Source organism: Frigidibacter sp. RF13 (genome assembly GCF_026626305.1).
Lineage (GTDB): Bacteria > Pseudomonadota > Alphaproteobacteria > Rhodobacterales > Rhodobacteraceae > TMP-24.
On the sequence record NZ_JAPNUE010000001.1, the window covers coordinates 452,017 to 507,526 of the forward strand.

Below are 55,510 nucleotides of genomic sequence, written 5' to 3' on the forward strand. Positions count from 1 at the left end.
GCCGGTAAGGGGCAACCCAGGCCTCGTCGGTCAGCTTCTGCTCGCCCTTGATCAGCGCCAGACGCCCTTCCTCGCCCTTCCAATAGTTCGGGCCAATGTTGTTGTAACCCATGGTCGCGGCTTCCCACTGGTCGTTGGTGCCCATCGCCATCGGGATGTAGGTGCCGTCTTCCTTGATCTTGTCGAGGGCCGCGAAGAATTCGGCCTCGGTGGTGGGAACCGCGATACCGAGCGCGTCGAACGCATCCTTATTGTAGATGAAGCCGTGGATGACCGAAGCCATCGGCACGCAGAAGGTGGCCGCGCCATCGTCGGTCTGCCAGGCGGACTTGGCGACGCTGGAGAAGTTGGCCATCGAGGCGAGGCCCGACAGATCGGCGAGTTGGCCCTTTTCGTAGAGCGCGAGCGACGCGTCGAACGGACGGCAAGTGATCAGATCGCCCGCAGTGCCCGCATCGAGCTTTGAATTCAGCGCCGCGTTATATTCGGCCGGTGCCGTCGGCGCGAAGACCACCTTGATGCCGGGGTTTGCAGCTTCGAAGGCCGGGATGATCTTGTCCTGCCAGATGGTCAGGTCATCGTTGCGCCAGCTTTCGATGGTCAGCGTCACATCCTCTGCCGAGGCCGCGCCGCCCAGAAGCGACGAGGTCAGAAGCAGGGCCGCCAGTCTTGTCTTTGTCATAAGGAACTCCCTTGGTTGGCAATCTCTCCGGCGTTGGCCGCCGGCAGTCTCAGCCGCGCGAGCGCCGCGCGGAGATTTCCGTGATGGGTGGCGAGCATCGCCCGTGCCTCGCCGGGCGTCTGCCCGAGCGCGACAAGCACCGCCGCCTTGGTGTCGCCGCCCGTCGCTTCAAGGCTCTTGATGGCCGCCGCCGGTCTGACCTCGGCGATGGTCGCCACGATGCCCGCCGCGCGGGCGCGCAGCTTGGTATTGTCGGCCTTCAGGCCCACCATCATCCCGTCATGCACCTGGCCGAGTTGGATCGCGGCGAGCGTCGACAGAAGGTTGAGCGCAACTTTCTGCGCCGTGCCTGCACCCATCCGGGTCGAACCGGCGATCAGTTCGGGCGGCGTCAGCAGCGCGATGGATGCGTCGGCCAGCTCGAAGATTGGCGCATTGCGGTTGTTGGCTATTGCCACGATCCGGGCGCCGCCGCGCCGCGCCGCGCGCGCCAGTTCAAGCGGGTAGGGGGTGGAGCCCGAGGCAGTGACGGCGATCACCAGATCGCCTGCGCCGAGCGTGACCCCGGCGGCAGCGCCCGCAGCGCCGTCATCTTCGGTATCGCCCGGCATATGCGCATCCGTGGGAATGCCGCCTGCCATGCAAAGCAGAATACGTTCGGCCGGAATACCGTAGGTGCCGGGCAGCTCCATCCCGTCGGCATTGGCCATCAAGGCCGAGGACCCGGCGCCTGCATATACGAGGCGTCCTCCGCCAGCAATGGCGTCGGCCATCAGCCGCGCGCCCTGGGCGATATCGGGAAGGGCCCGCTCGACCGCAGCGACCGCTGCCGCCTGTCCGGACAGAAGCAGCGCCAGAATCTCGGCTACCGGCCGCGCATCCAGTCCCGCAGCATCGGCATGCAGATTTTCAGTCTGTTTGTCGGCCATCGAATCCCCCTTGATCAAGGAAGATACCTTTATAATACCTTTCAATCAAGCCCCATCGCAGACGCTAGCATAATTGCCTTATTTTCCAAAGAAGTCGCACGGAACTCGACACTTTCCTCTTCCAAAGCGCCAATAGGTATTATAAAGGTATCATTATGCGTTACGGGCGACAGATTCATATCGGTGTCGATGGCGGTGGCTCCGGCTGCCGGGCAGCTCTTGTCGATCCGGTGACCGGCGTCCGTCGCAGCGCTGAGGGTGGGCCCGCGAACGTGACAAGCGATTTTGACGGCGGCATCGCCACGATCGCGGGTCTGCTCTCGCAACTGATCGGCGAGGCGCGCCCTGAAGCGGGCGCTGAAACCCATTCGATCTGGCTTGGCCTCGCGGGCATTACGGGCGCTGTGATGGCCGGACGCACCGAAGAAGCGCTGCGCCTGCGCTTTCCGGGCGCCCGCATCTGCGCCTCGGGCGACCATGAGGCGATGCTCACCGGGGCGCTCGGCCTTGGCGACGGTACATTGATCGGCGTCGGCACCGGGTCGTTTGTGGTTCGCCGCGCCGCGGGGCAGGTCCGGCACCTTGGCGGGCGCGGGTTGATCCTCGGCGATCAGGCATCGGGCGGCTGGCTAGGGCTGAGGTTGATGCAAGAGGTGATGCTGGTCCTTGACGGCCTTCGCCCCGCAAGCCCGCTCGCCGACCATATCCTTTCGCACCACGGGCATGACCCCGGGCAGATCATCGCCTTTGCGCGGGCTGCGGTACCGGCCGATCTGGCGCGGCTCGCGCCGGAGGTTGTCGCGGCCGCCGAGGCTGGCGACGAGCTCGGTCGCGCGTTGCTTTGCGACGGGGTGGAGTATCTGATCCGCGCGCTTGAGGTGATCGGCTGGCGGCCGGGCGAGCGGCTTTGCCTTGCGGGCGGACTTGGCGACATCTATGCGCGGCATCTGCCGGCGGGCGTACTGGAATGGATCGTCCCGGCTGCGGGAACCGCACTCGATGGCGCGCTCCTGCTTGCTGCACGGGCGGGGGAGGATATGCCATGACGGTCATCGAGTTCCTGCAGCCCGAAGACTGGCTGTCAGACGAGGGCGGGCCGCTTTACGTGCAGCTTCGAAAGCGCCTGGAATCCGGTATCGCCTCTGGCTTCCTTGCCCATGACATGCCTCTGCCGCCGGAACGCGAGATGGCCGTCATCACCGGCCTGTCACGGGTGACGGTGCGCAAGGCGATCGCCGAACTGGTCGAGCGTGGGCAGGTGATCCAACGGCAGGGCTCGGGCTCATTCGTGGCGCCGGCTCCGGCGCGCGTCGAACAATCGCTGTCGCACCTGACCTCGTTTTCTGAGGACATGAACCGCCGTGGCTACCGCCCGACGGTGCGCTGGCTGGAACGCGGGCTGTTTCTGCCTGCACCGGACGAGCTGTTGACCCTCGGCCTCGGCGCATCCGATCAGGTGGTGCGGCTTTCGCGCCTGAGGCTCGCCGACGACAGGCCGATGGCGATCGAGCGCGCCTCGCTGCCGCCAGATATCCTGCCTGACCCTTTGTCGGTCGAGAATTCGCTGTACGACCTTCTCGGGCAGCGCGGTCGCCGGCCCGTGCGGGCAATGCAGAAAATATCGGCGATCAACCTCGGACCCGAGGATGCCGACCTTCTGCAGGTGCGCCCGCAGGCCGCGGGCCTCAGGATCGAACGGATCGGCTTTCTTCCGGAAGGCCGGGCCATCGAACTGACCCGCTCCATTTATCGCGGCGATGCCTACGATTTCGTGGCCGAACTGCGCCTGCCAGAGAAACGTTAGGGGACTGATGTGACCGATCTCAAGACGAGCCGCATGTTTTCGGAAATCCGGGAAATTCCAGATGCCGTGGACCGGTTGCTGACCGACGGCATGGACGCCATTACCCATGCAGCCGTCGCGGCTCGGACGCTCGATCCCGCGGTGGTTGCCACTGTGGCGCGCGGATCTTCTGATCAGGCGGCGACCTTTTTCAAATATGCCGCCGAACTGACGCTTGGGCTGCCGGTCGCCTCGATCGGCCCTTCGGTCGCCTCGATCTACGGGGCGAAGCTAAGGCTTGATGGCGCGCTCTGCATTTCGGTTTCCCAATCGGGCGCGAGCCCCGACATCGTCGAACTGGCGCGGTCCGCGACGGCGGGAGGGGCGCTGACCGTTGCCGTCACCAATGACCCGGCGTCGAAACTTGCCCGGGTCAGTGCCGAGACGATCGATATAAAGGCGGGGCCGGAGTTGAGCGTGGCGGCGACCAAGACGTTTGTGACCTCGGTCGTGGCCCTGCTGGCTCTGGTCGCCGAATGGAAGGCCGATGCCGCCCTGCGCGCAGCGGTTCGCACGCTGCCCGAGGCTTTGGGCCGCGCCGTCAGCCACGACTGGCCCGAACTGCGCGCAGCGCTGCAGGGCGCGCGTTCGCTTTATACGCTCGGGCGCGGGCCATCCTATGCGATCTCGGGCGAGGCGGCGCTGAAATTCAAGGAAGTCAGCCAGATCCATGCCGAGAATTACTCATCGGCCGAGGTGCTGCACGGCCCGGTTTCGATCGTATCCGATGGCTTCCCGATACTCGCTTTTGCGGCACGCGATGCGGCCGAGGATGCGCTGCTCGATATCGCCGAGAAGATCGCCGCCAAGGGCGCGCGGGTTTTTGTCACCTCTGACCGTGTGCGACAGGCCGCCCGACTGCCTTTCGCCGCAACAGGCCATCCGCTGACCGATCCGATCGCGCTGATCGTCTCGTTCTACGCGATGGTCGAACGGTTCGCGCGCGAGGCGGGTATAGACCCCGACGCGCCGCGCCATCTGCGCAAGGTCACTGAGACGATCTGAGGAAAGGCTGCAATGACCATCGAGGCAAAGCCAGACGGCTGGGACGAGGCGGCGATGGCCGGGCAGGGGGCCTGGATCCTGCCCGAGACAATTTTCGATGGTATCTGGCTGAGAAGCGGTACGTCGCTTTTCGTCCAGAAAGGCCGCGCTTCGTTGAAACGCTTTGACGGAACCGGGCCGGTCTGGAAGTGCGGCGGCATCCTGTCGCCGGGTTTTGTCGATCTGCAGGTCAATGGCGGCGGCGGTATCCTGTTCAACAACCGGCCCGACGCCGAAAGCGCGCTTGCAATCGCGGCCGCACACCGCACCACGGGCACCGTGGCGATCCTGCCGACCTTGATCACCGATGCGGCCGAGGTGCTTGAGGCGGCGGCAGACGCGGTGATCGCGAGCCACGGGCGGGGTGGGATTGTCGGCATCCATATTGAAGGGCCGCATATTTCGCCCGCCCGCAAGGGTACGCATGCCGAGGGCCATATCCGGCCGCTGGAAGAGCGAACCTTCGCGGTCGTCGCGCGCCTGAGACAGCGCGGCATTCCGGTGATGATCACGCTCGCGCCCGAGGCGGTGCAGCCGGGGCAGGTGGCGCGGCTCGTCGCCATGGGCGTCGTGGTGGCCATCGGCCATACCGATGCATCGGCTGCGGCGGTGAATGCGCTTCTGGCCGAGGGCGCGCAGTGCTTCACCCATCTTTTCAACGCGATGTCGCAGATGCAGGGTCGCGAACCGGGCTGCGTCGGCGCCGCGATCAATTCCTCTGCCTATGCCTCGCTCATCTGCGACGGCATTCATGTGGCACCCGAGATGATCGCGCTGGCGCTGCGTGCGCGCCCGGTTCCTGACCGGATGTATTTGGTCAGCGACGCGATGCCGACTGTCGCCGGACCGGAAAGCTACAAGCTCTACGGTCAGGACATCCGGCTGGATCATGGACGGCTTGTGAATGCAGACGGCGCGCTTGCCGGCGCACATGTCACGATGCTGCAGTCTGTGGCATTTCTTGCCCAGAAGATCGGCCTGTCGCTGGAAACTGCTTTGCGCATGGCCATCAGCCATCCGGCGAGACTCATGGGCTTGAAGGCGCTTTCGGCAATCGAGGGGCGGGCGGTGTCTGACCTCATTCTCATCCGCCAGGATCTGTCCGAGATGCAATTTGTGCTGCCATAGGGCAACTGATCCGTATATCCGATAATCGGTATTATGTAACTATTTGATATATGCGAGTCCGGACTTTCACACGCGCCCGTCTTCGGTCATAAGGCCCGGAAAGCCCTGGAAATGCCAGCGAGGACGCTCCATGACCTTTTCCCGCGCCATAAAGATCGCACCGTCGATCCTCTCGGCCGATTTCGCCAACTTCGGCCAGGAAATCCGCGCCATCGAGGATCAGGGCTGCGACTGGGTCCATGTCGATGTGATGGACGGCCATTTCGTGCCGAACCTCACGTTCGGGCCGCAGCTTTGCAAGGCGATCCGGCCGCATATCAAAACGGTGATGGACGTCCATCTGATGATCGCGCCGGTTGATCTCTATATCGACGCCTTCTGCGAGGCTGGCGCCGATGTGCTTACCGCGCACGTAGAGGCCGGCCCTCACATCCACCGCACCTTGCAAGCCATTCGTTCCAATGGGAAAAAAGCCGGTCTTGCACTCAATCCCGGGACACCGGCCGAGGCGGCACGCGAATTGCTGGATCTTGTTGACCTCATCTGCGTGATGACGGTCAACCCGGGCTTCGGCGGGCAAAAATTCATTCATTCCCAGATAGATAAGGTGCGCGCCTTGCGCGCGATGATCGGCGACAGACCCATCCATATCGAGATCGATGGCGGCATCACGCCCGAGACCGCGCCACTGGTCGCGGCGGCGGGCGCGGATGTTCTGGTAGCGGGATCGGGCGTCTTTTCCGGCGGGTCGGTTGCGAAACCGCAGGTCTATGGCCAGAATATCAGGGCGATCCGCGCCGCCGCCGAGGCGGCCCCGCGCTGAGGAGGAACTCATGGCCGTATCCCCGCCCGTCTGCGATTTTGGTTGGAAAGCCCCGGATTTCTCGCTTCCGGGCACCGACGGGCGCACGTGGTCGCTTGGCGAGATCGCCGGGGCAAACGGCACGTTGATCATGTTCATCTGCAACCATTGCCCCTATGTGCAGGCGGTGATGGACCGGATCGTGCGCGACGCGGCGGCGTTGCAAGCCGAAGGGATCGGCGTGGCCGCCATCTCGTCCAACGATGCGGCCGCCTATCCGGCCGACAGTTTCGCCAATATGGCGACTGAGGCGCAGCGCCACGGATTTTCCTTTCCCTATCTCTACGATGAAAGCCAGGCGGTCGCGCGCGCCTATGGTGCCGCCTGCACCCCGGATTTCTTCGGCTTCAACAACCGGCTTGAGCTTCAGTATCGTGGCAGGCTCGATGCGTCGGGCAGGCAACCGGCAGGACCAGAGGTGAAACGCGAGCTGTACGAAGCAATGAAACTGGTCGCCCGGACGGGCAAGGGGCCAGACGATCAGATCGCCTCTCTCGGCTGTTCAATCAAATGGCGGGATGTGTGAGCCCCCCGCCCGCCCTGATCTTCGACCTCGACGGAACCTTGATCGACAGCCTTCCGGATCTGGCTGCGGCGGTGAATCGGCTGCTCGCCGCCGAGGGGCTGGCGCCGATGGCACGCGCCGAGGTCCAGTCCTATGTCGGCGATGGCGCCCCTGCGCTGGTCCACCGGGTGATGGCGGCGCGCGGGCTGGCGGCGGAGCGCCACGCGGACCTGACGACACGGCTCGTCGCCGATTACAGCGCGCTCCCGGCTGAACTGACGACCGTCTATCCTCACGTATTCGAAACGCTGACCAACTTGAGGCAGCACGGTCATCCGCTCGGCCTCTGTACGAACAAACCCGGCGCCGCCACGGGCGCGGTGCTTTCCGCGCTCGGTCTCGCCCTTCTCTTCGATGTGGTCATATCGGGCGACAGCCTTCCGGAGCGGAAGCCCCACCCTGCCCCGCTTCTGGCAGCAATCGACAGGCTCGGCGCACCAGCGATTTTCGTCGGCGACAGCGAGGTCGATGCCCGCACCGCGGAAGCCGCCGGTCTGCCCTTCTTTCTCTTCACCAAAGGCTACCTGCGGGTTCCGCTGTCCGAGATCAGCGTCACTGCCACGTTCGACGACTTTGCCGACTTTCGGGAGCTTATTGCGACATTACCTGCAACGCCGTAACATCTTTCCGAAGATCGCCAGAACTTCCGGAACGATTTACGCATTCAAATATTGATATATGTTTGACATGCGCCTATATGCGAAGCGTGGCAAGCAGGAGAGACCCATGACATCGCTCACCAAACCCGAAGTGACCGGCTTTTTCGACGAGGCCACCAATACCGTCACCTTTCTGGTGAAGGATCCTGCAAGCAACGCCTGCGCCATCGTCGATTCCGTCCTCGATTTCGATTATTCCTCGGGCCGGACCGACACGAAATCTGCCGATGCGGTCATCGCCTATGTGAAGGACAAGGGCCTTTCGGTCGAGTGGATCCTCGAAACCCATGTCCATGCCGACCATCTGTCGGCCGCGCCCTATATCCAGCAAAGGATCGGCGGAAAGATCGGCATCGGCGACCGGATCACCGTGGTGCAGAACACATTCGGCAAGATCTTCAACGAAGGCACCGAGTTTCAGCGCGACGGCAGCCAGTTCGACAAGCTGTTTCAGGAAGGCGACCGGTTCGCCATCGGCAGCCTTGAGGGCCGCGTCCTGCACACGCCGGGCCATACGCCCGCTTGCCTGACCTATGTGGTGGGCGACGCCGCCTTCGTCGGCGATACGCTCTTCATGCCTGATTTCGGCACGGCGCGCTGCGACTTCCCCGGCGGATCGGCCGAGACGCTTTTTGCCTCGATCCAGAAGATCCTGACCCTGCCGGACGAGACCCGCATCTTCGTCGGCCATGACTACAAGGCACCGGGGCGCGAGACCTATAGCTGGGAAACCACGGTCGCCGAGCAGAAGGCCTGCAACGTCCATGTCGGCGGCCGCTCGCAAGAGGAATTCGTGGCGATGCGCGAGGCGCGCGACAAGACGCTTGCGATGCCGAAGCTGATCATCCCGTCCCTGCAGGTGAACATGCGTGCCGGTCAGATGCCGCCCGCCGACAAGGACGGCAAGACCTTCCTCAAAGTGCCTGTGAACGGCCTGTGACGAAAAGCTGAGCCACAGCCCAGGCGGGATTTCCCATGAAACGCTATTTCCCCATCCTTGAATGGGCGCCTGCCTATTCGCGCGCGACCTTCGCGGCCGACCTCATCGCCGCGCTGATCGTCACGGTGATGCTGATCCCGCAGTCGCTGGCCTATGCGCTTCTGGCGGGGCTTCCGGCGGAGGTCGGCCTTTATGCCTCCATCGCACCGCTGGTCCTCTATGCGCTCTTTGGCACCTCGCGGACGCTGGCCGTCGGGCCGGTCGCCGTTGCCTCGCTGATGACCGCAGCAGCCGTCGGGCAGATCGCCGCCTCGGGCAGCCCGGATTATCTGGCCGCCGCCGTTCTCCTGGCGTTTCTGTCTGGTGCCTTCCTTCTGGCGATGGGGCTTCTGAGGTTGGGGATCGTCGCCAATTTCCTGTCGCATCCGGTGATCACCGGCTTTGTCACCGCCTCGGGCCTTCTGATCGCTGCGAGCCAGCTGCGCCATATTCTCGGCGTGAAGGGTGGCGGCCAGACCCTACCGGAAATCGCAGAAAACCTCTGGCCGAACCTTGCTGCCGTGAACCCCTCGACGATCCTCCTTGGCCTTGCGGCGATCGCCGCGCTGGTCGCGGCGCGGCGCTGGCTGAAAGGGCTGCTCATCGGCCTCGGCCTGACGGCCGGAACAGCAGGCATACTCGCCCGCCTCGGCCCGATGGTCGTGGTGATCGCCTCGATCCTCTTGACCGTTCTTATGAACCTGCCTGCCTCCGGGGTCGCCATCCTCGGCGAAGTGCCGCGCGGCCTGCCCACCCCTGCCCTGCCCCGGCTCGATCCTGACCTGATCGCGCGTTTGGCGCTGCCCGCGCTTCTCATCTCCATCGTCGGTTATGTCGAGACGATCTCGGTCGCCCAGACGCTCGCCGCCAAACGCCGTCAGCGCATAGACCCCGATCAGGAACTGGTGGCGCTCGGCGCCTCGAACCTTGGCGCAGCGCTGTCGGGCGGCTTCCCGGTGACGGGCGGCTTCGCCCGTTCGGTCGTCAACTTCGACGCGGGCGCAGAGACGCCCGCGGCGGGTGCCATCACCGCGCTTTTCATGGCGCTTGCCACGCTCTTCCTCACCCCCGCGCTTTACAACCTGCCGCAGGCAGTGCTCGCCGCCACCATCATCGTCGCCGTCCTGAGTCTTGTCGACCTCGGCGCCTTCGGCCGGACCTGGGCCTATTCGCGCGCGGATGCGGCGGCGATGGGGGCCACGGTGCTTGTGACGCTGGTGAAGGGGGTCGAAATGGGGATCGTCGCGGGCATCGGCCTGTCGCTCGCGCTCTACCTCCTGCGCACCTCACGTCCGCATATGGCAGTGGTCGGGCAGGTCGCGGGCACCGAGCATTTCCGCAATGTGCTGCGCCATCATGTGGTGACCGTTCCGAACATCCTGTCGATCCGCGTCGACGAGAGCCTCTATTTCGCCAACACCCGCGCCCTCGAAGACCGTATCCTCGCAGAGGTCGCTGACAGGCCCGCGCTGAAGCATGTGGTCCTCATGTGCCCGGCGGTGAACGACGTCGACGCCTCCGCACTTGAAAGCCTCGAAGCGATCAACCACCGCCTGAAGGATGCGGGCGTCCTTTTCCACCTGACCGAGGTCAAGGGACCGGTTATGGACCGTCTGAACCGCAGCCATTTCCTGCGCGACCTGAGCGGGCAGGTCTTCCTGTCGCAGATCGACGCGATGCGGACCCTCGCGCCGGACGAGACATGCGCGGCTCTCGCATGCCAGCGCAGCGACAGCCTGAGGAAAGCGGTCTAGACGACCGCTTTCTCAAGAAAGGGCCGCCCTGCAATGATCCGCTCCGGCCCCAGCGGTGAAAGGTCGAGCGTCTGCCAGGCGCCGGTCAGGATCAGCTCCGCCATACCCCGCCCGACGGCGGGCGCCTGTTGCAGCCCGTGACCGGAAAAGCCAGAAGCGATGTAGAAATTCTCAGTCCCCGGCCAAAGACCCAACACCGCGTTCTGGTCCAGCCGGTTGTAGTCGTAATGCCCGACCCACAGTCGCGCGACCTTTACCGCGTCGAACCCTTCGCTGCGCTCGTAAAGGCGCGGCCAGATCAGCTCCTCGAACTGGGCATGATCGGGTTCCCAATCGTCGGGGTCGCAGGGGCCGTCCTCTGCGGGCACGGTGGCGGTGATCCATTGGCCATGCTCAGGCCGCAGATAGATGCCGAAATGATCGATGATCAGCGGCGCCTCCGGATGACGGGCATTGGGCGCATCGATCACGAAGACCGTGCGTTTGCGTGGCTCGACCGGCAGCGCGAGCCCGGCTTTCGCACAAAGCGTGCCTGACGCGGTGCCTGCGGCATTGACGAAAGAGCCGCAACAAATTGTTTCGCCGCTCTCCAGGTTTATCGATTCAACGCGGCCGCCTTTGAGGTTCATCCCCGCCACGCGGCCCTTGCGATACTCAACCCCCCGCGCGCGACCGGCATTCCTGAACCCATGGAGAAGGCCCATATTGTCGAACCAGCCCTCGTCGCGCGGCCCGAAACTGCCCGCGACCAGATCGTCGACCTTCATCCAAGGCCAGCGCGCCGCCAGTTCTGCCGGTCCCAATATCTCGGTCGAGGCGCCCAAGGATCGCTGCATCACAGCCAGTTCCTGCATAACCGCCCTGCCGCTCTCCGACGCGGTCAGGAACAAATAACCGTTTTCTTTCAAGCCCAAGGACGGGACTTCCCCCTCCGGCCCGACGCGCTCACCGAAATTGCGAATGAAATCGACACCGAAGCGCGAAATCTCGACATTCACCGGGTTCGAGAACTGGCTGCGGACCGAAGCAACCGACAGGGCGGTTGCGGAGCGCGCATAGGTCGGATCGGGCTCGACCACGAGAATGCTCAGCGCTGGCGCCATGCCTGCGAGCCACCAAGCGATAGAGGCCCCGGTCACCGCACCACCCGCGATCACCACATCATATTTTTCCATGCCGCCCCCAAGAATCCGTGCGTGCGATACGTATCATGCCGGGGTACGGAAAAAAGGCCCTGCACTCGACAAAGGCGATAAATCGTGGCAGGGAACAAGCGGGGATAGATGACAGGAAGTTCTATGGACTTTACTGCTTGCAGCCGCGCTTCCGGGCGCGTTCTGTCAACGGGGATAGGGGAGGTCTGCGGTGTCTAGTCACGCCTTCCCGACCACCGACTCCGGCATCCAGTATCTCGACCAGGTACTGCGCGCGACCACGATTGAAGAGATCTGGGCACTGCATTGCGAGAAGATGGCAAGCTACGGCTTCGACCGACTGCTCTATGCCTTCACCCGGTTCAAGACGCCGAATTCGATCGGCAATGTCGACGATTCCCTGATCCTGACCAATCACACGGCCGACTATGTGAAGGAATTTGTTCACGGCGGCCTCTATAAGTCGGCACCTATGGTGAAATGGGTGGCCGACCATGTCGGCGCGCAATCCTGGTCGCTGATGCATGAGCGTATCCGCAACGCCAATCTCAGCGCGGACGAACGCCGTGTCCTTGACCTCAACCGCCGGTTCGAGGTTCTGGCAGGCTATTCGATCGGCTTCCGCGAGGTCTCGGTCCGCGCCAAGGGCGGCATCGGTCTTTGCGCCAAGCGTGGCCTCAGCCAGAGCGATGTCGAGCGAATCTGGGCCGAGCACGGCCGCGAGATCACGGTTCTGAACAACGTCTGCCACCTGCGCATCTCCGCCTTGCCCTATGTCAGTCGCAAGACTCTGACCGCGCGCCAGCGCGAGGCGCTGGAATGGGTGGGCGACGGCAAGACCACTCAGGATATCGCTATGATCATGGGGCTGACGCCCGCAACGATCGAAAAACACCTCCGGCTCGCGCGAGAGGTGCTGGAGGTCGAGACGACCGCGCAGGCGGTTCTCATGGCCTCCTTCCGCAACCAGATTTTCCTGGTGCCAGAGCTTCGCATCACCTGATCCACGCGGAAATTGATCAACGGTAAGGATTTCCTGACTACCGTTACGCGACGTCAAATGTCATCAATACCCTTGTTCCGTGAGTGGTGGCGAAAGCCAGGAACGCTGATCCGGATGCCTCGTATTCTCGGGGGGGAGGGGTCAAGCCGGGAAACCGGTACGGGCCTGTCGGGGGTATTTCCGCCCCGGCAGGTTCCCGTCAAAGTCGCGCCCTGTCCTCATCCCCAACAGGTGCGGCGCGCTTGAAGGCGGTGTTGCCCTTCCCCGGCAGCACCGCCATTCTTATTTGCGTCGGGCATGACACCAAAGAAAAGGGCGCCGGTTTCCCGACGCCCGTTTGATTCGCTGGGAAGGGACCTCAGGCGCCCTGCAGGGTCTTGGCGACCTCGGCGGCGAAATCCTCTTCCTTTTTCTCGACACCTTCACCGACCGCGACGCGCGCGAACGACAGGATCTCGACGCCCGCCTCCTTCGCCGCCTGTTCGACGGTGATGTCGGGGTTCATCACGAACTTCTGGCCCAGAAGCGTAACTTCTTCGAGGAACTTCTTCATCCGGCCGGGGATGATGTTGTTCTGGATCACCGCTTCGGGCTTGGGCTTGGCTGAAGAGGCGTTTTCTTCAAGCGCCTTCTGGGTCTGGACGGTGCGCTCGCGCTCAACGATCGCGGGGTCGAGCGAGGCTTCCGACAGAGCCATCGGCGAGGATGCGGCGATATGCATCGCGAGCTGCTTGCCGATGCCGTTATCCGTACCTTTCAGGCCGACGAGAACGCCGATCTTGCCAAGACCGTCGGCGACCGAATTGTGGACATAGGACACGACGACATCGCCCGAGACCGCAGCCATGCGGCGCAGGGTCATGTTCTCGCCGATCTTGGCGATCGCGTCGGTCAGCACCGCCTCGACCGGCTTGCCGTTAAGGCTCGCGGCTTTCAGCGCCTCGACGTCGGAAACGCCGAGCGCGACCTGCGCGAAGCTTTTCACCATGCCCTGGAATTCTTCGTTCTTGCCAACGAAGTCGGTTTCCGAGTTGACCTCGACGGCCACGCCCTTGCCGCCCTCAATCGCGACACCGACAAGACCCTCGGCCGCAACGCGGTCGGCCTTCTTCGCGGCTTTCGCCAGGCCCTTGGTGCGCAGCCAGTCGATGGCGGCTTCCATGTTGCCGTCGTTTTCGGTCAGCGCCTTCTTGGCGTCCATCATGCCTGCGCCGGTCGTATCGCGCAGTTCCTTGACCATGCTCGCGGTGATCGTCATGACCGCTCTCCTTCAATGTTCATGAACCGGACAGGCGGGGAATATCCCCGCCCGCTGAAATCTGTGTGACAGGGGGCACCGGCCCCCTGCCCCGGCCTCAGGCGTCGGCGCTCGCGTCGAGCTCTTCCGCCGGTGCCTCGGCCAGCGCGCCGAGGTCGACACCTGCCGCGCCCATCTGGGCCGACATGCCGTCAAGCGCCGCACGGCTCACGAGGTCGCAGTAAAGCGCGATGGCGCGGGCCGCGTCGTCGTTGCCCGGGATGACATAGTTCACGCCCTTGGGCGAGCAGTTGGTGTCGACGACGGCGACGACCGGAATTCCGAGCTTATTGGCTTCGAGCACGGCGAGGTCTTCCTTGTTCACGTCGATGACGAAGAGGAGATCGGGAACGCCGCCCATCTCACGGATGCCGCCGAGCGAGGCCTGGAGTTTCGCCTGCTCGCGCTCCATGCCCAGACGTTCCTTCTTGGTCAGGCCCTCAGCGCCCGAGGCCATCACCTCATCGATCTGCTTGAGACGCGCGATCGACTGGGAAACGGTCTTCCAGTTGGTCAACGTGCCGCCGAGCCAGCGGTGGTTCATGTAATATTGCGCGCACTTTTCGGCGGCTTCGGCGACGGCCTTCTGGGCCTGACGCTTGGTGCCGACGAAAAGGATCCGGCCGCCCTTGGCGACGGTCTCGCGCACCACATTAAGCGCGGCGTCGAGCATGGGCACGGTCTGCGTCAGGTCGATGATATGGATGCCGTTACGGTCGCCGTAGATGAACTCGCCCATCCGCGGATTCCAGCGCTGGGTCTGGTGGCCGTAGTGAACGCCCGCTTCAAGAAGCTGGCGCATGGAAAACTCAGGAAGCCCCATGGCTATTTCCTTTCCGGTTTGTGCCTGGGCGAAGTGATCTTACCCCAAAAGGGGCAACCGGTGGACCGCCGGGGATGTCTCCCCCGAAAGCCCGCACTTCGCCTGTGAAGTGGCGCGCGTATAAGCGGTTTCTACAGATGACGCAAGAGGGGCAGATCGGCGGTCGCGCCGCGCCAGACCATGAGGCGCTGCGATATATGGCGCCACCATGGGCGCCATCGGATCAGGTTGCAGCCATTGCCGCCGCAACATGGCGATGGTCGGATCCGCAGCACCCGCCGACAGCCCGGAGCCCAGGCAGCCGCGCGGCCAGTTCGGAGTAGAGATGCCCGAATTCGTCGGGATCGCCATCGTCGAGTTCCGTCGCCTCGTCCAGTTCCGCGTGACTGAGGACCGAGGCATTTGCCCTCACGCATCCGATGCGTTGCGTCCAGCTTCCCTTCAGATGAGCAAGAAAATGCGTCGGGTGCGCGCAATTGATGCCGTAGTACAGCGGCGCCCCTCCGGTGGCGGCCTCCACCTCTTCGATCGCGCGGCCGAGCGGGGTGCCGACCGGCAGACAGCCGTCAGTCTCAACAGTGAAGGATATGACGACCGGCAGACCGACCGCGCGGGCCGCGCGGACGACGCCTGCGGCTTCACCGACATGGGTCATGGTCATGGCGCTGACAAGGTCGACTGCTTCGTCTGCAAATGCCTCCAGCTGCGGGCGGTGGATGTCTTCCGCCATCTCCGGCGTAAACATCTGACCCGGCGCGTACCCGTCGCCTGCCGGGCCAACGCAGCCGTTGATCAGGATCCGGTCTGCCCAGCCGCGCCGGGCGCGGATTTGCCGGGCGTGGCGGACAGCCTCCCGGTTGACGTCTTTGATTTCGGCCGAGGAAAGTCCGAGCTTGGGCGCCCAGCCGGCATTCGCGCGCCAGGTCGCCGTATCGAGAAGGAAGCCGCGCTCGCTTTTTTCTGCGAGATCAAGGTAGCGGTCGAAATACCGCTCCAGTCCGGCCCGGCCTTCGGGTGTCGCCAACAAAGCGAATGACGCGAAGTGCGGAAGATCGAATCCGTCGTTGAAGATTAGGTCGGTCTCAAGCCCGCCATCGGCCAGAAACGGGCGCGATGTGGCGAGCAGAAGGTCTAGCGCTGCCATGATACCCCCCCGGGTTGGCGGACAGGTCAGGCAGGATGCCTACCGAGCGTGCCGCACAAAGCCACCTTACACCAATATTGCCGAAGGCCGTCCATGAATCGCCGACATCTAGGTGGGCCGCGTTAACCAGGCCAGAAGCGGCAGGTGGGCACGGGCAATCTTTGCGAGACGCTCGGGTGCGTCGGGAGTGAAAAGCCAGTCGGGCGGCACACTGTTTGCCTGAGTCCGGGCGATCAGGCTCTTGCGGCGCAGGAGGTGATCCCAGTCTGGCGCTGTCTGATAGCCTTTGGGCGTCCGGGCGAGATCGGGGGTGTCGAGCGTGCTGCCGACTTTTTCCGCCTCGTCGAGCGCCGAGAGAAGTGCACCGCGGTCCTTTGCATCGCAGATGCGCGCCCGCATCCGCTCAAGTGCGGCGGGGTCCAGCCCGTAGTGACCGGCGCCATAACCCAGCCCGCCGGGTGTCAGCACGATATGCATGCCCGGCACCTTGTTGAACTCAGGTCCGGTCGAGAGGATCAGGTGCAGCCAGGGCTGGTAGGGGCTCTTGTCCTTAGAAAAGCGCGTGTCGCGATGGATCCGGCGCAGCGATTGATTGAGTTTCGGCACGGCGAGAAGCCGCGGATCCATCCGCTCGCAAAGCGGCGCAAGCGCCGCGATCAGGTCGAGACCGGCCGCGAGCCAGTCTTGCTCATACTCCCTGCGATGCGCCTCGAACCAGGTGCGGTCGTTGTTGTCCCGGAGATCGCACAGGAAGGCGAGGGTTTCGCGTGGCAGACCGGAATAGCGCATCAGTCGGGGATCCCCAGTTCGTTCAAAATCTCGCGCGCCCAGGCTCTAATATCGGCATTCGCGAAGTTCATCGACAGAAAGAAGGGCGCAACCCTCGCGTCCGGGCGCAGGGTGCGCAAGTGGCCCGCCAGCCGCCTTGCCTCCACTAAGTCGCCTGCCGCGTGGTTGACCAGGGCGGCGTTGGTCAGGATCAGGTAATGCACTTGATTGCTGTGCACGGCCTTCCGGCATAGATCCAGCGCGAGATCAAGTTTGCCATCGACGAGATGCGAGAGCGACTTGAACGTCAGCATCAGGCCGAGAAGCGGGTCCATCGGGCTCAGATGCATCGATGTATCCAGGCCGAGGCGGGCCCGATCGGTCCGACCGGCAAGCATGTCGATCATCCCACGCGAGAAATGGCCCTTGACGAAGTTCGGGCTGATGTCGATGGCGCGCTCATACCAGAAAAGCCCGTCATCCGGCCGCCCGGACATCTGAAGCACCCGGCCCATGACCATGTTGGCAAAGGGATCGAAGGGGTCGAGTTCGACCGCCCGCTCCGCCATGCGCCGCATTTCGGCGAGTGCGGGAGCGGGGTCCGCCGAAAAGCCCTGTGATCCCTCCTGCTGCAGGGCGAAGGCCCGCCCGGCAAAGGCGGTTGAGAAGTTCGGGTCCATCTGGATTGCGCGTGCGAACAGCCCCTCGGCAATCGCGTTGTCGCGCGCATTGAACCTTAGCAGGTGGCTCATCCCCAGATGATAGGCTCCCCAGGCATCCAGCATCTCGGTCGATTTCGTACGTGCAGTTGCCGCTTCGGCCTGCGATATCCGCAGGTCCAGTGCACCGATGACGGCCGAGGTGATCTCTTGCCGCGCCATGTGAAGATCATCGAGCGCCGGACTGAAGCGGTCGGCCCAGACGACCGAACCAGAAAGCGTCTCGACCAGTGTGACGCCGACATTGAGCCGCCCCGACACCAGTTCGATGCGCCCGCTCAGCACATATCCCGCCCCCAGAACGCGGCGCAGGCCATCAAGGTCAATCCCGTCCTGCCGGAAGCGAAAGGTGGATTCCCGTGCAATCACCCGCAGCCAGCGCAGGCGCGCGAGGGAAGAGATTATCTCGTCCGCCAACCCGTCGCCCACCTGCACCGCCTCGCCCGCATTCTGGACAAGAGGCAGGACGGCAATCGTCGGCCTGCGGTCGGTCTGCTCCGGTGCGGGCTCGTTGACCTGAACGACGGTGGTCGCATCCGCCCGCCGCTCGACCGGGGCGACAAAGCGATGGCCGAGCCCGTGGATCGTGCGGATCATCGTCTGGCGGCCACCATCATCGCCAACCGCCTTGCGGGCGAACTTCAGCGCGGTTGACACGGCTGCGTCCGAAATGAACCGCCCGCCCCAGACTACATCGATCATTTCCTCTCGCGAAACCACGCGGTCGTTGTTTTCGACCAGCAGGCGCAGGACGGCAAAGGCCTTGGGTTCAAGCCGCACCGGCCCTTCCGGCCCGACAAGCTCGGCGCGATCGGCATAAAGCGCATATGGGCCGAAGACGTGATGCATGCGGCACAGGCCCCGTCATTTTTTCTCAGGCAATAGCCCTCCTCGGTGTGCATATCAAACGCCATCCGCATTTCCTCGAAATTCTAGAGCTTTTCCCCACGAAATCCCCACGCCATCCTCAAGCGTGATCCGTCCCATCCGGTAATCTGGCTCCATCGAGACCGAGGGAGCCGCCGATGACCCGCCTTGCCCAGACCGCCCTGCGCAACGTCCTGACCGCTGGCCATTCGTGCAGGCCGGGCCTGATCCACCGCCTGCGCCGCAGCTTCGCCAGAACAACTGCCGCGATGGAAGGCCAGGCCCGCCTGAGCGCGGTCGCCATCGAAACCCTGCGCGATACCCGGCTCTCGCCCGAAGAGCTGACAGGCGCTCTGACTTACGATCCGGCCCTGCCCTTCTTCCTGCAATCGGGATTTGGCCGCAGCGACCACTGACATTCGCCCCCTTGTCTTGCCCGGCATCCTGGGCAAGAACGACCGCATGACACCTGACATCCTTTGCATCGGCTCGGTCCTGTGGGACATCATCGGCCGCACCCCCGCGCATATGGAGGCGGGCGCCGATGTGCCCGGCCGCATCAGCCGCCTGCCGGGCGGCGTGGCGATGAACATCGCGATGACGCTCGCCCGCTTCGGCATGCGGCCCGCCGTCCTGACGGCCATCGGCCGTGATGCCGAGGGCGAGGAACTGATTGCGGCGTCGGCCGGGGTTGGCGTCGATTGCACCTTTGCCTATCGCTCCGACGATTTGCCGACCGACCGCTATATGGCGATCGAGGGCGGCAACGGGCTGATCGCAGCCATCGCGGACGCCCATTCGCTGGAACGCGCGGGCGACAAGATCCTCGTACCGCTTGGCGATGGCCGTCTTGGTGGCCCCGGCCTGCCGTGGGCCGGACCGATCGCGCTTGACGGCAATCTGACCATCGGCCTTCTGTCCGAGATCGCCGCCTCGCCGCTGTTCGCCGCAGCCGATCTGCGCATCGCGCCCGCCTCGCCCGGCAAGGCCGAACGGCTTCTGCCGATCCTGCCGATGGCCAATGCCACGATCTATGTGAACCTTGAGGAGGCGGGGCTTCTGTGCCAGCGCCGTTTCCACTCGGCGCCCGAGGCTGCAGAGGGACTTCTGTCGCGCGGCGCCCGCAGGGTTCTGGTGACGAACGGCGGCAAGCCAGCGGCCGACGGCGCCAGCGGCGAAGGCGTCATCAGCGCCCCGCCTCGCCCGGTTCTGGTGACGCGTGTGACCGGCGCGGGCGATACATTCATGGCCGCGCATCTGGTGGCCGAACGGCGTGGCGCGGCCCGTGCCGACGCGCTCGGCGCCGCGCTTGAGGCCGCGGCCCTTTACGTTTCCGGAGATATCAGATCATGACCGTCCTGCCGCTTCTCCGTTCGCCCGAGGTTGCCGAAGCGACCGCCACGGGCCGCGCCATCGTCGCGCTGGAATCGACGATCATCACCCATGGCATGCCCTATCCGCAGAACCTAGAGACCGCGCGCCGGGTCGAGGCAGAAGTGCGGAAGGCCGGGGCGGTTCCGGCCACCATCGCGATCATGGGCGGCGCTATCCATGTCGGGCTGGATGAGGCTCGGCTTGAGGCGCTCGCCCGCGCCCCGGATGCGATGAAACTGAGCCGCGCCGATCTCGCCGCCTGTCTCGCATCGGGGCGGACCGGCGCCACGACGGTGGCTGCAACGATGATCTGCGCCCATCTGGCCGGGATCGAGACATTCGCGACCGGCGGGATCGGCGGCGTCCATCGCGGAGCGGAGACGAGCTTCGACATATCGGCCGACCTGCAGGAACTGGCGCGCACGCCGGTCACAGTGGTCGCCGCCGGGGCGAAGGCGATCCTTGACCTGCCGAAGACGCTTGAAGTGCTGGAAACCCTCGGCGTGCCGGTCATCGCCTGCGGTCAGGATGATTTCCCCGCCTTTTGGTCGCGCGCCTCGGGCCTCAAAGCGCCCCTGCGCATGGACAGCGCCGCCGAGATCGCCCGCGCCCACCGGATGCGGGGCACAGTTGGGCTTTCGGGCGGCCAGCTTGTCGCCAACCCGATCCCGGCCGAGGCGGAAATTCCGCGCGAGGTGATCGTGCCGGTAATCGAGGCGGCCCTTGCCGAGGCGGCGGCGCAGGGGATTGCTGCCAAGGCGGTCACACCCTTCCTTCTCGACCGGATCTTCCGGTTGACCAAGGGCCGCTCGCTTGAGGCAAATATCGCGCTTGTCCTAAACAATGCGCGGCTGGCCTCCGCCATCGCGATTTCGCTCGCCGCAGACCATTGATGCGGCGGCATCCCTTGCCTAAGTTTGCCCTCAAGGGAAGGGAACCTCATGACCACCGAACCGCAGCAACCGCCTGCCCATAGCCATGCCCGGCGTTCGCTTCTGGGCGCCTTCCGGGCAAATTTTCTGACCGGCCTTGTGGTCGTGCTGCCGGTCGGGCTGACGATCTGGCTGATATGGAAGATCGTCGGCTGGATCGACAGCTGGGTTCTGCCCTTCGTGCCCTACGCCTTCCACCCGGACGTGATGCTTGACCGCTATCTCGGATACCAGCCGCCGGTGTCGATCCGCGGCTTCGGCGTGATCATCTTTCTGGTCTTCACCATCTTCGTCGGCTGGATCGCCAAAGGGCTGATCGGGCGCCAGATGATTGGCTGGGGCGAAGGTCTCGTCGACCGGATGCCATTCGTCCGCTCGATCTACAACGGGCTGAAGCAGATCGCCGAGACGGTCTTTTCCCAGAGTGAATCGAAGTTCGATACCGCGTGCCTGATCGAATATCCGCGTCCCGGCATCTGGGCGGTGGGTTTCGTTTCGACCGCCGCCAAGGGCGAGATCGCAGAGAAGATACCGACGGGCGGCGAGGTGCTGACGGTCTTCCTGCCGACCACGCCCAATCCGACATCGGGCTTCCTGCTTTATGTGCCCCGCAAGGATGTGATCCTGCTAGAGAAGATGGGGGTCGAGGATGCGGCCAAACTGATCATCTCGGCGGGTCTCGTCTACCCGGCCGAAAAGGCCGCGATCGCGGCCCGCTGACAGCGAACGTCTGCGTGCACCAATCTTCTTGACGATGCCGCTCCGCCTCAGGCGGAAATGATCGAGGGTTCGCGCCGCGCCGGGCAGATGGCCTCGGCACAGACCCGACAGGAGGAGCCGACGGCGCGCGCAGCGCCTGTCTTGGCGCGGGCAGGCACGAGGAACATCCAGGCCTCGGTCACAGGTGCGGCAGCAAGGCCTGCCGGATAGGACCGTTCCGCCCAGGCATAGGCGTGAAACAACCCGCCACTGCCGCGCCCAGAGGTGCGCAAGAGGGCGGTGACCGGTGCGAAAGGGTGTGACAGCGCCTCGTAGAGCGGCCAGAGCGCGCAGGCGGCGCCAAAGCGCGGCAGGGCAAAGCCTGCGCAGGGACGGCGGAAGGTGAGCGTGCCCGAGGCATCGCAGGCCACGGCAGCGGCGCCTTCGGGAAAGGCTGGCGAGCCAGTGTCGCCGGGCGCCGAGGGCAGCAGCGCCAACCGCCGCAGGACCAGAGAGGGCGCCAGACCGAGGCGCGTCGCGATCTCGAACGGATCGGAAGTGACCGCATGGATCGGCGCAAATGCCGCGTCGGGTAACAACTGCAGGTCGGACCGATGCCGCGCGATCAGCTGATCCGCCATGTGGCGCGCAGCCTCTGAAGCAAGGTCCGGAGCGATGTCGTGTGCGTCTTTCCCCAGCTCCGGCAGGTCCCAGCCGCGCGAGGCGAGCCACGCCTCGACCTCTTCCTGCGGGGCCGCAAGACCGGCTTCGGGTGCATGGGCCTGATCAAGCCAGGCGGCGAGCGCGGTCGAGACCTCGGTTAGGCGGATACTGTCGGCGTGGATGTTGCGGTGAAAGCGCGCGCGCCAGTCGGGGTCGAGATCGGCATCCTCGGCGAGGATGGCGGACGTGGACCGGATCGCGGTGATCGCCGACAGGACCTCGTGCAGCGAGGCCGACAGGAAAGGGTCCTGCGCCATCCGCTCCGACAGGATCTCGATGCGCCGGGTCAGGCTCAGGGCACGGCCCTGACGCTCGGCCAGAAGCGCGGCCCAGCCGGGGAAACGGCTGACGAACTCCTCGATGCGCGCGGTCTCCGGCGGCACCGCCGTCGGCTCGACACCCGCCGCCGCCTCGGTCAGCGTCTGAAAAAGCGCGCCTTCGGCCCCTTCCGCCAAAAGCGCCGTATCGACGCCAAGCGTTGCGGCCAGCCTTTCCAGAAGGTCGGGCCCGACCGGACGGCGGTTATGTTCGATGAGGTTGAGGTAGGCGGGAGACATGCCCGCGCGGCGCGCACAATCGGCCTGCGTCAGTCCAAGAAGCATCCGCCGTTCGCGGATGCGGGTTCCGGTCAGCGCACGGCGCATGCTCCCCCTCCTTTACAGGCGGGAGTTTACAGGATTTTCAAGCAAGGAAAACCGCAAGTCGCGGGCAGCGCGTCAGTTGGAAGGGCAATTCGGTGGCGCCACGTCATGGATGCGCGGCACGGCGGGTACGTCGCCCAGGCATTCGGTCAGCTTCGGCTGGCCGCGGTTGCAGGCGGCAAGGCCCGTCGAAACGAGCGTAAGCGCAATCAGGGTCAGGGTCTTCGCTTGTCGCCGCACGGGGTCCGCCTCCATCTGCCTGATCCTCCTTCTACCCGGTTTTCGCCGGGCGCCAAGGGCAAAGAGGCGCGGGCCACCACAGCGGGCCCGCGCCCCTTCATATCAGGTTCAGTTGGCGAGCGCCTTGTCGGTGATCTGGTGGGTCCAGGCGCCTTCCGGGGCCTTGGTGATCACCGGGTCCGAGCCGCCCGACATCAGCGCATCGACCGTGCGTTGATAGTCGGCCTCGTCCAGCGCGCCGTTCGATCCAGCGGTGAGCTTGGCAATCTCGCCCATCATCCGCTTCTGATGCGCTTCGGTCTGCGCGCCCGTCGCGTCATTGTCGAGAACGATCATTGCGGCATCATCGGGATTCTCTTCGGCCCATTTCCAGCCCTTCATCGAGGCGCGGACGAAGCGAACCATCTTGTCCTCGAAGGCCGGGTCGGCGAGCTTTTCCTCCATCACATAAAGCCCGTCTTCCAGCGTCGCCACGCCCTCGTCCTCGTACTTGAAGACCACGAGGTCGTCGGGCGTCAGGCCTGCGTCGATCACCTGCCAATATTCATTGTAGGTCATCGTCGAAACGCAGGCTGCTTGCTGCTGCAGCAGCGGATCGACGTTAAAGCCCTGCTTCAGGACGGTGACGCCACCATCCGATCCGTCGGTCTTCAGGCCGAGCTTGTTCATCCAGTTCAGGAACGGATATTCGTTGCCGCCGAACCAGACACCGAGCGTCTTGCCCGCAAAATCGGCCGAGGTCGCTACCCCGGAATCCTTGCGGCAGGTCAGCATCATGCCGGAGGATTTGAACGGCTGGGCGATGTTGACAAGGGCGAGGCCCTTTTCACGCGCCGCAAGCGCCGAGGGCATCCAGTCGATGACCACATCCGCGCCACCGCCCGCGATCACCTGCGTCGGCGCCACGTCCGGCCCGCCGGGAAGGATGGTGACGTTCAGTCCCTCTTCCTCGTAGAACCCCTGGGCCTGGGCGACATAATAGCCCGCGAACTGGGCCTGCGTGACCCATTTCAGTTGCAGCGTCACATCGTCGGCTGCCTGCGCGCCGCCTGCGCCAAGCGCAGCCAGGATGGCGCCCGTCAGTAGCTTCCTCATTCCTTCGACCTCCATGTTGCGGCGCCGGTTTGGCCCGGCGCCTGATTTAACGTCTCTGCGACGGATGCCAGAAGGTCATCCGCCGTTCGATCAGCGCGACGAGGCCATAGAAGGCCGAGCCCGCCAATGCCGCCACCGCAATCTCTGCCCAGATCATGTCAAGCGCAAGCTGTCCGATCGAGGCGTTGATGCGGAACCCCATGCCGACGATGGGGCTGCCGAAAAACTCCGCGACGATGGCGCCGATAAGGGCGAGTGTCGAAGAGATTTTCAGCCCGTTGAAGAGGAAGGGCATCGCCGCCGGCAGGCGCAGTTTTGCGAGCGTCTGCCAGTAGCTGGCCGAATAGGTGGCCATCAGGTCGCGCTGCATCGCGTCGGTGGCCTTCAGCCCCGCGACCGTGTTCACGAGCATCGGGAAGAAGACCATGATCACCACGACCGCAGCCTTCGACTGCCAGTCGAAGCCGAACCACATGACCATGATGGGGGCGATCCCGACGATGGGCAGCGCGGCGACGAAATTCCCGACCGGCAGCAGGCCCTTCTGCAGGAAGGGCGACCGGTCGATGGCAATCGCTGTTAGTACCGCAGCGCCGCAACCCAGCACATAGCCCGTCAGCGCACCCTTAACCGCCGTTTGCCAGAAATCGGCGCCAAGCGTCGGCAGGCTAGATCCGATCCGCGCCAGAACCGCCGAGGGTGGTGGCAAGATCACCGGCGAAACATTGAGGCCCCGCACCAGCCCTTCCCACAGGATCAGGATCGTCAGGCCGAAAATCACCGGCACCGCCAGTTGACCTGCGCGCGTCCGCGCCACGGCCGCGTGCGATAGGCGGATATTCAGATACCAACCGCCAATCCATGCGGCGAGCGCCACGATCACCCAGCTCATCGGACCATCCCCATGCGCTTCAAGGTCCCTTTCTCGATCACGCCGATCAGGATCACCATTCCGGCCGCCACGATCGCCGCCGCGAAAAGGGCCGCCCAGATCTGCACCGTCTGCCCGTAATAGGAGCCGCTCAGAAGCCGCGCGCCCAGACCCGCCACCGCGCCCGTGGGCAATTCGCCGACGATGGCCCCGACAAGCGAGGCGGCAATGCCGACCTTCAGGCTCGCAAACAGGTAAGGCATCGAGGACGGCACCCGGAGCTTCCAGAAGGCCGCCGCAGCGCTCGCATTGTAGGTCTTCAACAGGTCGAGCTGCATTTGGTCGGGGCTGCGCAGACCCTTCACCATGCCGACGACCACCGGGAAGAAACTGAGGTAGGCCGAGATGATCGCCTTCGGCACAAGCCCCTGCAGCCCGAGCGAATTCAGGACCACGATGATCATTGGGGCGATGGCAAGGATCGGGATGGTCTGCGAGGCGATCGCCCAGGGCATCACCGACATATCCATCGCGCGGTTGTGAATGATCCCTACCGCCAGCAGCACCCCGAGCCCCGTGCCAATGGCAAAACCGAGAAGCGTCGCCGAGAGCGTAACCCAGCCGTGATAAACCAGACTGCGCTTCGAGGTGATCGCCATGCCCACGGTCGACTTCCACAGCTCCGCTGTAACCTGATGCGGCGTCGGCAGGACGGGACGCTCCTGATTCATCGTCTCGGTCACAACCTGCGAGAAGGACGGCACCTTCGCCCCGGCGCGCGTGGCCTGATCATAGACCCAGGCCGAATTCAGCTTCACCGCTGCCCCATACCAAAGGATGACGATGGCTGCGACGACGGTGAGGATGGGGACGATGTTTCTCATGCGCCCGCTCCCTTCGGCCAGGCGATTATCAGGACGGCGATCACGCCAAGCCCGATCCCCGTCCATTGCAGCCCGGTCAGCCGCTCACCGAAGGCCACCATCGCCAGAAGCGAGACCGCAACCATCTGGAAGATGACCGACATGGCGATGGCGAGACCCAGCCCGCTGCCGCGCATGACCTGCACCATCATCGTGTTGCCCACGCAGAAGAGCGTCAGCGCGCCGATCAGCATTGCCCAGCCACCACTTGTCGCATGGATCTTCAGCGCCGAATTGGCCGCCATGAACACGGCAGTCGAGGCGACGAGCCAAGGAAAGGCGCCAGTCATGTCCTCTCCTCACACATCATCGCCATGCCCCGCTCTGAGACCTTCCCGCACGCGATGCGCGATCTCGATGAATTCGCGGCTGTCGCGGATGTCGAGCGGCCGTTCCTTCGGCAGGGGGCTGTCGATCACGTCGGTGATCCGGCCGGGGCGCGGACTCATCACCACGATCTTGGTCGAGAGATAGACCGCCTCAGGGATCGAATGGGTGACGAAGCCGATGGTCTTTTCCGTCCGCGCCCAGAGCTTCAGAAGTTCCTCGTTCAGGCGGTCGCGCACGATCTCGTCGAGCGCTCCGAACGGCTCGTCCATCAGCAGAAGATCGGCATCGAACGCCAGCGCGCGCGCAATCGAGGCGCGCTGCTGCATGCCGCCCGAGAGCTGCCAAGGGAATTTCTTGCCGAAGCCCTTGAGTTCCACCAGCTCCAGCACCCGCTCGACCCGCTTCTCCTGTTCGGCCCGGTCGAAGCCCATGATTTCCAAGGGCAGCTTGATATTCCCCGCAATCGTCCGCCAGGGGTAAAGCCCCGCCGCCTGAAAGACATAGCCATAGGCCCGGCTTTTCCGCGCCTCGTCCGGGGTCATGCCGTTCACGGTCAGCGTGCCGGCGGTCGGCGTCTCCAGGGCCGCGATGCAGCGCAGGAAGGTGGTCTTGCCACAGCCCGACGGGCCGATGAAGCTGACGAACTCCCCCTTCGAGATCGTCAGGCTAACATCCTTCAGCGCATGGACCGAGCCGTCGGCCGTGTCGAAGGTCAGGTCGAGGTTTCGCGCCTCGATGACCGGAGCCGCCGCATTGATCGTGTCCTTCATCAGCCCGTCCCCTTCCGGCCCTGCCAGATCACGCATCATACGCCCGTCGCCGGTATCCCCGTCCGCTCCACCGGGCGGGGCGAGGTCAGTTCCTTCCAGGCGCTGAGCGCGCGGTTCACCGTGCCGTTCGGATCGCGCTTGACGAAGGCGCCGTGGCCTTCGCGGGTCTTCACTTCGCCGTCGTCGATTGCGACCTGGCCGCGGGTCAGTGTGTAGCGCGGCAGGCCCTTTACCGTCTTGCCTTCGAACACATTGTAATCGATCGCCGATTGCTGGCTTTTGGCGCTGATCGTCTTCGTCTTCTCGGGGTCCCAGACCACGAGGTCGGCATCCGCGCCGACCAGAACCGAGCCCTTCCTCGGGTAGACGTTCATGATCTTGGCGATGTTCGTGGATGTCACGGCGACGAATTCATTCATCGTGATCCGGCCCGTATTCACCCCATGGGTCCAGAGCATCGGCATCCGGTCCTCGAGGCCCCCCGTCCCGTTCGGGATCTTTGCGAAATTCCCAACACCAAAGCGCTTCTGCTCGGTCGTGAAGCTGCAATGGTCGGTCGCCACGCAAGATAGCGTCCCCGAGGCGAGTCCGGCCCAGAGGCTGTCCTGATGGTGCTTGTTGCGGAAGGGTGGCGACATTACCCGCCGTGCGGCATGGTCCCAGTCGGGATGGAAATATTCGCTTTCATCCAGCGTCAGATGCTGGATCAGCGGCTCGCCCCAGACCCGCTTGCCTGCCTGCTTCGCCCGCCGGATCGCCTCATGCGCCTCCTCGCAGGAAGTGTGCACCACATAGAGCGGCACCCCCGCCATGTCGGCTATCATGATCGCGCGGTTGGTGGCCTCGCCCTCGACCTGCGGCGGGCGGGAATAGGCGTGCGCCTCGGGCCCGGTGTTTCCTTCGGCCAGAAGCTTCGCCGTCAGCTCAGCCACCACATCGCCATTCTCGGCATGGACGAGCGCGGTCGCCCCCAGTTCAGCGCAGCGGCGGAACGAGGCGAACAGCTCGTCGTCGTTCACCATCAGCGCGCCCTTGTAGGCCATGAAATGCTTGAACGTGTTGATCCCGTGTTCGCGGACGACCGGGGCCATATCCTCGAACACTTTCTCGCCCCACCAGGTCACCGCCATGTGAAAGCTATAGTCGCAGTTCGCCCGGCCCGATTTGTTGTGCCACATCTGCAGGCCGTCCAAGAGCCCCTGCCCTGGCGCGGGCAGGACGAAATCGACGACCATCGTCGTGCCGCCAGACAAGGCCGCGCGCGTGCCGCTTTCAAAATCGTCGGTCGAATAGGTGCCCATGAACGGCATTTCGAGGTGCGTATGCGGATCGATCCCGCCCGGCATCACATAGCAGCCGGTCGCGTCCAGCTCCCGGTCGCCCTTCAGGTTTGGGCCGATCTCGCTGATCCGACCGTTCTCCACCCGGACATCGGCATTGTAGGTCAGGTCGGCGGTGACGATGGTGCCGTTCTTGATGACTGTCGTCATGCGTCAATTCCTCTCGATCGATTTTCTGACTGGCCTAACTCGCGCAATCGCCGCAAGCTGATTGAACCAGCAAGAAATGGGTGACGGATATGGGCAAAGATTTTTCCAACGCGGATCGCGTTCGCGAAACGCTCAGAAGGAAGCTTCAGGCTGCGACTCAGGCCGGACAGAAGTTCATAACTGTTGTTTCGAGGGACCTTCACGAAGCAACAGACTTCGCTTCGGGCAGCCATCCAAACCAGATGCCCACGGTCTGCAATGTCATGCACGAGTTTCGACAAGAAACGGATAGAGTTTTGCGCATCACCCCAAGCGGCCGCAGCTCCACACTCAAGATTGAATATGGTCTTCCGCGCAAGCAATGGATTTAGCGCTGTTTTCACCCCACCACCCCCGCCGTCTCGACGACCGCATGGAAGAGCACATCCGCCCCCTTGGCCGCCCAGTCCTGAGAAATCTCCTCGGCCTCGTTGTGGGATAGCCCGTCCACGCAGGGGCACATGATCATCACGGTGGGTGCCACGCGGTTGATCCAGCAGGCGTCGTGACCGGCGCCCGAGATGATGTCCATGTGACTGAACCCCAGCCGTTCAGCATTTTCCCGCACGCGCTTCACGAGTGTGGGGTCGAAGGTCACCGGGTCGAAATGCCCGACCGGCTCGATTGAACAGCCAAGGCCCAGTTCCTTCGCCACCGCATGGGCCGCGCGCTCCACCTCGGCCCGCATCGCGTCGAGCTTCGCCTGATCGGGCGAGCGGATGTCGACGGTGAAGATTACCTTGCCGGGAATGACGTTGCGCGAATTCGGGAAGACCGTGACCTGCCCCACGGCACCGACTGCGTTCGGCTGGTGGGCCATCGCGATCTGGTGCACCCGCTCGGTGATCCGCGCCATGCCAAGGCCTGCGTTCACCCGCATGTTCATCGGCGTCGATCCGGTATGGGCATCCTTGCCGGTCAGCGTGATCTCCAGCCACCACAGGCCCTGGCCATGGGTGACGACGCCGATCTCTTTCCCTTCGGCCTCCAAGATCGGGCCCTGTTCGATGTGATATTCAAACATCGCATGCATCTTGCGGGCGCCGACCTTCTCATCGCCGACCCAGCCGATGCGCTTCAGCTCCTCGCCGAAGACCTTGCCCTCAAGATCGATGCGGCCCTTGGCATATTCTTCCGTATGGATGCCTGCGAAAACGCCCGAGGCAAGCATCGCAGGCGCGAACCGCGCGCCCTCCTCGTTCGTCCAGTTGGTCACCACGACCGGATGCTTCGTCTTGATCCCGAGGTCGTTCATTGAGCGCACGACCTCGAGCCCCGCCAGAACGCCCAGTACCCCGTCGTACTTCCCGCCCGTTGGTTGGGTATCGAGGTGCGAGCCGATATAGACCGGCAGCGCATTGGGGTCAGTGCCGGGGCGCGTCGCGAACATGTTGCCCATCGTGTCGACGCCCATCGAACAGCCCGCCGCCTCGCACCAGCGCTGGAACAGGTGGCGCCCCTCGCTGTCGGCGTCCGTCAGTGTCTGGCGGTTGTTGCCGCCGGCGACGCCCGGGCCGATCTTGGCCATTTCCATCAGGCTGTCCCAGAGGCGCGCGGAATTGATGCGGACATTCGGTCCGATAGCGGTCATGTCTTTTCTCCCCGTCGTCCGGCGTGGGGTCTTCATGCCCCTTGCGGCGACTCGCTTCCTGACCGTATGGTCAGCTTTGAGACGACCACAACCTGACCAAGCGGTCAACTAATTTCTTGACGCCCCGGAAAGGACCCCGAGCAGGCCGATGAGCGAACCCGAACGCCTGTCAAAGCGCAATGCGATCCGGCTGGAGAATGAGCAGCGGATCCTGTCGGCGGCCGAAAAGGTCTTTGCCGAGGCGGGCTTCGGCGGCGCAACGATGCAGCTCATTGCCGACATGGCGGGCCTGCCGAAGGCGAACCTGCACTATTACTTCCCTACCAAGGAAGACCTCTACCGCGAGGTCGTGCGCAACATCTTCAACATCTGGCTGCATGCGGCGGATTCGTTCGATAACGCCCCCGGCCCGATCGAGGGGATCGGCGCCTATATCGACGCCAAGATGGAGATTTCGCGCCGCCACCCGGACGGATCGAAGGTCTGGGCGTCGGAGGTCATGCACGGCGCGCCGGTCATCCAGGACTATCTGGAAACGACGCTGCGCGAATGGACAGCTGACCGCGCCGCGCTCATCCAGCGCTGGATTGACGAGGGCAAAATGGCGCCGATCGACCCGCGCCATCTTCTCTACATGCTCTGGGCTACGACCCAGCATTACGCCGACTTCGGCCACCAGATCGAGACACTGAACGGGGGCAGGCCTTTCAGCGACAAGCAGTGGAAGGCAGCGAAGGACAGTGTGAAGGCGATTATTCTGCGGGGGATCGGGGCGGTTTGACCGCTCTATTTCAATTCAACTTCGACGAAGCTCATCGGCATGTCGCCATCGTTGACGACATTATGTTCCACCCCTTCGCTGCGGCGATAGGCGGTCCCCGCCGGAACCGTGACGCGCCTTGTCCCGCCGCCCGGCTCCTCCAGAGCCATGTGGCAATCGGTGATCGCGGTGATGACATAGTCGAACCCGTGCCGGTGCCAGCCGGTTTCGGCCCCTGGCACGAAGTCGAAGCGGGTGACTCGGACGCGCGCGTCGTCAATCATCTGGGTCGCGGTGCAGGTGGGGCGTGTGGTCATGCAAAAGCCTCCATGATCTGGGAAACCGACCGGCGTTCTGCCGGATAGTGAGACGGGGCAAGTATCATGTTTACGATACGGACCGGCATGCCGCCCGTGCCGTGCGCATAGGCGCCGTCGCTTTGATAGACAAAGCCGTTTCGTTCGTAGAAGCGGCGGGCATTCAGCGTCGCTTGCAGGATCACCGGTCTTGAAGTTTCGGCGCAGGCGAGCGCGATCCCGAAGCGGACAAGGCGCGCGCCGAGCCCCTGCCCCGCAACCTCTGGCGTGATGAAAAGCCGCGTGAGTTCGCCAGGGACGGACGAAACGAAACCGACCGCCCTGCCCGCCTTTTCGGCGATGATCGTCCGCCCGGTGGCGATATCGGGTTCATAATAGGCGGGCGTGCGGTCGCGCGTCCAGGCGGCGATCTGCTCGGCATCGTAGTGGCTGCCGGTCAGGCCTTCGACCGAAGCGCGCGCGACCTCGAGCATCAGCGCTCCGTCCCCCGGCCGCGCCGGTCTGAGATGGATATCCATGGCGACCTCGGCCAAAAGCAAAGGCCGGGGTCTCCCCCGGCCTTACCGTCATTCCAGCGTGTCGAGCACTTCCTTCAGCGTGCCTATCAGCCGGTCGATCTCGGCCTTCGAGATGATCAGGGGCGGCGACATGGCGATGATGTCGCCGGTCGTGCGGATCAGGATGCCCTTTTCGTAGGCCTTCAGGAAGGCCGAGAAGGCGCGTTTGGTCGGTTGGCCCGCGATCGGCTCCAGTTCCACCGCGCCGATCAGGCCCATGTTGCGGATGTCGATGACGTTCCGCGTGCCCTTCAGCGAATGCAGCGCCTGTTCCCAGTAGGGCGCGAGATCGTTCGCGCGCTCGAAGAGGCCTTCTTCCTTGTAGGTCTCAAGCGTCGCCACACCTGCGGCCGCCGCGATCGGGTTGCCCGAGTAGGTATAGCCATGGAAGAGCTCGATCATGTGATCGGGGCCGGTCATGAACGCGTCATGCACCTCGCCCGTGGTGATCACCGCGCCCATCGGGATGACGCCGTTCGTCAGGCCCTTGGCGGTGGTCATCATGTCGGGCAGCACGTCGAAATGCTGCGCGGCAAAGGCTGAGCCCAGACGGCCGAAACCGGTGATGACCTCGTCGAAGATCAGCAGGATGCCGTGCTTCTTGGTGATCGCCCGCAGCTTTTCCAGATAGCCTTTCGGCGGCAGAAGAACGCCCGTCGATCCCGCCATCGGCTCAACGATCACGGCGGCGATGGTCTCGGCCCCATGCAGCGCCACGATCCGTTCCAGATCGTCGGCAAGGTTCGCGCCATGTTCCGGCTGGCCCTTGGCGAAGGCATTCTGCGGGATATGCGTATGCGGCAGGTGATCGACGCCCGCCAGCAGCGTGCCAAAGAACTTGCGGTTGTTGACGATGCCGCCAACCGAGATGCCGCCGAAGTTCACGCCATGATAGCCGCGCTCGCGGCCGATGAGGCGCGTGCGGGTCCCCTCGCCGCGCGCGCGGTGATAGGCAATGGCAATTTTCAGTGCAGTTTCAACGGATTCCGAGCCGGAGTTCGTGTAGAACACATGCTCCATACCCTTCGGCGCGATATCAATGATCCGGTTCGCCAGCTCGAAGGCGATCGGATGACCCATCTGGAAGGCGGGCGCATAATCAAGCTCGGCTGCCTGCTTCTGGATCGCCTCGGTGATCTTCGGACGGCAATGACCGGCGTTGCAGCACCAAAGGCCCGCCGTGCCGTCCAGCACCTGGCGGCCGTCGGAGGTGGTGTAATGCATGTCCTTGGCGGCCACGAACATGCGGGGGCTCTGCTTGAACTGGCGGTTCGAGGTAAACGGCATCCAGAAGGCGTTCAGGTCATTCGGTGCGGGCTTGCGGTCAAGCGCCATGTCTCTCTCCCATGAACGGGCGGTTCGGCCCGGTGAGCGCCCCCTATGCGGCGCCGCGAATCTCGCGGCAGGCGCCTGGCCGGACGATGGCTTCACTTTAGCAGAGCAGCGCGAAGCAATAAAGAGAAACGAAACAAATCAGGCAAAATTGCTAAATAAATTTTTCACCCGCTAAGAGAGACAGACTGGACGGTCTGCGCTTGCGGGCGGTGGGGCCGCGCGTCTATCCTGCCGGTCGGAGGACCGACGCGTGAGCGAACCCCAGACGAAGAAACGAGCGCCGACACGCATTCAGGCGCGCAACCGGCAGGCGATCCTCGATGCCGCGCTAGATGTCTTTTCGGCGCAGGGGTTCCGTGGTGCAACCGTAGACCAGATCGCCGAGGTCGCGGGCCTGTCGAAACCGAACCTTCTTTACTATTTTCCGTCGAAAGAAGCGGTTCACGCCGAACTTCTGGGCCAGCTTCTCGATACATGGCTCGATCCGCTGCGCGAGCTTGATGCCGCAGGCGACCCACAGGGCGAAATTCTCGATTACGTCCGCCGCAAGCTGGAACTCAGCCGCGATTATCCGCGTGAAAGCCGGCTTTTCGCCAATGAGATCCTGCAGGGCGCGCCCCGGATTGCGCAGGCGCTCGGCGGCGATCTGAAGACACTGGTCGACGAAAAGGCTGCGATCATCGCCCGCTGGCAGGCCGAAGGCCGGATCGCCGCCGTACCACCGCATCACCTGATTTTTTCGATCTGGGCGCTGACGCAGCATTATGCCGATTTCGACGCGCAGGTACGCGCGGTCCTGGGCGAAGGCCACGATCCCTATGCCGAGGCGCAGGATTTCCTCGAGACGCTCTTCGAACGGCTGCTGCGGGTCTGACCGTCATTCTCTAACCCTTTCTTAACGCGCCGGTGCGATCATCGGGCCTGGTGGGGGTTTCCTCGAAAGGGAAGCTCAGATGGTGGATATGCTCACTTCCGTGCAGCCCTTGGCAGGGTTGCCGATGCATGTGCGGCCCGCGCGGCCGCAAACGACCGAGGCGATCAAGCCGTCGGATGGATCTGGAACAGCACGAAACGACGCCGATCAGCGCAGCCCGCGCGAGCGGACGCGCGACTGGCTGGAGGGGCTGCCGCGGGTGATCGGACCGGAACCACCGACCGGTCCGCCGCCGGCCTTCGAGGCCAATGTGCTGGAGGCCGAGGCGCGCGAACGCAAGAACCTCGCCCGCGCGGCCGAAAAGGCGGCGGAACGGGCGGCGAACCAACAACGCGTCGCTGACGACCGGTCTGTCGAAGCCACGGCGAAGGCGGATCGGGAGAAGGCGAAAGCCGCTGCGGCAGAAACGACTTCGCCCCCGCCAAACGACTGGCGGGCGACGGATGAACCCGCGCCCGCCAGGGTCGACAAGCAGGTCTAGGCCTTACTCGGCGGCCTTCGCCGCCGGGTTGTTCGGGTGCGTCGTCCAGTTCGCATAGGTGCCGACCTTGCGGCCGGTGCGCTTGTCCAGTTCGCCCTGATCGAGCGTCCGCATGGTGATGCAGCTTTCAACCGGGCAGACATCGATGCAGAGGTTGCAGGCGACGCATTCTTCTTCCTTGACGGTAAAGGTCCGGTCGGCCGACATGTCGATCGCCTGATGCGACGTGTCCTCGCAGGCCGCATAACAGCGCCCGCATTTGATGCAGGCATCCTGATCGATGACTGCCTTCGTCACATAGTTCAGGTTGAGGTACTGCCAGTCGGTGACGTTCGGCACGGCGCGACCCACCAGATCGGCAGTTGATGTCATGCACTTTTCGTCCATGTATTGAGAAAGGCCCGAAATCATCTCCTGCACGACCTTGAACCCATAGGTCATGGCGGCCGTGCAGACCTGCACATTGCCCGCGCCGAGCGCCATGAACTCCGCCGCGTCGCGCCAGGTGGTGACACCGCCGATGCCGGAGATCGGCAGCCCGCGTGTCGCCTCCGACCGTGCAATCTCGGCCACCATGTTCAGCGCGATCGGCTTCACCGCCGGGCCGCAATAGCCGCCGTGCGTGCCCTTGCCGTCGATGGTGGGCTCCGGTGCGAAACTGTCGAGGTCGACCGAGGTGATCGAATTGATCGTGTTGATGAGGGAAACCGCATCTGCACCGCCACGCTTGGCTGCCTCCGCCGGACGGCGGACGTCGGTGATGTTGGGCGTCAGCTTCACGATGCAGGGCATGCGGCTATATTGCTTCACCCAGCGCGTGACCATCTCGATATATTCCGGCACCTGCCCCACGGCCGATCCCATGCCGCGTTCGGCCATGCCATGCGGGCAGCCAAAGTTCAGCTCGACCCCGTCGGCCTCGGTACCCTCGATGCGCTTGAGGATATCCTTCCAGCTCTCCTCGTCGCAGGGCACCATCAGCGAAATGATCAGCGCGCGGTCACGCCACTTGCGCTTGACCTCCTTGATCTCCTGCAGGTTCACCTCAAGCGGGCGGTCGGTGATCAGCTCGATGTTGTTGAGGCCCAGAAGCCGCCGGTCCGCCCCCCAGATTGCGCCATAGCGCGGGCCGTTGACGTTGACGACCGGAGGGCCTTCCGCCCCGAGCGTCTTCCAGACGACGCCGCCCCAGCCCGCCTCGAAGGCGCGCTCGACATTGTATTTCTTGTCCGTCGGCGGCGCCGAAGCGAGCCAGAAGGGGTTCGGGCTCTTGATGCCGATGAAGTTCGACTGAAGATTTGCCATTTTTTCCTCCCTCAGCCCATCAGGCTCGCATGGATGTCTTCGGCGGCATCGCGGCCTTCGGCCACCGCCGTAACCGTCAGATCCTCGCCGCCCGCAGCGCAGTCGCCCGCCGCCCAGACCCCCGGAACCGACGTGCGCCCTGCCCCGGTCACCGCGATCTTGGCACCATCGAGCTTCAGCCCCTCGGGCTGGCCGGAAAGCGTCTGGCCGATCGCCTTCATCACCTGGTCGGCCTTCAGCCGGAAGGTCTCGGACGAAAGCTTCAGCCCCTGAGGACCGTCTTCAGTATAGGCGAATTCGACCTCATGCGCAGCCCCGTTGCCGGTGACGCGAACCGGCGCGACATTGTGGAGGATACGAACACCGACGCCGGTCGCGTGATCCTGCTCGTCGGTCGAGGCCGACATTTTCTCGCGGCCCCGCCGGTAGGCGATGGTCACGTTCTCGGCGCCCAGCAGCTTCGACTGGACCGCCGCGTCAACCGCCGTCATGCCGCCGCCGATCACCACGACATCGCGGCCGATCTTCAGCTTCGCCTTGTCAGGCTCCTGGCGCAGTTCGGCGATGAAATCCACCGCGTTGACCACATTCGCCAGGCTCTCGCCCTCGGCGCGGAGCGCATTGACGCCAGCGAGACCGATGGCCAGCACGACCGCATCGAACTGCTTTTTCAGCCCGTCCAGCGTCAGGCCGTTCCCAAGTGACTTGCCATTCTCGATACGGATGCCGCCGATCTTCAAGAGCCAGCCCACTTCGGCGGCAGCAAAGCCGCCCGGCGCCTTGTAGCTCGCGATCCCATATTCATTTAGTCCGCCCGCCTTGGGGCGCGCATCATAGATGGTGACATCATGGCCCTTCATCGCCAGCCGGTGCGCTGCGGAAAGACCGGCAGGTCCCGCCCCGACGACGGCGACCGTCTTGCCGGTGGCCTTGTCGCGCGTGAACGGATGGGTGCCCTTCTCCATCAGACTGTCGGTCGCAAAGCGCTGAAGCCGTCCGATCTCGACCGGTTTGCCTTCGGCGGTCTCGCGCACGCAGGCTTCTTCGCAAAGTTGTTCAGTCGGGCAGACGCGGGCACACATGCCGCCGAGAATGTTCTGGCTGAAGATCGTCTTCGCAGCCGCTTCGGGTGTGCCGGTCGCGATCTGGCGGATGAAGAGCGGGATGTCGATCGATGTCGGGCAGGCCGTCATGCAGGGCGCATCATGGCAGAAATAGCAGCGGTCGGCCGCCACCCGCGCCTCGTGCGGCTCCAGCCGCGGCGCGATATCGCTGAAGTTGCGGGTGTAGTCGTCGGCGGAAAGCCTGCCGGACGCCACCCCGGGCGTGAACTGGCTGTTGGACACGGATGCCTCCCTGGCTTGTTCTTTCGGAAATCATGGCATGAGTCGATTTTTTTATCAAATGGTAAATTTTTGAAATACCGCTTCATCGTCCTCGTTACTCGTCACCGGCCCCGACGGGCGAGGAGTGCCCGGAGGGCTTCGACAAGCCCCGGGCCCAGGCCACCACATCGACGCTTTTCACTCCGCAACCTTGCAGCTATACAGGCCCAAGCATGAAAGGCCCGCACGCGAAGAATGACGGGCGCAAACAGGATCCTCAGAGGACTTCATGACCAAGACCCCCCACGAGAGCGACGTTGCCTTCATCGAGGCGCTGGCCGCGCTTCTGAACAAGAACGATCTCGCTGAACTGAGCGTCAAACGCGAATATGGCGAGAATGACAGTTTGAACGTCCGCGTTTCGAAATATGCAGCCCCTGCTGCGGTCGCGCCAATGCCGGTGATGCAAGCGGCCCCGGCCGCCGCCCCTGCCCCGCATATCCCCGGCGCGCCCGCGCCTGCCGCCGCATCCGGTGGCGGCGATCCGGCGTCGCACCCAGGCGCAGTCACTTCGCCCATGGTCGGCACCGTCTATCTGGCGGCCGAACCGGGTGCGGCGCCCTTCATCGCGGTCGGCGATCAGGTGAAGGAAGGCCAGACCGTCCTCATCGTCGAGGCGATGAAGACGATGAACCATATCCCCGCCCCGCGCGCGGGCACCGTCAAGCGCATCCTCGTCGAGGATGGCACGCCGGTCGAATTCGGTGCGCCGCTTCTCATCATCGAGTGAGGGCGAGATGTTTGAAAAAATCCTGATCGCGAACCGGGGCGAGATCGCGCTCCGGGTGATCCGCGCCTGCAAGGAAATGGGCATCCGCTCGGTCGCCGTCCATTCGACCGCCGACAGCGATGCGATGCATGTGCGGATGGCGGACGAAAGCGTCTGCATCGGCCCCGCGCCCTCCTCGCAATCCTATCTGTCGATTCCGGCCATCGTCTCGGCCTGCGAGATCACCGGGGCCGAGGCGATCCATCCGGGCTACGGCTTCCTCAGCGAAAATGCCGCCTTCGTGCAGGTGCTCGAGGACCACGGCATCACCTTCATCGGCCCCTCGGCGGAACATATCCGCATCATGGGCGACAAGATCACGGCGAAGGACACGGCCAAACGGCTCGGCATTCCGGTGGTGCCGGGGTCGGACGGCGGGGTCGCCGATCTGGCCGACGCCAAGAAGGTCGCGGCCGACATCGGCTATCCGGTGATCATCAAGGCCACCGCAGGCGGCGGCGGGCGCGGCATGAAGGTGGCGCGCGACCAAGGCGAGCTGGAAGTGGCCTTCCGCACTGCGCGGTCCGAGGCCAAGGCAGCCTTCGGCAATGACGAGGTCTATATCGAGAAGTACCTGCAGCGCCCGCGCCATATCGAGATCCAGGTCTTCGGCGACGGCAAGGGGAAAGCGGTTCACCTGGGCGAGCGCGACTGTTCGCTTCAGCGCCGCCACCAGAAAGTGTTCGAGGAAGCGCCCGGCCCGGTGATCGATGCCGCGACGCGGGCGAAGATCGGCAAGGTCTGCGCCGATGCGGTTGCGCAGATCAACTATATCGGCGCGGGCACGATCGAGTTCCTATATGAGGATGGCGAGTTCTATTTCATCGAGATGAACACCCGCCTGCAAGTCGAACATCCGGTGACCGAAGCGATCTTCGGTGTCGATCTGGTGCGCGAACAGATCCGGGTCGCAGCCGGCCTGCCGATGGAATTTCGGCAGGAAGATCTGACGGTCAACGGCCATGCGATCGAAGTGCGGATCAATGCCGAGAAGGTACCGGATTTCGCCCCGCGCCCCGGCCGCGTCACCCAGTTCCACGCGCCGGGTGGCCTTGGTGTGCGGATGGATTCGGCGCTTTACGACGGCTATGTGATTCCGTCCCATTACGACAGCCTGATCGGCAAGCTGATCGTCCATGGCCGCGACCGGCCAGAGGCGCTGGCGCGGCTGAAGCGGGCCTTGTCGGAACTGATCGTCGATGGTCAGGGGGTGGAAACGACCGTCCCGCTCTTCCATGCGCTGCTCGCCGACGAGGATATCCATCGGGGCGATTATTCGATCCACTGGCTGGAGAAATGGCTCGCCCGGACCTACGGCTGACCGGCCCTTGCCCGGCCTTGTCGAGGGGAGGCTCTGCCTCCCCGCACCCCTCCGGAGTATTTCCGGACAGAACGTGAGGGTAACCTGGCGCTGACGGCCGACATCATGCTTCAGGGCTACCGGCGCGGTATCTTTCCGATGGCCGAAAGCCGGGAAAGCCCGCAACTGCATTGGGTCGAGCCGCGCCTGAGGGGTATTCTGCCGCTGGACGGGTTTCATCTGTCGCGGTCCCTCCGGCGGCGAATATTGAGGGGCGGTTACGAGATCGCCATCGATCGGGACTTCATGGGCACAGTCAGAGCCTGCGCCGACCGGCCGGAGACCTGGATCAACGATACGCTGCTGCTGCTTTACGGCGCGCTCTTCAGTGCGGGCCATGCCCATTCGCTTGAGGTCTGGCGCGACGGGCGGCTGATCGGTGGCGTTTTCGGCGTGACCTTCGGCCAGGTCTTCTGCGGCGAGACGATGTTCTCGCGGGAGACCGACGCCTCGAAGATCGCGCTCGCCTATCTGGTGGACCGGCTGCGCCGCACTGGTTTCCTGCTCTTCGACACCCAGTTCCTGACACCGCATCTCGCCTCGCTCGGTGCGGTCGAAATCTCGCAGTCACACTATCTGCAGCGCCTGGCGGTCGCACGCGAGATGGTGGCAGACTTCGGTGCGGCGGATGCGCCTCAGCCGCCCGAACTGGTCTCGGCACTCTCCTCGGCGGGCGCGGGCGCGTCTGGCAGGATGCAAGACAGAACCCAGACATCATAGCGCGGATGGTCGAGCGCCGAGAGCGCCGGGCTCGACGCCACCATCCAGCCGCCGAACAGTGCCGTGCCGCCCGCGTCGATCACGTCGAGATTGGCAAAAGCATCGGCGGCGGGATTGTCCTTCGGGTAGCGGCATTCTGTCAGGGTCACGGTGAGCGGCGCATTGGTGGCGGCGCCGACCGTGCCGCTTTCACCGTCCTTCAGCGTCAGATCGACGGTCTGGCCCGAGACCTTGTCGAGCGCGCGCAGGAGCGCGCCGGGCGCATCCGTCGTCTCGGCAGCATTGACCTGACCCGCGCCCTGATCCTGCGCCATGGCGAGCGCCGGGGCGAATACCGCCAAAGTGAGAAGCGCCGCTCTCATTCGCTGCTGCTGCCCGACCCGCTGTCGGACGCCTTGCCCACGAACTTCATTAGCAACTGGATCAGCCCGACCGCGCCCTGCGTATCGAGAATCTCACCGCCCGGTTCGACCGCGACCGGGCTGCCGCCCGGCTGAATTTCCAGGAAATTTCCGCCCAGAAGCCCTTCGGAGGAGATCAGCGCTGTGCTGTCATCGGGAATGACTATCCCGTCCTTCATACTGAAGGTGGCGTCCGCATAATAGGTATCGGGGTTCAGATCGAGCCGCGTGACAGTACCCACTTTCACGCCCGCAAGACGCACATCGGTGCCGACCGAGACACCGTCCGCGCTACGGAAGCTCGCATGCAGCTCGTAGGCGTCTTTCTTTGCGGTCGCACTCTCGCCCAGCCCGGCATAGAGCGCAAATCCGATGGCCACAGCGACGACACCCGCGCCGGTCAGGACCTCGCTGATGTTCTCGGCCATCTCAGGCCTCGGGCGACCAGGCTTCGTAGTCCCGGCGATCGGCCGGGCGCGCCTGGCGAAGCGAACCTGCGGGCGCATAGGCCAAGGGCGTGCCGGTCAGGTTTTCCTGATGCGGTTTTTCCCAGGGCTTGTGCTTCAGGGCCTTTTCTGTCGGCGGCTCATCCCAGGTGAAATGCAGCCAGCCGTGCCAGTCGGGCGACACGCGGCTTGCCTCGCATTCGCCATTGTAGATCACCCAGCGGCGCTTGCCGTCCTTGGTCTGGTAGAAGGCATTTCCCTGCGCATCCTCGCCGACCTTCTGGCCCTTGGCCCAGGTAAACAGCTGGGTGCCGAGGGTCTGGCTGTTCCACCAGGTGATGAGACGGAGCAGGAATTTCATCAAGGTCCTCCGAAGGCCGGTCAGCCTCTCTATACAGGGTGAAGCGGAAAGGTCCAGTGTCCCGCGCCCTCCCGAGTGCGCGCTCCCTATCTCTGCGGGCGTCAGTAGAGACCGCCCGACGACACCGTGCCGAAATCCGCCTTCTTGGGGATGATCTTGCGCTCCCCGTCCGATGTGGTGACCGTCGTCGTGCCACCGCCCTCGTCGCCACCCACCTCGCCGATCGCGTAAAGCGGAAGGTTCTGTCCCATGGCGAAGCCGCCATCCACAAGCGTGTCGAGGCCGAAGAGCGTCTCCTGCCCGTCGCGGAAATATTCCGCCTGGACGAAATCGCCCGAGGCATCGTCGCTGAGCCGTTCGCCGGTGAAACGGTTGATCTTGATGAAATGGCCACCCGGCGGCACCTTGAACGATCCGCCGCCGTATTTCTTGATCGCCTCTTCCATGAAAGCCTGGAAGACCGGAACGCAGAGCGTTCCGCCGAAAGCGCCGGCGCCGAGCGTGCGCGGCTGGTCATAGCCCATGTAGCAACCGGCGACGATGTTCGAGGAGAAGCCGATGAACCACACGTCCTTGGCATCATTCGTGGTACCTGTCTTGCCTGCGATCGGCACCGGCAGACGGACGCCCGACCCCGAGCCGCGCTGCACCACGCCCTGCATCATCGAGGTGAGCTGATAGGCGGTGACCGCGTCCATCACCCGCTCGCGCTGCGAGCTGATGCGCGGGCCAGCTCCTTCGGGCAGGGTCGCGGCGGCGCAATCCTCGCAGGTTCGCTGATCGTGGCGGTAAATTGTGCGGCCCCAGCGATCCTGCACGCGGTCAACGAGCGTCGGTTCCACCCGCTCACCGCCGTTGGCGAACATCGCGTAGGCCGCGACCATCTTGAAAAGCGTCGTCTCTTGTGCGCCGAGCGCATTGGCAAGGAATGGTTCCAGCCGGTCGTAGACCCCGAATTTCTCGGCGTAGGTCGCGACCAGTTCCATGGTGATTTCCTGGGCGATCCGCACGGTCATCAGGTTTCTGGACTGTTCGATTCCGGTCCGCATCGGCGTCGGTCCGTAGAATTTGTTCGAGGCGTTCTTCGGCCGCCAGAGGCCCTGTGGCGTGTTCACCTCGATTGGTGCGTCGACGATAATCGTGGCGGGCGAGAATCCGCTGTCGAGCGCTGCCGCATAGACGAAGGGCTTGAAGCTTGACCCGGGCTGGCGTTGCGCCTGCGTCGCCCGGTTGAAGACCGAGGACTGGTAGGAAAAGCCGCCCTGCATGGCAATCACGCGGCCGGTGTTCACGTCCATCGCCATGAAGCCGCCTTCGACCTCGGGCACCTGACGCAGCGACCAGCGCTTGGGCGTGCCGTCCTCGTTCGCCAGTTGGGTGACAAGCACCACATCGCCCACCGCTACAAGATCGGCCGGGGTCTTCGCCTTCTTGGCGAGCTTCCCGTCCTCCAACCGCTTGCGCGCCCAGGTGACATCCTCGGCCGGGATCCAATGGCCGTCGCCATCCTCCTCGACCCCCTCGATGCCTAGGCGCGCGCTTGTGTCGCCGACCTCAAGCACCACCGCAGGGTACCAGCCCGGAACGTCGCGCGGCACATCAACAACCTCGCCAAGCGCCTGACGCCAATCGGCTTCGTTCCCCAGCACCCCTGCGGGCAGTGTGAGTTTCGTGCCGCGCCAGATACCCTGGCCACGGTCATATTTCTCCAAAGCCTCCTGCAGGGCTGCCGCCGCCGCCGCCTGCATCACCGGCTCGACCGTCGCGCGGATCGTCAGGCCGCCACCAAAGAACTCTTCTTCGCCGAAGCTTTTCGACAGCTGTCGCCTGATTTCATCGGTGAAATAATCGCGTGGCGGCAAGCTGCCCTTGAACGAGGGATAGTCGCCGCCCTGCACCGTCTTCAGCGGCGCGTCCACCGCGGCATTGTAAGCTGCCTTGTCCAGATAGCCATTCTGGAACATTTCGCGCAGCACGAAATTCCGCCGTTCGATGGCCTTATCGCGGTTCTTCACCGGATGATAGGAATAGGGCGCCTTTGGCAGCGCCGCGAGATAGGCGGCTTCCTCGGGTCGAAGCTCCGATAGGGTCTTGTTGAAATAGGTCTGGGCAGCAGAGGCGACGCCAAAGGACTGGAAACCAAGGTCGATCTCGTTAAGGTAAAGCTCCAGTATCTTGTCCTTGGGCAAGGCATCGACAAGCCGCGTGGCGAGGATCAGTTCCTTGATCTTGCGTTCGACCGTACGGTCACCCGACAGAAGGAAATTCTTCGCCACCTGCTGGGGAATGGTCGAGGCCCCGCGCAGGTTCTTGCCGCCGGATTTCACTGCCTCATAAAGTGCGCCCGCCATGCCGCGCGCGTCGAACCCGCCGTGACTATAGAAATTCTTGTCCTCGGCCGAGATGAAGGCCTGTTTGACCAGATCAGGAATTTCCTCGATCGGGGCGAAAATCCGCCGTTCGGTCGCAAACTCATCCATGAGGCGCCCCTCGCCAGAATAGATCCGGCTGATGGTGCGCGGCGTATAGTTCGAGAGCGCCTCATGGTCGGGCAGGTCGTGGCTATAGACCCAGAAAACCGCGCCAAGGCCGATCGCCGCGATAGCAAGCGCCGTCACGGCCCAGCTGAAGAGGGCCCCGAGAACCGACAGAATGAAACGAACCACGAGCGCTCTCCTTACCGGCGGAGCTATAAACCCTACGCGGGGCGGGGTCAAAACAAGTTCGGGTGGCTGACGGTTCCGCGCGCCCCGCCGCCCGTCACTGCCGGATCAGCGCCGCCTCGGCCGCGTCCGCCACCGCCCAGTCTGCAAGAGCGGCGGCAATGGCCTCCTGCATCGCCGTCCGCCAGGCCGGATCGGCCATTCGCTCGCGGTCCTTTTCGGAGGAAAGGAAGCCCAGCTCCAGAAGAAGCGAGGGAATGTCGGCCGATTTCAGGACCGAGAAATCGGCACCTTGAATCGGGTGGCGGTGCATCTTCAACCCGGCGGCCTTGAGGGCGGCGGCCAGGCTCTCGGCCAGGCGATCGGCGCGCGGCCGTGTTTCTTGCCGGGCAAGATCCATCAGCACGCCTGCCACCTCGTCATCCTGACCACTGAGATCAAGGCCCGCGAGAATGTCGGCCCGATCGTGACGCTCTGCAAGACGTACTGCGGCTTCTTCGGATGCTTCGGCATCGAGCTTGTAGATGGTGGCGCCGGTGGCCGTCCCCTCCTCAAGCGCATCGGCGTGCAACGAGAGGAAGATGTCCGCGCGCGCCGCCCTAGCGATGGAGATGCGCTTTTCCAGGGGCACGAACTGGTCCTCGGTCCGGGTCAACTCCACCTCCATACCCGCACGGCGCAGCCGTTCCGCCAGTTCAAGCCCGAAACCGAGGACAAGATGCGCCTCTCGTTCCTTGCCTGCCTCTGCACCGGGGTCGATACCGCCGTGACCGGGGTCGAGCGTAACGCGCAATGGCCGGTCGCCGCGCTGGCGGGTGATCGGCTCGGGCGCGGATTGCGCGGTGGGCGTTTCCGACCGGATGGTCCCGGCGCTGTCGGCAACCCTGCTCTCATAGTCCGCGGAGTTCGTCGGGCGGAAGATGAAGTGGATGCGCCCGGTTCCATCAGGACCGCGCACGGCCTCCGATTGTTCCAGCGCGAGCGGAACGTCGACAAGTGCGACCAGCCGCGACCACCCCGGCCGGAACCGGCCCCAGTGCAGTTCCTCGATCCGGTCTGAGCGGCCAAGCCCGGCAGGCGGATGGCCGTCGAAATTCACCTCCTGAAACTCGACGACGAGGCGAAGCGGGTTGTCGAGATATAGGACGCGGTAAGGCACGGGCTGGCTCAGCGCCAGCTCGATCCGCACCCCCTGGCCTTCGTCCTTCAGGACCGAACGGTCGAGGTCCAGTTCGGCGAGCGGGCTGAGCGTCTGGGCGGTCAGGCAGGTCGCGCCGAGGGCGAGGAAACATGCAAGCAGGACCGTGATCCGCGTCAGTGCCCGGTTCACAATCGCGACACAGGCCTTTGCCCCCCTTGCAGCCGACACGCCAACCTTCCTATCCTGCCCCGACTTCGCGCCTCCCTCTTCTCAGCGGGCGCGCTTGCGGTCAATGGTCCCGCGAAAGAACAATCGTGGCCTGGGGCCGCGACAAGACAGTGAACGAAAGGCATCTTGATGCGCAGTCTTATTCCCATCTCTCTGGCAGCTGGGCTTCTTGCCTCATCGGCGCTTGCCTTCGATCCGGCCAGCATGAACGACGCCGAGAAAGAGGCTTTCGGCGCGGCGGTGCGCGCCTACTTGCTGGAGCATCCGGAGGTCCTGTCTGAGGTCGTGGAGGCGCTGGAAGCAAAACGCGCCGCCGCGCAGGTCGAGGGCGACAAGGCGATCGTTGCCGCCAACGCCGCGGAGATCTTCGCCGATCCAGCCAGCTTCGTCGGCGGCAATCCCGAGGGCGGGCTAACTGTCGTCGAGTTCCTCGACTATCGTTGCGGCTATTGCCGCAAAGCCCATGCCGAGGTCGCAGAGCTTGTGCGATCGGATGGCGACATCCGCTATGTGGTCAAGGAGTTTCCGATCCTCGGCGAGGAATCGCTCCTCGCCTCTCGCTTCGCGATCGCCGCTCTGCAGGTGGTAGGCCCGGAGGCCTATGAAAAGGTCAATGCCGGCTTCTATGAGAGCTTCCGGGGCGATGTGACCGAGGAAACTCTGGCTGCGTTCGCGGTGTCGCTCGGCCTCGATCCGGCGCCGATCCTCGCCGGGATGAACGCGCCCGAGGTGACGGCGATCATTGAAGCCAACCATCTTCTGGCGCAACGCATGGATATTTCCGGCACGCCGACTTTCATCATCGGCGATCAGGTCCTGCGCGGTTTCGCGCCGCTCGACGCCATGCGCCAGATCGTCGAAGACGCGCGGAGCTGAAGGCGCCTCCTCGATGCACTTCGTGCACTCGTCGGGCACCGGCTCCAAGCGCGCTGTGCCTTTCGGCGCGTGACCCGCTCAGAACGCAGAACGGCCGGGATCATCCCGGCCGTTTCCTTGCATCTGACCTGTATGCTCAGGCTTCCATCACATCGTCGCCCTCTTCGGCGGTGGCGCCGAAATCCAGCCCGTGGCTTGCGCGGATCTTGTCCTCGATGGCGAAGGCAACATCCGGATTGTCCTTGAGGAATTGCTTGGCGTTCTCGCGGCCCTGGCCGATCCGTTCGTCGCCGTAGGAATACCAGGCGCCGGATTTTTCCACGACCCCGGCCTTCACGCCCAGATCGACCAGCTCGCCGGTCTTAGAAATCCCCTCGCCATACATGATGTCGAATTCGACCTGTTTGAAGGGTGGCGCCACCTTGTTCTTCACCACCTTCACGCGCGTCGTATTGCCGACCACCTCGTCGCGATCCTTGATCGCGCCTATGCGACGGATATCAAGCCGGACAGAGGCGTAGAACTTCAGCGCATTGCCGCCCGTCGTGGTTTCAGGATTGCCGAACATCACGCCGATCTTCATGCGTATTTGGTTGATGAAGATCACCATGCAGTTCGACCGGCTGATCGAGGCGGTCAACTTGCGCATCGCCTGGCTCATCAGGCGCGCCTGGGCGCCCACGGTCGCGTCGCCCATGTCACCCTCGATCTCGGCCTTGGGCGTCAGTGCCGCGACCGAATCGACAACCACAAGACTGACCGCGCCCGAGCGCACCAGCGTATCGACGATTTCCAGCGCCTGTTCGCCAGTATCGGGCTGCGAGATCAGAAGCTCGTCAAGGTTCACACCCAGTTTCTTGGCATAAAGCGGATCGAGCGCATGTTCGGCGTCGACGAAGGCGCAGACACCACCCTTCTTCTGCTCTTCGGCCACCACATGCAGCGTGAGCGTGGTCTTGCCCGACGATTCCGGCCCGTAGATCTCGACCACCCTTCCCTTCGGCAGGCCGCCGATGCCAAGCGCGATATCGAGGCCGAGCGAGCCGGTCGAGGTCGCCTCGATCTCCAACACCGGATTATTGGTCCCGAGCTTCATGATCGAGCCCTTGCCGAACTGCCGTTCGATCTGGGCCAGCGCACTGTCGAGCGCCTTCTGCTTGTCTGCCGTGCGCTTGTCGTTCATGTCGAAAAGGTTCGCTGCTGCCATTGTCCCGTTCCTTATTTCACACCCCGCCCATGGCGGCAATGTTGCCTGATGTTCGCCTCTTGTTCTCAACCTTATGAGATCAAAAAGAGAACATTTCAATCAAATTCTTCCGATAGTCTCTGCGCTCTTCCTTAAGAACTGGTTTACGGCTTGCCTCGGCGCCGGGCGCGCGGCAGAAGACCCGAGAAGGGGTGCTTCATGCTGATTTTCTGGAAAGAACGGCTGGTTCTGCTTGCCACGCCCAAGACCGGCTCGACCTCGATCGAGACAGCGCTTGAGCAAATGGCGCATGTGGCGATCCGCCGCCCGCCGGAACTGAAACACCTGTCGGCCCCGGCCTATCACGACCATATGGGGCCGATGCTGGAGCAGGCGGCGGGCGAGCGGTTCACCACCGTGGCGCTGATGCGCGAGCCGATAGACTGGCTTGGCAGCTGGTGGCGATACCGGCAGCGCGACGATATCCGCGACATGCCGCGCTCGACCTCGGGCCTGAGTTTCGAGGAGGCGGTCCTGTCACATCTCGACGACCGTGCGGGCGGGCCGATGAATGTGGGCTCGCAGGGGCAATTCCTCGGGCTGCGCGGTGGAAACGCGCCGGTCGATCGGGTCTTCCGCTATGAGGAGATCGACCGTTTCGTGCACTTCCTCGAAGACCGTCTAGGGTGCGAGCTGATCCTGCCGCGTCTGAATGTTTCGCCGAAGGGCAAGACCGATCTGACGCCCGCCACGCTGGCGCGGCTCAAGACAAAACTGGCCCGGGACTACGATTTCTACAATGGGCTGATCTGACCGGCTGGCGGCCTCACTGCATCTGGCTCTGAACCGTGGCAGTCAGTTCGGACAACGAGAAGGGTTTGGGCAGGAAGATCGCATTGTCGATTTTTTCCCGATCCTCGGTCAGCGCCTCCTCCGAATAGCCTGAAACGAAAACGACGCGGGTGTTTGGCCGATCCTTGAGCGCCTGCCTGACCCAGGTCGGTCCGTCGAGACCGGGCATGATCACATCGGTGACGAAGACATCGACGGCGAGCGTGGCATCGGCAAGAATCCTCAGCGCCTCTTCGGCATTTTCCGCCTCGATCACTGTGAAGCCGCGCATCTTCAGCGCGCGGGCCGCGAAGGCGCGCACCGGTGCCTCGTCCTCGACCAGAAGCACCACCCCCTGTCCGGCAGGCACGGCCCGGCGGATGGGCGCGGGCGGCTCCGCCTCCACCTGCTCCGCGTCGCCACGCTGATAGGCGGGGAAGAAAAGCGCAAACGTCGTGCCTTCGCCGAGGATCGAATCGCAGAATATATAGCCGCCGGACTGTTTCACGATCCCGTAGGCGGTCGACAGGCCAAGGCCCGTGCCCTCGCCCGGGCGCTTCGTCGTGAAGAAGGGCTCGAAAATCTTCTCGATCTTGTCGGGCGCGATGCCAGTGCCCTGATCGGCGACGCGAACCATGACGTAATCGCCCGCCGGAACCGTGGCGCGGTCCCGCTTGAGGTCTGAGGCGAGTCGTACATTTTCAGTCGAAATCAGGATGCGGCCCCCGTCGGGCATTGCGTCGCGGGCATTGACCACGAGGTTCATGATCACCTGCTCCAGCTGCCGCCTGTCGGCGCGGATCGGGCAAAGCTCGGGCTCGTGCTGCAGGATCAGTTCCACGCGTTCGCCCACCAGCCGGTTCAGAAGATGGGTCAGATCGGACATCGTGTCGCGCAGGTCGATGACGGCGGGTTTCAGCGTCTGCTTGCGCGAGAAGGCCAGAAGCTGGCCGACGAGAGAGGCAGCGCGATTGGCATTCTGATTGATCTGGATAAGGTCTGCGAAATCCGGATCTGACTTGTCATGGCGCAGCAGCAAGAGGTCGCAATGACCCGAGATCGCGGTCAGAAGATTGTTGAAATCATGCGCTACCCCGCCCGCAAGCTGGCCGATCGCCTGCATCTTCTGGCTTTGCACGAACTGCGCCTCGAGTGTCTTCAGTTGCGTTGCGTCCGACAGGATCGCCATCAGGCCGGTACGGCCGTCCTCATAGACGCGCGACAGCATCACCTGCAGGTAGGTGTCTTCCGCAACACCACGCAGCCTGAGCACTTCGGGTCGGTTCTCGGCCCGTCCGCTCATCGCGTCATGCAGCCAGTCGGCAACCGGTCGGCCGAGTCCTTCCAGAATATCCGAAAGTGCGGCGCCCGGCTCCTGCTCGCCGATAAGGCCGCGGGCGGCACGGTTCGCCTCCCGCAGCTCCCCCCGCGCGCTGAGCCGTAGCAGAGCAACCGGCAGCCGGTCGAACGCGGTCGGGTCATGGGCGCCGGTCGGATTGCCCTTGGTCGGCAGGAAATAGATCTCGCGCCGCCCGCCCTGCCCCTCAACCTCGGCCACCAGTGCGTTCACCGGGCCGTCGACGCCGGAAATCTCGTTCTCCTCGCCCGGGCGGATCGGCAGGTCGGTAAAGATCCGGTCGAGCGTCTTGACCCGTTCGCCGGTGATGCGTCGCAAAGCCTCGTTCATGAAAAGGATCGTGCCGGTCTTCGACACGGTCAGCATTGGCAAGCTGATCGATTCCGCGCCGCGCCCGCCGGTCGCGCGTTCGGCCATATCCTCAAGCCGCCATAGAAAGCCCTGCGCGCCGATGCGGTGCACCGACAGCCTCACATGGCCGCGCCGTGTCACCAGATCCTCGCGCGCCGCACCATGGCCTTCGGCACGGTTCTGCAGGCGAAAGAGAACGGCGGCGGGATTGGCGAAGATCTCCGACAGCGCCCGGGCGAGCGTTTCTCCCTCGCGCGGGCCGAACCGGTCGAGCGCGGCGCGGTTGAGATATTGCAGCTGGCCTTCGCCATCCGTGGTGAAACTCGGCGCAGCATCGAGCGCCACGAAAGTAGCGAGATGGCGGTAGAGCTGCCCATCCACGCGCTTGCGCTTCAACGCGACCAGCGCCACGACGACCGCAAGCGCCGCGAGCGTGCCCGCGAGGGCGAAGACCGCAGGTTCGATCCGCCCGACCGGCAAAAGAAAGCCCGCTGCCGCCAGCATCCCGGCCGCAAGTGCCAAATAAAGGCCGTGCGGCGCCAGCGTTCCCGCTGTCTTGATCACCGGATGTTCAGTCAGGGCAGGATCCGACACATCGCCCCCGGGGAATGAGATTCGTTTAAGGCATTCCGACCCCGAAATGCTTAAGCGGCAATTAACCTGCGAAATGACAACCTGTGATTGTGTACTTTTCGCGACCGACTCGCGTCAAGACCGGGCGAGCACCGCTAGGTAAAAGCCGTCGCCGCCTTCCGTGGGCAGGAACCGGCGTTCATGCTTGAGCGTAAAGCCATCATGAGCGCCGAGGAAGCCAGCGACGACCGCGTCGTTTTCCGCGCCGAGAAGCGAGCAGGTCATATAGGCGAGCGTGCCGCCGGGGCGAATGTACTCGGCAGCCATCGCCAAGATGCTTTTCTGCAGGCTGGCCAGTTCACCGAGCCGCTCTGGCGTGAGCAGCCACTTCGACTGTGGCGTGCGCCGCCAGGTGCCAGACCCCGAACAGGGGGCGTCGACAAGTACGAGGTCGTAAGCGCCCGGTTTCAGCGCGGCGCTGTCCACCAGTCTTATGTCCGCGCCCGCGCGCTTCGCTCGTAGAGGCAGATCGCGCATCCGGCCAGGGTTCGCATCATGGGCGTCGATCCGTCCGCCCGTCCGCGCAGCCATGGCGAGCGCCTTGCCGCCGCCACCCGCGCAATAGTCGAGAACTTTCATGCCGCGTTCCAGCGGAAGGTCGGCGACGGCCGACTGCGAGGACAGGTCCTGCAGCTCGACAAACCCTTGAAGATAGGCGTGCGAGCCATTGATCTTGTTTGACTTTCCGACAACTTCAAGGGTCGTTCTACAGGTGGGAGCCTCGCGGCATTCCACCCCGTCGGCGGCCAGAAGCGACATCGCGTTGGCCCGCGTCCCGCGCGCCATGTTCACCCGTAGGAAGACCGGCGCGCGTTCGCGCATCGCCGCCAGCACCGGATCGAACGCCTGCCCGAGCGTGCTGCGGAGTGGAGCGTCAAGCCAGTCAGGATAATCGAGCCGCACTGCGTCGCGCAGCTTTCCGGCGGGCGCCGCCAGAGCCGCCCTTTCGGCGTCATCAATCGCTGACGGACCATGCGGCAGATCGGCGAAAAGCGCGTCACGCGCGTCGGGGTCGGCGAGCGCGATCATCAGCGCCCGGCCCGTAGGTTCCGCTGCCCCGGCCCGCGCGGCCAGGCTTCGCTGGCAGCGCAGCGCGTCATAGACGAGGTCGCGCACCGCCGCCCGGTCGCCCGACCCCGCATAGCGAGAGGCGCGCGCCCAGAGCGTCAGTGCGCGCTCGGCCGGTTCGCCCGCGAGGATACGGTCAAGAAGCTCGATCGCTGTCTGGACACGCGCGGCGGGGGTCATGCGCCCTCTCCCGCCGTCACATCACGCGGTAGTTCGGGCTTTCGCGGGTGATCTGCACGTCATGGACATGGCTTTCCTTCAGCCCCGCACCGGTGATCCGCACAAACTGGCAGTTCTGACGCATCTCTGCCACCGTCCGATTACCGGTATATCCCATGGCCGCGCGCAGGCCACCGACCAGCTGATGGATCACCGCGCCCGCCGAGCCCTTGTAGGGTACTTGCCCTTCGATCCCCTCGGGCACCAGCTTGTCCGACGCCGCATCCTTCTGGAAATAGCGGTCGGCCGAGCCGCGCGCCATGGCGCCGAGTGATCCCATGCCGCGATAGGATTTGAACGACCGGCCGTTCCACAGGATCACCTCGCCCGGGCTTTCGTCGGTGCCCGCGATGGCCGAACCCACCATCGCGCAGGACGCGCCCGCCGCAATCGCCTTGGCGAAATCGCCGGAATATTTGATGCCGCCGTCGGCAATGACCGGAATTTCGCCCGCCGCGCCCGCGGCATCCATGATCGCCGTCAATTGCGGCACGCCCACGCCCGCCACGATCCGCGTGGTGCAGATCGAACCGGGGCCGATCCCCACCTTCACCGCATCGGCGCCCGCGCCGATGAGCGCCCGCGTCGCCTCTGCCGTGGCGACATTGCCCGCCACGACCTGCACCGCGTTCGAGAGTTTCTTGATCCGCTCCACCGCCTTGGCGACGCCCTCGGAATGGCCGTGCGCCGTGTCGATGACCACCATGTCGACGCCTGCGTCGATCAGCGCCTGGCTGCGCTCGAAGCCGGCGTCGCCCACGGTCGAGGCGGCGGCTACCCGCAGGCGGCCGAGATCGTCCTTGCAGGCATGGGGGTTCAGCACGCTCTTTTCCGTATCCTTCAGCGTCAGCAGGCCGGTCAGCTTCCCTTGCCCGTCGGTCACCAAGAGCTTTTCGATCCGCCGCGCCTTCATCAGGCTTATCGCCTGATCGCGGTCGACAGGTTCCTTCAGCACCGCGAGATTGTCGGCGCTCATCATCACGCGGACCGGCGTCTTGTCGTCGGAGGCGAAGCGCATGTCGCGGTTGGTCACGATGCCCACAACGCGACCCGCCTCGTCCACCACCGGAAAACCGGTGATATTGTAGCGCTCCATCAGCACCTTCGCGTCAGCGAGCGTCTGGTCGGGCGTGAGCGTGATCGGCGCATAGACGACGCCGGATTCGAACCGCTTCACCCGGCTTACCTCGCGCGCCTGCGCTTCGGGATCGAGGTTGCGGTGAATGACGCCGATGCCGCCCGCCTGCGCCATGGCGATAGCCATCCGCGCCTCGGTCACCGTGTCCATCGCCGAAGACAGAAGCGGGATGTTCATGCGGATCGAGCGGGTTACGAATGTCGCCGTATCTGCGTCCGAGGGCAGGACGCTCGATGCCGCAGGCACCAGAAGCACATCGTCAAAGGTGAGAGCCTCGCGAATCTGCATGGGATATCTCCATCGGCACGTTCGTTTGGCGCTTCGCTCTTTCATGCCCGCCGGTGGAGCGCAAGGGCTAATGCGCCCATGCCACCCTTGCCCTTCCGGGCGGCTCATGCTCTGTCTGCCGTCGGGGAAGGAAGAGGCGGATATGCGCGTTGCGGTGATCGAGAATACCGAAGTGTCTCACCTCGGGCAGGTTGGTGTTGCTTTGCGAGAGGCGGATGCAGAGATCCAGACCTACCGTGCCTGGGCAGGCGAGGCATTGCCCGACGGCAGCTATCACGATGCGATCGTGGTGCTTGGTGGCGAGCAGAACGCGCGGGCCGACAAGACCCATCCCTATCTGCCCGATCTTGCACGGCTGATGCGGCGGATGGGTCAGGCCGACAAGGCGGTTCTGGGCATCTGCCTCGGCAGCCAGCTTTTGGCGCGTGCCTGGGGTGGGCGCAATCTGCTCGGCATCGCGCCCGAGTTCGGGTGGCAGCAGGTTCGGCTGACCAAGGACGGGATCAAGGATCCGGTCCTGTCGGTGATCAAGGGCGATTTTCCGATCTTCCAATGGCACCGGGACACGTTCACCCTGCCCGACGGAGCGGTGCGGCTTGCGCGCAACCGCGCGGCGGCGAACCAATGTTTCCGCATTGGCCGGGCAAGCTATGGCATGCAGTTTCATTTCGAGGCGAGCCGCAAGGTCGTCGAAGACTGGAACTCCGACTTCCCCGATACCGTCGAACGAATCCGGCCCGGTTGGCTCTCCGATTATCCGCGATTTGCGGCCGAACATGGGCCAAGGGCCGACGCAGCAGGCCTCGCCATCGCCCGCGCCTGGGTCGCCCTCATCTGAGGTCAGGCAATCGCGGCGTTGGTCTTCACCGCGAGCTGACCTCCGAGCCAGAGCCGTCCGATCCGGTAGGCGATGGCCAGATTGATCCCGGTCGCCGCCGCCAGCAGCAGAAGCCCCGGCACAGTCCAAGCCGTACCGACAAGAAGCCAAAGGCTGGCTGTCGCTGCAAACGGAAAGGTGAAGGCGGCCCAAAGCGCGGAAAAGCCGCTTTGCAGAGTCGCTCTTAGCGACGGAAGCAGCAGCACCAGAACCAGCGCGGCAAGCACCGCGGCACCAAGGGCGATGTCCGAGTGACCCAGGATCTTGGCGGTACTGCCCGAGACGGAGATCGCCGCGAGATGCAGCGCGAGGAGCGGGCGCAAGGGCGCTGGCATGGCCCGCTTCATCAGATCAACCGCGCCCCAGAGGCCGATCAACAGGCCGACGGCGGTGAACAGGTAGAAGAGAAGGTCTGCCAGCGGATGCAGCCCGAGGCTCGCGGCCGCAAGTGCGCCCACGATCGGCGAGGTGAAATAGAGCTGCCCGGCCGGGGAGTAGCGACGCGCCTCCCGCGGTGAGGTCACTATATAACGCAGGATCAGGCCGATGATCGGCACATGGAGCGCGAGGCCGAGATAGAAGACCGCTACGGCCGCGACAGGATGCCACGCGCCTGCAAGCGTGGCGGTCAAATAGAGCGATCCGCACAGCGCCGAAAGCCCGAGCCTACCCGGCAGGACGGTGATATCGTCGGCCAGTACCGATAGGCGGCGCATGAGCTTTGCAGCATAAGCCACCAATGCGACAAGGAATATGAAGATCGCACCCCCGGCGATCAGATCGGCGAGGGGTGCCGCGCCCTCGATCAATGCACCGGCACGGCGCCAGGCGAGCGCGAGCCCCAGAAGACCGAGGATCGCCGGAAAGACTGCAGGCGGCGTCCGGCGGGCGAAGCCTTTCGGCGTGGGCGTCGGGGCGACGAATCTCATATCTGTCTCCTTGCGGCAGCCGATCATAGCCGCTCTGCCAGCGCGCAGAACCGCAAACGCGGGCCTGCGACCCTTCACCGCGCGTGCGGCCGGTTTCGGGATGGACAATCCCCGCCCCGCAACCGACTGTCGGCGCGTACCCAGACGGAGCCGTTTGTGACCCCGGACCATCGCCCCATCGCCGCCGCACTCTGGATGGGCGGTTCGATCACTGGCTTCTGCCTCGTCGCTGTGGCAGGCCGCGCGCTCAGCACCGGGCTCGATACGTTCGAGATCATGTTCTACCGCTCGGTCGTCGGCGTCATTCTGGTGGTCGCTCTGGCGCTTGCCACACGCCAGACCGAAGCCTTGCGCCCCCGGCACCTGCAGACGCATGTCTTGCGCAACCTCTTCCATTTCGCCGGACAGAACCTGTGGCTTTATGCGCTGACGCTCATTCCCCTCGCCCAGCTTTTTGCGCTGGAATTTTCCTACCCGATCCTCGTGGCGCTCAGCGCACCCTTCTTTCTGGGCGAACGGCTGCCGCCCCGGCGCCTCGTCGCGGCGGCGATCGGGTTCGCGGGCATCCTGATCGTGGCGCGGCCGTTCGGGGGCGCCGGCCTGTCGATCGGCCTCATGGCGGCGCTGTTGTGCGCTGTGGGCTTCGCCGGTGCTGC

At 64.2% G+C, this 55,510-nt stretch carries 57 protein-coding genes (2 of these 57 running past the window's edge); 25 read left to right on the forward strand and 32 right to left on the reverse strand.

Going from position 1 to position 55,510, the window contains the following annotated elements; translation table 11 throughout:
• Both OU426_RS02135 and OU426_RS02140 read right to left on the reverse strand, forming a co-directional pair.
• Positions 1-682, reverse strand: partial view of an ABC transporter substrate-binding protein gene (locus OU426_RS02135; RefSeq protein WP_267632196.1) — the 5' portion only. Its footprint begins 572 nt before the window's first position; only the first 682 of its 1,254 coding nucleotides appear in the window; it begins with the start codon at positions 680-682; its stop codon lies beyond the left edge, outside the window.
• Complete coding sequence (locus tag OU426_RS02140; RefSeq protein ID WP_267632197.1) at positions 679-1,611, reverse strand: N-acetylmuramic acid 6-phosphate etherase; 933 nt, start codon at positions 1,609-1,611, stop codon at positions 679-681. Before OU426_RS02140 ends, OU426_RS02135 begins: the two co-directional genes overlap by 4 nt.
• 155 nt (positions 1,612-1,766) lie before the next feature.
• Here OU426_RS02140 and OU426_RS02145 point away from each other — a divergent pair, with 155 nt between their 5' ends.
• The 9 genes from OU426_RS02145 to OU426_RS02185 all read left to right on the forward strand — a co-directional run bounded on the left by OU426_RS02145 (position 1,767) and on the right by OU426_RS02185 (position 10,445).
• The gene (locus OU426_RS02145) at positions 1,767-2,657 is read left to right on the forward strand and encodes a glucosamine kinase nucleotide-binding domain-containing protein (RefSeq protein WP_267632198.1); all 891 of its coding nucleotides are present in this window, start codon (positions 1,767-1,769) and stop codon (positions 2,655-2,657) included.
• Positions 2,654-3,415, forward strand: a complete 762-nt coding sequence (locus tag OU426_RS02150; RefSeq protein WP_267632199.1) for a GntR family transcriptional regulator — start codon at positions 2,654-2,656, stop codon at positions 3,413-3,415. Before OU426_RS02145 ends, OU426_RS02150 begins: the two co-directional genes overlap by 4 nt.
• 9 nt (positions 3,416-3,424) lie before the next feature.
• Positions 3,425-4,459: an SIS domain-containing protein gene (locus OU426_RS02155; protein ID WP_267632200.1), complete on the forward strand. Its 1,035-nt coding sequence runs from the start codon at positions 3,425-3,427 to the stop codon at positions 4,457-4,459.
• A 12-nt stretch (positions 4,460-4,471) separates the two neighbouring features.
• Positions 4,472-5,626 (forward strand): N-acetylglucosamine-6-phosphate deacetylase, encoded by a 1,155-nt coding sequence (locus OU426_RS02160; protein WP_267632201.1) that lies wholly within the window; start codon positions 4,472-4,474, stop codon positions 5,624-5,626.
• A gap of 130 nt (positions 5,627-5,756) precedes the next feature.
• Complete coding sequence (gene rpe / locus OU426_RS02165; RefSeq protein ID WP_267632202.1) at positions 5,757-6,449, forward strand: ribulose-phosphate 3-epimerase; 693 nt, start codon at positions 5,757-5,759, stop codon at positions 6,447-6,449.
• 10 nt (positions 6,450-6,459) lie between these two features.
• Positions 6,460-7,014, forward strand: a complete 555-nt coding sequence (locus OU426_RS02170; protein WP_267632203.1) for a thioredoxin family protein — start codon at positions 6,460-6,462, stop codon at positions 7,012-7,014.
• Positions 7,011-7,673 carry a phosphoglycolate phosphatase gene (gene gph / locus OU426_RS02175; protein WP_267632204.1) on the forward strand — a complete coding sequence of 221 codons (663 nt, stop codon included), beginning with the start codon at positions 7,011-7,013 and terminating at the stop codon, positions 7,671-7,673. The genes OU426_RS02170 and gph overlap by 4 nt, the downstream gene beginning before the upstream one ends.
• 106 nt (positions 7,674-7,779) lie before the next feature.
• Complete coding sequence (locus OU426_RS02180; RefSeq protein WP_267632205.1) at positions 7,780-8,652, forward strand: MBL fold metallo-hydrolase; 873 nt, start codon at positions 7,780-7,782, stop codon at positions 8,650-8,652.
• A 35-nt stretch (positions 8,653-8,687) separates the two neighbouring features.
• Positions 8,688-10,445: a SulP family inorganic anion transporter gene (locus tag OU426_RS02185; RefSeq protein ID WP_267632206.1), complete on the forward strand. Its 1,758-nt coding sequence runs from the start codon at positions 8,688-8,690 to the stop codon at positions 10,443-10,445.
• Here OU426_RS02185 and OU426_RS02190 read toward each other — a convergent pair.
• A complete protein-coding gene (locus OU426_RS02190) occupies positions 10,442-11,620 on the reverse strand; it encodes an NAD(P)/FAD-dependent oxidoreductase (RefSeq protein WP_267632207.1) in 1,179 nt (392 codons plus the stop codon). The genes OU426_RS02185 and OU426_RS02190 overlap by 4 nt on opposite strands.
• A gap of 190 nt (positions 11,621-11,810) precedes the next feature.
• Here OU426_RS02190 and OU426_RS02195 point away from each other — a divergent pair, with 190 nt between their 5' ends.
• Positions 11,811-12,602: a LuxR family transcriptional regulator gene (locus OU426_RS02195; RefSeq protein WP_267632208.1), complete on the forward strand. Its 792-nt coding sequence runs from the start codon at positions 11,811-11,813 to the stop codon at positions 12,600-12,602.
• A 358-nt stretch (positions 12,603-12,960) separates the two neighbouring features.
• Here OU426_RS02195 and tsf read toward each other — a convergent pair whose 3' ends face one another.
• The 5 genes from tsf to OU426_RS02220 form a co-directional block, all read right to left on the reverse strand.
• Positions 12,961-13,860, reverse strand: a complete 900-nt coding sequence (gene tsf / locus OU426_RS02200) for a translation elongation factor Ts (RefSeq protein WP_267632209.1) — start codon at positions 13,858-13,860, stop codon at positions 12,961-12,963.
• A gap of 97 nt (positions 13,861-13,957) precedes the next feature.
• A complete protein-coding gene (rpsB, locus tag OU426_RS02205) occupies positions 13,958-14,722 on the reverse strand; it encodes a 30S ribosomal protein S2 (RefSeq protein WP_267632210.1) in 765 nt (254 codons plus the stop codon).
• A 223-nt stretch (positions 14,723-14,945) separates the two neighbouring features.
• Entirely contained in the window at positions 14,946-15,866 is a 921-nt protein-coding gene (locus OU426_RS02210; protein WP_267632211.1) for a homocysteine S-methyltransferase family protein, read from the reverse strand.
• Positions 15,867-15,974: 108 nt separating this feature from the next.
• The gene (locus tag OU426_RS02215) at positions 15,975-16,655 is read right to left on the reverse strand and encodes a DUF2461 domain-containing protein (protein ID WP_267632212.1); all 681 of its coding nucleotides are present in this window, start codon (positions 16,653-16,655) and stop codon (positions 15,975-15,977) included.
• The gene (locus tag OU426_RS02220) at positions 16,655-18,202 is read right to left on the reverse strand and encodes a winged helix-turn-helix domain-containing protein (RefSeq protein WP_267632213.1); all 1,548 of its coding nucleotides are present in this window, start codon (positions 18,200-18,202) and stop codon (positions 16,655-16,657) included. The genes OU426_RS02215 and OU426_RS02220 overlap by 1 nt, the downstream gene beginning before the upstream one ends.
• A 176-nt stretch (positions 18,203-18,378) precedes the next feature.
• On the opposite strand from OU426_RS02220, the gene OU426_RS02225 reads away from it, so the two are divergent.
• The 4 genes from OU426_RS02225 to OU426_RS02240 are packed head-to-tail and all read left to right on the forward strand — an operon-like array spanning position 18,379 to position 21,246.
• The gene (locus OU426_RS02225; protein WP_267632214.1) at positions 18,379-18,636 is read left to right on the forward strand and encodes a hypothetical protein; all 258 of its coding nucleotides are present in this window, start codon (positions 18,379-18,381) and stop codon (positions 18,634-18,636) included.
• Positions 18,637-18,682: 46 nt separating this feature from the next.
• Positions 18,683-19,573: a PfkB family carbohydrate kinase gene (locus tag OU426_RS02230; RefSeq protein WP_267632215.1), complete on the forward strand. Its 891-nt coding sequence runs from the start codon at positions 18,683-18,685 to the stop codon at positions 19,571-19,573.
• Entirely contained in the window at positions 19,570-20,487 is a 918-nt protein-coding gene (locus OU426_RS02235; RefSeq protein ID WP_267632216.1) for a pseudouridine-5'-phosphate glycosidase, read from the forward strand. Before OU426_RS02230 ends, OU426_RS02235 begins: the two co-directional genes overlap by 4 nt.
• A 48-nt stretch (positions 20,488-20,535) precedes the next feature.
• Positions 20,536-21,246 carry a DUF502 domain-containing protein gene (locus tag OU426_RS02240; RefSeq protein ID WP_267632217.1) on the forward strand — a complete coding sequence of 237 codons (711 nt, stop codon included), beginning with the start codon at positions 20,536-20,538 and terminating at the stop codon, positions 21,244-21,246.
• Positions 21,247-21,293: 47 nt separating this feature from the next.
• Here the strand turns inward: OU426_RS02240 and OU426_RS02245 are convergent, their stop codons facing one another.
• From OU426_RS02245 to hydA, 8 genes are all read right to left on the reverse strand, one after another.
• On the reverse strand, positions 21,294-22,592 hold the full coding sequence (locus OU426_RS02245) for a helix-turn-helix domain-containing protein (RefSeq protein ID WP_267632218.1): 1,299 nt from the start codon (positions 22,590-22,592) through the stop codon (positions 21,294-21,296).
• A 72-nt stretch (positions 22,593-22,664) separates the two neighbouring features.
• Positions 22,665-22,844 carry a hypothetical protein gene (locus OU426_RS02250; RefSeq protein WP_267632219.1) on the reverse strand — a complete coding sequence of 60 codons (180 nt, stop codon included), beginning with the start codon at positions 22,842-22,844 and terminating at the stop codon, positions 22,665-22,667.
• Positions 22,845-22,937: 93 nt separating this feature from the next.
• Positions 22,938-23,924, reverse strand: coding sequence for an ABC transporter substrate-binding protein (locus OU426_RS02255; protein WP_267632220.1), 987 nt, complete (start codon positions 23,922-23,924; stop codon positions 22,938-22,940).
• A gap of 46 nt (positions 23,925-23,970) precedes the next feature.
• The gene (locus tag OU426_RS02260) at positions 23,971-24,816 is read right to left on the reverse strand and encodes an ABC transporter permease (RefSeq protein ID WP_267632221.1); all 846 of its coding nucleotides are present in this window, start codon (positions 24,814-24,816) and stop codon (positions 23,971-23,973) included.
• A complete protein-coding gene (locus OU426_RS02265; protein WP_267632222.1) occupies positions 24,813-25,679 on the reverse strand; it encodes an ABC transporter permease in 867 nt (288 codons plus the stop codon). Before OU426_RS02265 ends, OU426_RS02260 begins: the two co-directional genes overlap by 4 nt.
• Entirely contained in the window at positions 25,676-26,008 is a 333-nt protein-coding gene (locus OU426_RS02270) for a hypothetical protein (protein WP_267632223.1), read from the reverse strand. Before OU426_RS02270 ends, OU426_RS02265 begins: the two co-directional genes overlap by 4 nt.
• Positions 26,009-26,017: 9 nt before the next feature.
• Positions 26,018-26,818 (reverse strand): ABC transporter ATP-binding protein, encoded by an 801-nt coding sequence (locus OU426_RS02275; RefSeq protein WP_267632896.1) that lies wholly within the window; start codon positions 26,816-26,818, stop codon positions 26,018-26,020.
• 35 nt (positions 26,819-26,853) lie between these two features.
• Complete coding sequence (gene hydA, locus OU426_RS02280; protein ID WP_267632224.1) at positions 26,854-28,308, reverse strand: dihydropyrimidinase; 1,455 nt, start codon at positions 28,306-28,308, stop codon at positions 26,854-26,856.
• Between the two features lie 80 nt (positions 28,309-28,388).
• Between hydA and OU426_RS02285 the strand changes: the two genes are divergently transcribed.
• Complete coding sequence (locus OU426_RS02285) at positions 28,389-28,679, forward strand: hypothetical protein (protein WP_267632225.1); 291 nt, start codon at positions 28,389-28,391, stop codon at positions 28,677-28,679.
• A gap of 8 nt (positions 28,680-28,687) precedes the next feature.
• On the opposite strand, the gene OU426_RS02290 is transcribed toward OU426_RS02285, so the two are convergent.
• Entirely contained in the window at positions 28,688-29,938 is a 1,251-nt protein-coding gene (locus tag OU426_RS02290) for a Zn-dependent hydrolase (protein WP_267632226.1), read from the reverse strand.
• Positions 29,939-30,086: 148 nt separating this feature from the next.
• On the opposite strand from OU426_RS02290, the gene OU426_RS02295 reads away from it, so the two are divergent.
• Positions 30,087-30,719 (forward strand): TetR/AcrR family transcriptional regulator, encoded by a 633-nt coding sequence (locus OU426_RS02295; protein ID WP_267632227.1) that lies wholly within the window; start codon positions 30,087-30,089, stop codon positions 30,717-30,719.
• A 5-nt stretch (positions 30,720-30,724) separates the two neighbouring features.
• On the opposite strand, the gene OU426_RS02300 is transcribed toward OU426_RS02295, so the two are convergent.
• The 3 genes from OU426_RS02300 to aptA are packed head-to-tail and all read right to left on the reverse strand — an operon-like array spanning position 30,725 to position 32,907.
• On the reverse strand, positions 30,725-31,015 hold the full coding sequence (locus tag OU426_RS02300) for a cupin domain-containing protein (RefSeq protein ID WP_267632228.1): 291 nt from the start codon (positions 31,013-31,015) through the stop codon (positions 30,725-30,727).
• The gene (locus OU426_RS02305) at positions 31,012-31,533 is read right to left on the reverse strand and encodes a GNAT family N-acetyltransferase (protein WP_267632229.1); all 522 of its coding nucleotides are present in this window, start codon (positions 31,531-31,533) and stop codon (positions 31,012-31,014) included. The genes OU426_RS02300 and OU426_RS02305 overlap by 4 nt, the downstream gene beginning before the upstream one ends.
• 48 nt (positions 31,534-31,581) lie before the next feature.
• Positions 31,582-32,907 (reverse strand): omega-aminotransferase AptA, encoded by a 1,326-nt coding sequence (aptA, locus tag OU426_RS02310; protein ID WP_267632230.1) that lies wholly within the window; start codon positions 32,905-32,907, stop codon positions 31,582-31,584.
• Positions 32,908-33,157: 250 nt separating this feature from the next.
• On the opposite strand from aptA, the gene OU426_RS02315 reads away from it, so the two are divergent.
• Entirely contained in the window at positions 33,158-33,781 is a 624-nt protein-coding gene (locus OU426_RS02315) for a TetR family transcriptional regulator C-terminal domain-containing protein (RefSeq protein WP_267632231.1), read from the forward strand.
• 79 nt (positions 33,782-33,860) lie between these two features.
• Positions 33,861-34,322, forward strand: a complete 462-nt coding sequence (locus OU426_RS02320) for a hypothetical protein (protein ID WP_267632232.1) — start codon at positions 33,861-33,863, stop codon at positions 34,320-34,322.
• A 3-nt stretch (positions 34,323-34,325) separates the two neighbouring features.
• Here OU426_RS02320 and preA read toward each other — a convergent pair whose 3' ends face one another.
• Together preA and OU426_RS02330 are read right to left on the reverse strand one after the other, a co-directional pair.
• Complete coding sequence (gene preA / locus OU426_RS02325) at positions 34,326-35,627, reverse strand: NAD-dependent dihydropyrimidine dehydrogenase subunit PreA (protein WP_267632233.1); 1,302 nt, start codon at positions 35,625-35,627, stop codon at positions 34,326-34,328.
• 11 nt (positions 35,628-35,638) lie between these two features.
• Positions 35,639-36,973: an NAD(P)-dependent oxidoreductase gene (locus tag OU426_RS02330; protein WP_267632234.1), complete on the reverse strand. Its 1,335-nt coding sequence runs from the start codon at positions 36,971-36,973 to the stop codon at positions 35,639-35,641.
• Between the two features lie 268 nt (positions 36,974-37,241).
• Here OU426_RS02330 and accB point away from each other — a divergent pair, with 268 nt between their 5' ends.
• The 3 genes from accB to aat all read left to right on the forward strand — a co-directional run bounded on the left by accB (position 37,242) and on the right by aat (position 39,861).
• Positions 37,242-37,742, forward strand: a complete 501-nt coding sequence (gene accB, locus OU426_RS02335; protein ID WP_267632235.1) for an acetyl-CoA carboxylase biotin carboxyl carrier protein — start codon at positions 37,242-37,244, stop codon at positions 37,740-37,742.
• 7 nt (positions 37,743-37,749) lie between these two features.
• Positions 37,750-39,102: an acetyl-CoA carboxylase biotin carboxylase subunit gene (accC, locus tag OU426_RS02340; RefSeq protein ID WP_267632236.1), complete on the forward strand. Its 1,353-nt coding sequence runs from the start codon at positions 37,750-37,752 to the stop codon at positions 39,100-39,102.
• An 84-nt stretch (positions 39,103-39,186) separates the two neighbouring features.
• The gene (gene aat, locus OU426_RS02345) at positions 39,187-39,861 is read left to right on the forward strand and encodes a leucyl/phenylalanyl-tRNA--protein transferase (protein ID WP_506737132.1); all 675 of its coding nucleotides are present in this window, start codon (positions 39,187-39,189) and stop codon (positions 39,859-39,861) included.
• On the opposite strand, the gene OU426_RS02350 is transcribed toward aat, so the two are convergent.
• The 5 genes from OU426_RS02350 to OU426_RS02370 all read right to left on the reverse strand — a co-directional run bounded on the left by OU426_RS02350 (position 39,777) and on the right by OU426_RS02370 (position 45,101).
• Complete coding sequence (locus OU426_RS02350) at positions 39,777-40,223, reverse strand: DUF2155 domain-containing protein (protein ID WP_267632238.1); 447 nt, start codon at positions 40,221-40,223, stop codon at positions 39,777-39,779. The two genes, aat and OU426_RS02350, sit on opposite strands and share 85 nt — an antisense overlap.
• Positions 40,220-40,690 carry an outer membrane lipid asymmetry maintenance protein MlaD gene (gene mlaD / locus OU426_RS02355; RefSeq protein WP_267632239.1) on the reverse strand — a complete coding sequence of 157 codons (471 nt, stop codon included), beginning with the start codon at positions 40,688-40,690 and terminating at the stop codon, positions 40,220-40,222. The genes OU426_RS02350 and mlaD overlap by 4 nt, the downstream gene beginning before the upstream one ends.
• A gap of 1 nt (position 40,691) precedes the next feature.
• A complete protein-coding gene (locus tag OU426_RS02360; protein ID WP_267632240.1) occupies positions 40,692-41,069 on the reverse strand; it encodes an NADH:ubiquinone oxidoreductase subunit NDUFA12 in 378 nt (125 codons plus the stop codon).
• Between the two features lie 101 nt (positions 41,070-41,170).
• Positions 41,171-43,735: a penicillin-binding protein 1A gene (locus tag OU426_RS02365; RefSeq protein ID WP_267632241.1), complete on the reverse strand. Its 2,565-nt coding sequence runs from the start codon at positions 43,733-43,735 to the stop codon at positions 41,171-41,173.
• A 94-nt stretch (positions 43,736-43,829) separates the two neighbouring features.
• Entirely contained in the window at positions 43,830-45,101 is a 1,272-nt protein-coding gene (locus OU426_RS02370; protein ID WP_267632242.1) for an N-acetylmuramoyl-L-alanine amidase, read from the reverse strand.
• A 129-nt stretch (positions 45,102-45,230) separates the two neighbouring features.
• Here OU426_RS02370 and OU426_RS02375 point away from each other — a divergent pair, with 129 nt between their 5' ends.
• Positions 45,231-45,977, forward strand: a complete 747-nt coding sequence (locus OU426_RS02375; RefSeq protein ID WP_267632243.1) for a DsbA family protein — start codon at positions 45,231-45,233, stop codon at positions 45,975-45,977.
• Positions 45,978-46,113: 136 nt separating this feature from the next.
• Here the strand turns inward: OU426_RS02375 and recA are convergent, their stop codons facing one another.
• On the reverse strand, positions 46,114-47,184 hold the full coding sequence (gene recA, locus OU426_RS02380) for a recombinase RecA (protein WP_267632244.1): 1,071 nt from the start codon (positions 47,182-47,184) through the stop codon (positions 46,114-46,116).
• Positions 47,185-47,382: 198 nt separating this feature from the next.
• On the opposite strand from recA, the gene OU426_RS02385 reads away from it, so the two are divergent.
• A complete protein-coding gene (locus tag OU426_RS02385) occupies positions 47,383-47,976 on the forward strand; it encodes a hypothetical protein (protein WP_267632245.1) in 594 nt (197 codons plus the stop codon).
• A gap of 13 nt (positions 47,977-47,989) precedes the next feature.
• Here the strand turns inward: OU426_RS02385 and OU426_RS02390 are convergent, their stop codons facing one another.
• From OU426_RS02390 to guaB, 3 genes are all read right to left on the reverse strand, one after another.
• Positions 47,990-50,206, reverse strand: a complete 2,217-nt coding sequence (locus tag OU426_RS02390) for an ATP-binding protein (RefSeq protein ID WP_267632897.1) — start codon at positions 50,204-50,206, stop codon at positions 47,990-47,992.
• Between the two features lie 204 nt (positions 50,207-50,410).
• Complete coding sequence (locus tag OU426_RS02395) at positions 50,411-51,583, reverse strand: RsmB/NOP family class I SAM-dependent RNA methyltransferase (protein ID WP_267632246.1); 1,173 nt, start codon at positions 51,581-51,583, stop codon at positions 50,411-50,413.
• A 16-nt stretch (positions 51,584-51,599) separates the two neighbouring features.
• Positions 51,600-53,048, reverse strand: a complete 1,449-nt coding sequence (gene guaB / locus OU426_RS02400; RefSeq protein WP_267632247.1) for an IMP dehydrogenase — start codon at positions 53,046-53,048, stop codon at positions 51,600-51,602.
• A 142-nt stretch (positions 53,049-53,190) separates the two neighbouring features.
• Here guaB and OU426_RS02405 point away from each other — a divergent pair, with 142 nt between their 5' ends.
• Positions 53,191-53,886, forward strand: coding sequence for a type 1 glutamine amidotransferase (locus tag OU426_RS02405; protein ID WP_267632248.1), 696 nt, complete (start codon positions 53,191-53,193; stop codon positions 53,884-53,886).
• A 2-nt stretch (positions 53,887-53,888) separates the two neighbouring features.
• Here the strand turns inward: OU426_RS02405 and OU426_RS02410 are convergent, their stop codons facing one another.
• Positions 53,889-54,854 (reverse strand): SLAC1 family transporter, encoded by a 966-nt coding sequence (locus tag OU426_RS02410; protein ID WP_267632249.1) that lies wholly within the window; start codon positions 54,852-54,854, stop codon positions 53,889-53,891.
• A gap of 156 nt (positions 54,855-55,010) precedes the next feature.
• On the opposite strand from OU426_RS02410, the gene OU426_RS02415 reads away from it, so the two are divergent.
• Positions 55,011-55,510, forward strand: partial view of a DMT family transporter gene (locus OU426_RS02415; protein WP_267632250.1) — the 5' portion only. The gene runs 382 nt beyond the window's last position; only the first 500 of its 882 coding nucleotides appear in the window; it begins with the start codon at positions 55,011-55,013; the stop codon falls past the right edge of the window.

Excerpts from the sequence above, each read along its gene's own strand:
- OU426_RS02225 (WP_267632214.1), top strand. The coding sequence starts at position 18,379 with ATGACCCGCCTTGCCCAGACCGCCCTGCGCAACGTCCTGACCGCTGGC.
- accC (WP_267632236.1), top strand. The coding sequence starts at position 37,750 with ATGTTTGAAAAAATCCTGATCGCGAACCGGGGCGAGATCGCGCTCCGG.
- OU426_RS02265 (WP_267632222.1), bottom strand. The coding sequence starts at position 25,679 with ATGAGAAACATCGTCCCCATCCTCACCGTCGTCGCAGCCATCGTCATC.
- OU426_RS02290 (WP_267632226.1), bottom strand. The coding sequence starts at position 29,938 with ATGACCGCTATCGGACCGAATGTCCGCATCAATTCCGCGCGCCTCTGG.
- OU426_RS02395 (WP_267632246.1), bottom strand. The coding sequence starts at position 51,583 with ATGACCCCCGCCGCGCGTGTCCAGACAGCGATCGAGCTTCTTGACCGT.
- mlaD (WP_267632239.1), bottom strand. The coding sequence starts at position 40,690 with ATGGCCGAGAACATCAGCGAGGTCCTGACCGGCGCGGGTGTCGTCGCT.
- hydA (WP_267632224.1), bottom strand. The coding sequence starts at position 28,308 with ATGACGACAGTCATCAAGAACGGCACCATCGTCACCGCCGACCTGACC.
- OU426_RS02145 (WP_267632198.1), top strand. The coding sequence starts at position 1,767 with ATGCGTTACGGGCGACAGATTCATATCGGTGTCGATGGCGGTGGCTCC.
- OU426_RS02240 (WP_267632217.1), top strand. The coding sequence starts at position 20,536 with ATGACCACCGAACCGCAGCAACCGCCTGCCCATAGCCATGCCCGGCGT.
- recA (WP_267632244.1), bottom strand. The coding sequence starts at position 47,184 with ATGGCAGCAGCGAACCTTTTCGACATGAACGACAAGCGCACGGCAGAC.
- OU426_RS02270 (WP_267632223.1), bottom strand. The coding sequence starts at position 26,008 with ATGACTGGCGCCTTTCCTTGGCTCGTCGCCTCGACTGCCGTGTTCATG.
- OU426_RS02410 (WP_267632249.1), bottom strand. The coding sequence starts at position 54,854 with ATGAGATTCGTCGCCCCGACGCCCACGCCGAAAGGCTTCGCCCGCCGG.
- guaB (WP_267632247.1), bottom strand. The coding sequence starts at position 53,048 with ATGCAGATTCGCGAGGCTCTCACCTTTGACGATGTGCTTCTGGTGCCT.
- OU426_RS02385 (WP_267632245.1), top strand. The coding sequence starts at position 47,383 with ATGCTGATTTTCTGGAAAGAACGGCTGGTTCTGCTTGCCACGCCCAAG.
- OU426_RS02215 (WP_267632212.1), bottom strand. The coding sequence starts at position 16,655 with ATGCGCTATTCCGGTCTGCCACGCGAAACCCTCGCCTTCCTGTGCGAT.
- OU426_RS02295 (WP_267632227.1), top strand. The coding sequence starts at position 30,087 with ATGAGCGAACCCGAACGCCTGTCAAAGCGCAATGCGATCCGGCTGGAG.
- OU426_RS02260 (WP_267632221.1), bottom strand. The coding sequence starts at position 24,816 with ATGAGCTGGGTGATCGTGGCGCTCGCCGCATGGATTGGCGGTTGGTAT.
- OU426_RS02300 (WP_267632228.1), bottom strand. The coding sequence starts at position 31,015 with ATGACCACACGCCCCACCTGCACCGCGACCCAGATGATTGACGACGCG.
- tsf (WP_267632209.1), bottom strand. The coding sequence starts at position 13,860 with ATGACGATCACCGCGAGCATGGTCAAGGAACTGCGCGATACGACCGGC.
- OU426_RS02320 (WP_267632232.1), top strand. The coding sequence starts at position 33,861 with ATGGTGGATATGCTCACTTCCGTGCAGCCCTTGGCAGGGTTGCCGATG.
- OU426_RS02360 (WP_267632240.1), bottom strand. The coding sequence starts at position 41,069 with ATGAAATTCCTGCTCCGTCTCATCACCTGGTGGAACAGCCAGACCCTC.
- OU426_RS02150 (WP_267632199.1), top strand. The coding sequence starts at position 2,654 with ATGACGGTCATCGAGTTCCTGCAGCCCGAAGACTGGCTGTCAGACGAG.
- OU426_RS02305 (WP_267632229.1), bottom strand. The coding sequence starts at position 31,533 with ATGGATATCCATCTCAGACCGGCGCGGCCGGGGGACGGAGCGCTGATG.
- OU426_RS02390 (WP_267632897.1), bottom strand. The coding sequence starts at position 50,206 with ATGCTGGCGGCAGCGGGCTTTCTTTTGCCGGTCGGGCGGATCGAACCT.
- OU426_RS02170 (WP_267632203.1), top strand. The coding sequence starts at position 6,460 with ATGGCCGTATCCCCGCCCGTCTGCGATTTTGGTTGGAAAGCCCCGGAT.
- rpe (WP_267632202.1), top strand. The coding sequence starts at position 5,757 with ATGACCTTTTCCCGCGCCATAAAGATCGCACCGTCGATCCTCTCGGCC.
- OU426_RS02375 (WP_267632243.1), top strand. The coding sequence starts at position 45,231 with ATGCGCAGTCTTATTCCCATCTCTCTGGCAGCTGGGCTTCTTGCCTCA.
- OU426_RS02350 (WP_267632238.1), bottom strand. The coding sequence starts at position 40,223 with ATGAGAGCGGCGCTTCTCACTTTGGCGGTATTCGCCCCGGCGCTCGCC.
- OU426_RS02255 (WP_267632220.1), bottom strand. The coding sequence starts at position 23,924 with ATGAGGAAGCTACTGACGGGCGCCATCCTGGCTGCGCTTGGCGCAGGC.
- OU426_RS02245 (WP_267632218.1), bottom strand. The coding sequence starts at position 22,592 with ATGCGCCGTGCGCTGACCGGAACCCGCATCCGCGAACGGCGGATGCTT.
- OU426_RS02185 (WP_267632206.1), top strand. The coding sequence starts at position 8,688 with ATGAAACGCTATTTCCCCATCCTTGAATGGGCGCCTGCCTATTCGCGC.
- OU426_RS02405 (WP_267632248.1), top strand. The coding sequence starts at position 53,191 with ATGCGCGTTGCGGTGATCGAGAATACCGAAGTGTCTCACCTCGGGCAG.
- OU426_RS02230 (WP_267632215.1), top strand. The coding sequence starts at position 18,683 with ATGACACCTGACATCCTTTGCATCGGCTCGGTCCTGTGGGACATCATC.
- OU426_RS02190 (WP_267632207.1), bottom strand. The coding sequence starts at position 11,620 with ATGGAAAAATATGATGTGGTGATCGCGGGTGGTGCGGTGACCGGGGCC.
- preA (WP_267632233.1), bottom strand. The coding sequence starts at position 35,627 with ATGGCAAATCTTCAGTCGAACTTCATCGGCATCAAGAGCCCGAACCCC.
- OU426_RS02235 (WP_267632216.1), top strand. The coding sequence starts at position 19,570 with ATGACCGTCCTGCCGCTTCTCCGTTCGCCCGAGGTTGCCGAAGCGACC.
- OU426_RS02140 (WP_267632197.1), bottom strand. The coding sequence starts at position 1,611 with ATGGCCGACAAACAGACTGAAAATCTGCATGCCGATGCTGCGGGACTG.
- OU426_RS02160 (WP_267632201.1), top strand. The coding sequence starts at position 4,472 with ATGACCATCGAGGCAAAGCCAGACGGCTGGGACGAGGCGGCGATGGCC.
- OU426_RS02275 (WP_267632896.1), bottom strand. The coding sequence starts at position 26,818 with ATGAAGGACACGATCAATGCGGCGGCTCCGGTCATCGAGGCGCGAAAC.
- accB (WP_267632235.1), top strand. The coding sequence starts at position 37,242 with ATGACCAAGACCCCCCACGAGAGCGACGTTGCCTTCATCGAGGCGCTG.
- OU426_RS02180 (WP_267632205.1), top strand. The coding sequence starts at position 7,780 with ATGACATCGCTCACCAAACCCGAAGTGACCGGCTTTTTCGACGAGGCC.
- OU426_RS02220 (WP_267632213.1), bottom strand. The coding sequence starts at position 18,202 with ATGCATCACGTCTTCGGCCCATATGCGCTTTATGCCGATCGCGCCGAG.
- aptA (WP_267632230.1), bottom strand. The coding sequence starts at position 32,907 with ATGGCGCTTGACCGCAAGCCCGCACCGAATGACCTGAACGCCTTCTGG.
- OU426_RS02250 (WP_267632219.1), bottom strand. The coding sequence starts at position 22,844 with ATGGAGGCGGACCCCGTGCGGCGACAAGCGAAGACCCTGACCCTGATT.
- OU426_RS02210 (WP_267632211.1), bottom strand. The coding sequence starts at position 15,866 with ATGGCAGCGCTAGACCTTCTGCTCGCCACATCGCGCCCGTTTCTGGCC.
- rpsB (WP_267632210.1), bottom strand. The coding sequence starts at position 14,722 with ATGGGGCTTCCTGAGTTTTCCATGCGCCAGCTTCTTGAAGCGGGCGTT.